Genomic DNA, 57,671 nt, shown 5'->3' with positions numbered 1-57,671 from the left:
TCTGCTTGCTTGTGCCTTTTATACTCAGCAAATGCTTCTTCTGGCGTATCCCAGTAACCTAACACAATTGATTCACCGCCACACGGCATAAATACTCCATAATACTTCTCATGGCTGCTACTGTATCTAACTCCCAGTGGTAAAACAGGATTATTTCTTCTGGTTCTACGGGAAGAATAATGTTTCTTGCTGTTAGACAGCATGGTATTCAGGGTTTGTGGCAAAATACAACATTTGTCCGGTGCATATACCTTGTTTCCCGGACACAGCAAATCTTTGTCCACCGCCATAGATTCACCCTCACATTCATAATAATTTGCCCAGTACCACTCCATAAATAACTCTGGATCTCTTGCCCAGCTATCACAAATTACTGAATCATCATAGCACCTCCTGTTGCTCTTTTTGTTGCATCGGTGATTTATGCCCTGCCAAATACCAAATGCACGATTCCTTGATGAGGTAATGTAGGGGATATACTCCTGGTTCCGGTCAATATCTTCCACTTTTATATAACCTCTATTTAATGATATGTACTCATCCCAGCTTACCCACAATAAATTTTTGTAATAGTTATTACTGAGATCTTCGTCAATATGCCAAATCCAGGTAGTCTCACTGTTTCTTTCTAAGAATTGTTCTGCTACCAGTTCTGCCGGACTCGTTTCTTTTTTATACTTCTCCCCATACTCATCAACCAGATTAATCGTATAGTGGACATTCCCTGTCTTGTGCATGTAGAAATATTTCCTGAGATTATTAACCATCCTGCCGTAGTTGGATATCCAATAATTCTGGGAGTCCTTTACCTGGACAAAGACCTCTTCTTTGCTTAAGGGTGTTATTTCCGCTTTCGCTAAATCCAGAACTCTTGCATCTGTTAGATCCGCAAATTCCCAGAACTCTTTTCTCTGTTTCCGCTTTATCATTTCCTTTTTTGTCATCTATTTTTTCCTCCTATTTAAACCGTTTGCCAAATGCACTTTTTATATTGCGTTCAAAATCTTCTTTCGTTTTTGCCCAGAATCCGCCTTTTCCGATCAATCCTCCGTCTTCAGCGTAACCGTAAATTGTCTGGGTGTCTCGTCCGCTTGGGTCGTATCGATAGCCCGTGTCCAGACTTATACCTCCGGTTACTGTATCTCCTCCTGATTGGATGCCGTCATGTTGTGGGGATTCTGCTAACTGCCCGATTCTGGAATATCCTCCTTGGGGTGAGTGGTAAAATCTGTCAACGTTTACGTGTAGATCTTTGAATGACTCATCTACTGTTTCGGCTACGGCTGCTTCCATTTTTTTCATTAATTGCGCTTTGAGTGCTGATATTGTATTTACTGTTTTCATAATTTTCTCTTTTAATTAAAATAAGCCCATAACTACGGTTAAGCAGTTACAGGCTTGTTATTGTGATATTGTTTAATTTTAGATGATTTGTTGTTAATTGCGGACTGTAAATTTAACTTTCCTCAACGTAGAAGACTCATCATCATAAAACGTGTCTACGATATATGATCTTAACACCAATCTTTTACCTGCCCATTGCATAAGATTCAGATTCTTAAAGGTAAATTTACCTTTGCGGTTTGATTTAACCTCTGCAATCTTTTTGCCACGGAGATCTTCCAGCACAATATATGAATTTTTATTTGCAATACCTGTTATTTGCTTCGTATGTTTAGTGATCCTGTCACGGGAAGTTGGTACAATCAGGTGGATAGTTTCTACCAGATTTTGGAACTCTACAGTAGTCTGATACCACAAGCTATCCCTAGGCCACGCTTTTGGCAGTTTTTTATCAAATTCTTTTGCACTGATATTATTATATTTAAACTCAGTTTCATCTAAATCTGGATATTTATTTAGGTTCGGCAATTTTTTTATTTTGTTCATAGATACACGGAGGGCTTTCAATCCCGTTAATTTTTCAATATCTTCAAGGCTTGATAATTTATTTCCAGAAACCCATAACGTTTCTAGTTTCACCAAATCCCTGATTTCTTTTAAATTCACAAGCTGATTACCGTCTGCATATAAACTAGTTAATTTTTTTAAGTTTTCAATCCCAGACAGGGATGTTAAGTTATTGGCAGATATATACAGCGTTTTTAAGTTTACTAAATTCTTTATTGGTTTTATACTCTTAAGCTGATTACCATGTACTGATAACGAGGTCAATTTATTTAAGTTTTCAATCCCTGTTAGCTTTTTTAAATTATTAAAAGAAACATCCAGTACCTTTAAATTTTTAAGCTTACCAATACCCTTTAAACTCTTAATCTTACTTTTTCCCCCCTCATTATGGGCATTTAAACGCTTTATCTTTGCTGCATCATTTTCTGTAAAGTTTTTACTTTTCCCCAGCTTTTTCAGTATGGTTTGATACAATACTTTATCCGGTATCCCCGTCTTGTCATTCGGAATAATCTTGCTTTTTGCTGCCATGGTATTCATAGGTAAGAATGCCATCATTAACATCATGATAACAGAGGCAAGCAGAACTTTTTTTCTTTTTTTCATATCGCATATCTCCTTTTTAATTTATTTCTGTTTTTTTATTTAGGGGTATGTGTTGCATTTTTAATTTTTTTCACATCACAGTATTCTTCAATTAAATTTGAATCACTTCCCGCAATCTCAATGAAACATTGATATAAATTTTGTCTAGCAAATGTATCATTAAATAGATCGAATGCCCAGGCAATATCCCAGTAAGCGCCCGCAGTAATAGGTTCAACCACATTCCAAAGAATATTATCTACAGCCTCCCTTGTAACTTTAATCCTGTTTGGAACAATCTTAGCATTATCTGCATCATTTGGTTTTTTGGGATCATTTTTATCACCATGGCTTATAAACTTCCCTACTACACCATTATTCTTATACCAGACCCTATGGGCAAAGGAATCTGAAACAAGGTGTATCGCAACCCCAAATAAGAAATATTTTCTGTTTGCTTTTGTGTTTCCGTATTGCGCAAGTATTTGGCTCCAAGGCAAATCTCCAAATTTTGTAGTGGTAATTTTCGATTTGATTTTATTAAATATCCTTGCATCCATTCCTATTGGTACTCTTTTAAATACTGAAGTATCTCCTCCCCTAAGCGCTATCCTTGTTAAAAATAGATAGCAGGATACAAAATTAACAGGTACTACTTCCTTGTCCGGCACCTTATCCCACTTAACACCGCCATGATATTCCGGATAATTACCATATCCAACAACATTAGCCTCATGTTTATCCGGATATATTGCACCTAATTTCATGATAGCAATAGCCTTAGAATCCAAATCTTTATCTTTCTTAGAATCATCAATAACGCCCTGATGGGTGCTGCCCCCCCATCTACCTTCTACATACGCCTCATTATCACAGATTTCTTCAAAAATATCAGGAGTATCCGTATTTTCTGGGATAATATCTCCTCCTTCTATGCTTGAATTATAAAAATTTTCAGAAAAGGTTTCGTACATACGCATTGCATAATCTGTATCAATAAGTCCACATTCATCGAAATTTGTAATGTTTTTAGAGGTTGCATCTATCAATTGTCGTATAAATTCATGCGATTTTGATAAATCTTTTTCCCATAACAGAGAAGCCACTCCTACCACATGAGGCACTGCAATACTTGTACCATGTGTTACAACTGATCCACCAAAAAATGATGCAGTTTGAATCTTTTCTCCTGGCGCCGCAACGTCTAATTCTTTTCCAGTATTACTAAATGAACTAATCTCTGCTTCTGGATTAGTAGCGGCTACTGCCATTACTTCTTTAAATGCTGCTGGATATTCCACTTTGCCTGCGTTATTTCCTGATGCTCCAACCATTAATATACCCGCATCATACGCATCTTCTACAGCTTTTTTCATAGCATTTGAATATGTGGATGTTCCAAAGCTCATGTTAATAATATTCACATCATTATCAATACACCAATAAATTCCTTTTATGATACGACTTAAAGGAGCTTTATTTTCACCATCTAATACTTTTACCGAATATAAATCTACGTTTGGATTAACTCCTTTGATTCCACCCTCTCCATTTGCACAAATAATACTGGCAATACCAGTACCATGACCTGTTAAATCCCGATACATGGGAACCACATAATCCTCTTCTTCAACTAAATTAATACTATCAGCCAGAACTATTCCGTCAACATAATCTACTCCTGAATCTAATAAAGCGACTTTCACTTTCTGTATACTTCTTGCATTTGTATTAACTTCATCTACATTAATCACCTGTAAGTTCCAGTCAGCTTCAACCTCAGTTTCACTTGCATTGTTTCTTGCTTCACGTAATTTAGCCATAAATTCTCTTTTTTTAACTTTTTCTATATCCTCTGTTTCTGTCTCTTCAGGATCTTCTTGCGCTAAATTCTCTGTACTTTCAATTGTTTCTGTGCTCACTGTTGACTTTTCCGTAATCTCTGCCTCTTCCGTTACTTCTGTTTCCGCTGTTGTTGTTTGGCTTTCTTCTTCACTTTCCGTAAGAATCGTTTCTGCTTCTGTACCTTCTGTGATAATCTCTTCTTCCAATGAATTTGCAGAAATTATGATATCCTCTTCCACAATCAAACCATCATTTTGCTGCATCTCTTCTGCTTCTTCTGGTGATAATTCCATTACTGCAATATTGTTATCCGATAACTCTGGATCTTCTTCTGAAATACTAAATGCTGCTCTGCTAGTAACATCGTTAAATTCTTTTGAACTGTCTGCCATAACGATATAGGTTTTTGTTTCTGCATCCGTTTCATTTTCTGCATTTGCGATCATCATATTATTGCTGCCAACCAACTGACACATCATTGCGAATACCAAACAGCTACTTACTACTTTTTTGCCTGAAATCTTCATCTTTCTCTTCATAGATATTCTCCCTTTTCTCTTTGGTAGTTTCATTGAACATACTACTTACTAATATGAATCTGGAATTGCCAAATATTAAATTCTTACTCTTCTCCCTTCTTACTATATTTTCATAAAATATTCATATTATTTTATGTATATTGCACATTGAATTTGAATTATCATATCACACTTTCATCATTTTTTCACCCCCTATTGACTAACTGGTATCTATTCTCGTCTAATTGGTAATATTATCCACCTCTTAGAATGGATAAATCCTTTCAAAAAAATAGAGACATACAAATGTACGCCTCTATCCTCAAATCTTATTCTACTTTTACATTACAATATGCGCTTTTTCCACTGCTTGTCTTAAGCGTGATTCTACATCTCCCCTTCTTCAAAGCAGTTACTACACCCTTGCTTGAAACCTTAACAATTCCTTTTTTGTTGATTGTCCATTTCTTCGTGTCGGTTGTATTCTTTGGATATACTGTTGCTTTCAGTGCGTATTTCCTGCCAACTGTCAGTGTTAGATTCTTACGGCTCAGTTTGACCTTTGTAGCCTTTCTTTCCTTAACATTTACGATGCAGGTAGCTTTCTTCCCGTTTTTCGTCTGGGCGGTGATTACTGTCCTGCCAGATTTCTTAGCGGTAATTTTACCCTTGCTGGAAACCGTAGCATATTTGTTAGCTGAAGAGCTCCATTTAATGCCTGAATTATACGTTTTCGGCTTCACTGTAGCTTTCAGCGTGTATGTCTTGCCTTTATACAGTGTCAAGGACGGTTTATTAAGCTTAATAGATGTAGCACTAACTGACGGCTTATCCGGGGTTACAGGCTTGGTGGGTTGTGCTGGTTTTGGTATATTCACGGTTACTTTGCATGTGGCTGTCTTGTTGCCGTCTTGGGTCGTTACTGTGATATTGGCTGTTCCGTTTGAAACTGCTGTAACCTTACCATTTTGATCAACTGTTGCTACGGATGGATTGCTGCTCTTCCAGGTTACTGCTTTGTTGGTTGCGTTGGCGGGTGAAATGGTTGCTTTAATTGTTTGCTGTTCACCTTTTTTTCTAAGATTGATGTTTGAATTTGCCAAGCTTATTCCAGTTATATCGTAATATGCTTTTGTTTCTAAAATAAATCCTCTGCCGTAATTACCAAAATCATTTAGATTAACATCATTCCAAACTTTTTGCTCTCTTAATATTTCTACATAATCTTCACTTCCTTGATAATTATTTGGCTCACCATTTCCCCATTTAGTGTATACGAATTTTTCTCCTGTAATCCATCGAAAATGCCCCTTACTTACCTTATCCGTACCACCTATAAAGTAATTTGCACGATTTCCACTATCTAACAATGATTCAACAATCTTTTCTTCCTCTAAAGTTGAAATTGTTACTAAATGACCGCCTAGCTCCTCACATTTACGTTCTGCCTGCTCCCAGTCAAGTATATCTTCATAAATTGAATAACGATTGCCATTATAAACTACAGACTTTTTAGCCATAAAAGTATTTTTAATCATGATGTCCTCTGGACAATATACTGCAGTATTCCCACAACTGTCATAAACATAAATATGAGTACGATAATATCCACGTTCAAAATGATGATCTGAATCGTTTACTCTATAACTATATGTATTACCATCTTTAACTCCACTAGCCGATGGATTCACCCACCAATTTTCCATAATATCATCTTGATCATTATTGGTTGTCCATGTTGGGAATTGTACTCTGTTTACTCCCCAGTTATCATCAGCTTCACAGATAATAGTATAACCAGTATTGTCTATTTGCTCAATCCTTACATTGCTTATTCTAGGGTCTGTACGATCAATGTACGTTGGTTCTGCTTTTTCTGATAGTTCATTTTTATTAGTATCATATGCATAAACATGTGTGAAATAATAACCCTCGTAATTATTCCAGTCTCTCACATTTACTCTTACAGAAGCTGTATTACCATTAATAGTGCCCCGTAGCCATGTTGCGTCTTTCCCGCCTCCGCTTTGTCCAGCGTTCCAAGTTGGAAACTCAACTCTATCGATTCCCACATTATCGGTAACGGTACAAGTGACTGTGTATCCGTCTTTATTTACATCTGTGATCTGGACGTTGGAAATCACTGGTTTTATATTATCTTCATCATTTCCAGTATTTGTATTACCTGGTTTATGTCTAACAAACGAAAGCTTATTTCGTAGCTGAGCACGAGTAATTACACCATTCCAATTTACCTGGCATTTACCTGTCCAATTACAATCTGCATAATATATAGTATCCCCTGACACCTTAGTAATAAAAATGGTGTGAGTTTCATTATTTATACGGACTACATCACCTGCATATAAATTATTTACATTCGAATGTTTTTCCCATGAATTAGCATAACCACCCAATGTTAAGTCTGCCATTTTCAAAGCGAATCCATGACATTGCCATGCTTTTTCCTTACCATCATAAATGAACGCTCCACATGAGCATGAACAATCAGGTGTACAGGTTGTATTTCTACAAGGACATATTTTAGTACCTGTTCTATCAAGTCCATTATATTTATTCCAGTATTCTCCATGTTTATAGACATTTTTTAATTCAGTTATTCTCTGTGCAAAACTATTGCTTCTAGATTCAACTTGGGATGCCTCCGCCTTAATCGATATACTTCCAATTGATATTACAAACAAAAACAGAATCATAAGTCTAAATAGTTTTTTTGCTCGCTTTCTTGCCCTAATATTGTTCTCTCCCTTCATATCCCTTTCCCTCCATAAAATTAATATTTCTTATATTATAACTCCCAGGTATTACCATTACAACTGTTATGTATAAAATATATAAATTTAAGCATTAATTCGCATGTAATTCATACCATTTTAATAATGTATTCATTTTAATACAATGTATTTATTGCTTTTTATGATAGATTCTTATAATCTATTGTAGAATATTACACAAATCTATGATAGTATTGAAACAAATTAAACTAAAGGAGAGTTGTGGAATGAAAAATTCAAAAGCTTATGCAATTAACATTATGGGATGGATAACAATTATTGTGGGCGTTATAGGGAGTTTCGTTATAGGCGACGTGTATCAAGTAGTATCTTATTCATTTACAGGAATAGAAAGATCCACCTATAACTGGTCATTGGCAATTATGTGTTGTATCTCTTCCGTATTTATTGGACTCGTTATCATTGGTTTGGCAGAAATTATTGAGTTACTACAACAAAACTATGATAAAAATACCCTAATTGAAGAGAAAATCAATGGTTTCGAATCAAGCCTTAATGAAATATCTAATAATACTAAGCAACCTTCTGCAGAGAATTACAATGAAACTCTTCCACCATTATAATAAAGAACAGTAGGAGGTCAGCTATGGAAAGATTTGAACGTATTTGTTTTATCGATGGTATGTTATGGTCTCACGATTGCCCAGTTTTACTCGAAAAAGGAGCACTTTTAATCGACACAAAGAAAAATATTAATGTTTTACAGTTGAAATTTAGGAATCTTCAGGAAATCCCTATTAGTGCTGTTTACTTGATTATTAAGCAAAAAGATGTGATGGGTAATGTTTTAGGAGATATTGAGCGCTTCTACTTAGATTTATCTGTGAAATCTAATGAGTATTTTGGAAACTCTGTACCTATTGAATTAACTTTTAAACAGGCAAGGTCATTTGATTACATCGTTTCCACTATTGTTTTTGCAGATGGTACAAAATGGCAATCATCTGAATGCTTAATGCCTATTGCCACACCTAATAAACTTACTGATCTTAATGATTTAAAAGATCAATTCAAAATTGAAGTACATAAATTAAATTATTCTGTTATTTGTGAAAATTTGCCATATCAAGGAGACGGTTATTGGATCTGTACGTGCGGACATTTCAATCTAAATAAAAGTAATCGCTGTCTCCATTGTAATCTTGACAAAATAAAACTATTTGAAATAAGTAATTCTGATTTTTTATCAAAAGAAAAGATCATTTTGGAGCAAGATAAATATCCCTCTAAAACTATATCCGAGACAACCAATGATGCAGAAACATCAAATGAAGAAAGTTTACAAAAAGACACTCCCAATAATAACAAATATAAGATAATATTTATAGGTATTTCTATTGTTATTTTCTTCATTGTTGTAACTATGTGGAATACTATGAAAAACAGCGAAAAAGATTCGTCGCCTAAAACAAACATCGGTCAAAGTGATTCTTCCAGTGAGATGAATAATAACGCTATGAATACTAACTCTGATAAAGAGGTAATAAATATTTTTGAATCTATAAATTTTGACATGAAACCTCAAGATATAAGTAATTTACTAGGAGACAACTATGAACTCAGTAGTCGCAGTACAGCCGATCAATCTTTTCATCGTTACATGGAATTCCAGTCTGAGTATACTATAGATAACATTCCTGGTAAAATTGTATTTATCTTCGATGAAACTACATTAAAAGAAATGTATTGGGTTCATTATTATGATAATGATAATAGGGATACATTTAATGACACTGTTGATTATATTTCTACGTTTCTTGGTGAACCTACGTTCCCTAATACTAAGGATCAAACAGATTTTAATTATTGGAATAGTCATAAATATAGATTAACATATAGTAATGCAACAGATGGTCTATTTTTTCACAAAATTAAATAAGTAATATAGACAATTATCCTAATAAGCACTAAAATAGTCATAAAAACAGAGTTTCATCTGAAACGGCTTCTATGACTATTTTAATACTCATATTTGTTTTATCATTATTGTGTTGCATATCTATTATTATTAGTACCTTTTGATTGCCTAGTTGATTGCCTAAAAAAAAGATGTGCAAAAAATCCCCTTTCTATCAGTGTTTTTCAGTGTGTCGTGGGGTTCGATTCCCCTACGGACTGTTAATTGAATTGTGGAAAAGCCTTGTATTTACTGGGGTTTTCCACTTTTTTTACGTCTTTATTTTTTGATTGCCCTTGATTGCCTAACATTTATCTTGTGTCTTTACCAAACTATGAATTTGGTCATATTCTTGATGTTCTACACGGTTATGAGAAACTACCATTTTATTAGTAGCTTCTTCTACTTCTATATGATATATTTAAATCAATTAAAGTTAAAGTTGTGGAGAAGATGAATAATGAAAAAAATAAATTCGTTTGCCATATCATTGATGTTATGTATTGCAATCACTGGTTGTGGTAAAAGAGCCGATTTTGATATCAGCGTTGTAGTACCTGCTGGAAATTCAGAATTTGTTTATTCTGATGAAGAAATTTCTCCCCTTAATAATCAAATTACCATTTCATCTGGTGAGGGATTAGTTGATACGGAAATCGTTTTAAAAACGATAGAGGGTAAAGATAAAAACGCTTATGGACCAATATATCTTTCACCTGGAAAACCAATAGATATACATGTAAAAAAAGGTTCTTGGTTTAAGGTTGGGGTTTCCGTGCAAAATACAACAGATGAAGATATAACGGTTCATGTTAAATTTAAAGATATTGAAGTTCGAATAGAATAGAATATTAACTTAACAGTAAAGCTATTAAAACCAAAATTAGTTTGTGGAGGTCATAACATGTTTATTAATTTTAATGAAATTGCAGAGCGAAAAATAACTGGAATGAATGGTGGTAATGGTGAAATGTCAGCTAAGATGTTTATGAGCGACAATGGAAAAATTAATCCATGCCGTATTCATGCTAGAGGTTCTATTGGTGTGCATAGTCATCAAACAAGTGATGATATTAACTATATATTGTCAGGTACCGGAAAAGCTATCTGTGATGGCAAAGAGGAAATTCTTATGGCGGGAGTATGCCATATTTGCCAAAAAGGTTCTGAGCATAGCATTACCAATACTGGTGACGAAGATTTAGTTATGTTGACAATTGTTGTAGAACGATAACATCTCTGATTTAATATAACTACTACTTTCTCCGATATAAATTGGGAATATCTTCAATTGCCAAATTGCATATCTTTCTTTAGACAAATACAATAGTATTACTAATTGAATATTTAAGGAAATAAGCCCATAACTGCGGTTAAGCGGTTTCAGGCTTATTATCTAATTGATGATATTCATTTACATGGATTACTTTGTTATTTACGGACAATAAACTTCACTGCTAAATGTACCTTGATTTTACTGTTTGTATTCTTTGTTTATTAGAATCTCTAAGCACTATCTTCAACTTTTTATTTGCTTTTCCAATTATTTGTTTAGTACTCTTATTGATTCTATTAAATGTCTTTGGTTTAATTAGACTATTGTTTTCACAAGATTTTGTAGTTTAATGTGAATTTTAAACCAATTGTTATTTCTAAGCCAGATCTGGCAGCTTTTTCGTCAATTCTTTTCTGCTAATTCGATTATATTTAAAATTAGCATCTGCTAATTTCGCATGTAGTTTTAGGTCTGGATTTGATATAAAACTTAATCTGGTATACCAGTATTGTCATTACTAATTTTTTGTTTGCAGCCATAGTATTATTTACTGGCAGCATTACTATCACATTTTTATCCCCTATTGACCAACTAGTATCTATTCTTGTCTATATGGTAATAAATTCAATCTCATAAGTTCTCCCGATTTTCAAAAATTGCAAGAAAGCAAGAAAATCCCTGCTTCTTTTCTATTCTTTCAATATCTATTGACATATACATCTTCACTGTATATAATCAAACTATATAGTTTGACTGTATAGAAAGGATGCAATACAGATGAACAGAGATAAAAATTTACCTTTAACTGAAACTATATACTATGTTCTTCTAGCTTTAATAGAGCCAGCACATGGTTATGCAATAATGCAAAAAGTTGAAGAATTAAGTAGTGGGCAGGTACGATTAGCTGCTGGAACGATGTATGGTGCTATTGAAAATTTGCAAAAAAAGAAACTTATAATGTCACTGCCAAGTGACGATCCCCGCAGAAAGGTGTATACAATTACAGAATTAGGCAAGGACGTTTTATATGCTGATTATCAAAGAATGCAATTTATGCTTAAGACTACTGAACATATATTTCGGAAGGAGATTTTAGATGAAGATATTTAAATTCTTTTTAAGCTTTGAAAAGGAAGAAAAATGGCTTAACAAAATGGCAAAGCAAGGATATTTATTCGAGAAAAAAGCTTTGTGTTATCATTTTAAAAAAGTTGATTTCCCAAAAGCTACATTTAGAATAGATTATAGAAAATTCAGCAACTATCAAGATTTTCTTGATTATGAGACAATGTTTGAGGATAGTGGCTGGAAACATATAGTGGGTACAAAATCATCAGGTGTTCAATATTTTAAAAAAGCAGACAGCAACAGTGATGAAGATATTTTTTCTGATGTTCGTTCGCGTGCAGGCAGATACAAAAGAATAGCAAATATGTGGCTGACTTGTGAATTAGCTTTTATTGCATATTTTATTGTGCTGAAATCACAAGGTATGATAAGCATTCAAACCCTGCTCACTCCTAAAGACTGGTATCTTACCCCTGGATTGTGGGAATTAGATGGGTTAGGTTTTCTGTGGTGCTTTCTGTTTGAAACGCCGTTCGCGCTATTTAGAGGATGTTCGTGGCTATTTTGTATTTTCTTTATCATTTTATATAGTTTTTTTGCAATCAAATCAACACTATTGTATGATAAAAGTCTTAACAAGATATAAAAAGCGGTTTATAGGTATGTGCGGCAGGGCTTTACAATTGTCACTAAATATAAATCTGTGTATTAGCACTCAAGAAGACATTGACCGGTATTCATACTGGGATTTACTAATTACTGCCGCACTTACTTTATCCTGCTCTTTAAACATTTTTCAACATTCATTTACATTTTCTTATCAAAATATAATAAAGCAGCCAGCTCCAATGCATTACGCATAGCAATGAATAATATAACCCAAGTAAGAAATCTATTCCATGTTAGGGATATTTGGATATCTGCATATAACACCAGAATATCTAATACTGTAACTACTAATATCAAAATATAATTAGAAACATTTGCAGCACTATTTGCTCTATTTTGAATAACTTGCCAACGTTCATCTTTTTTGTACTCAATCTCTTTCTTTGCCTTCCATATATATAGAAAAAGTGTAGCTGCCACCCCTATAATCAGGAAAAATAAAATAATTAATTGTTCATTCATTGATTTTGTCCTCCTTGTGTTCAAACACTTCGTTAATTGAAACATCAAATACTTCTGCTATCTTGAAAGCTAATTCTAATGAAGGCACATACTTATATTTTTCTATTGATATAACAGCTTGCCTGGATATTCCTACTTTATACGCTAAATCAGCCTGTGTCCAATTACGTTCTGCCCTCAAAACCTTAATGCGATTATATATCAAATTTCAACCTCCTTTACTTCACAAAATGTAACGGCTTGCTTACATTCTAAATGTAACACACTCATTACATTTTGTCAATAAGCAAGTACATCTATGTGTTACATCATTTAATTCTATATGGAATACTCCATTATTTATAGTTAGCAAAAGAAGTGTTTAAAGTCAACATGTTTGCTTACTATTATAATTGACTCTTTGAAGAAACAATATTGCGGCATCGGATTAAAATAAATAAAGATGATTTTGGTATCAATGAATTACAGAAGTGGTGGAATGAAAAAGATCTTATAAAAATAATTATGGAGAAAATTTTTAAATGGAAATAAGTTTAACAGATATTGTTGGAAATGATTTGTCAGGATGTGAATGATTTTTTTATATTTCATGCAAAGCAAGTATCTGCTAATGGTCAAATGAAAATGTTATCATTTGACTCATTTTTATAACGCAGTACCTGGACCTATCTCCTATTCTTTTTTCCCGAAATCATCGAGGTAGCTCAATGCCATTGTAGCCTTGGCGTTTTTAACTGATAAATATACTGAATAGCACATAACACCTATCACATAAATAGAGATGCATACAACCAACACCAGAAATAATGTTTTCAATTCTAAGATTTTTTCTTCTGTTAAAATTATTTTATCAGAATTCATCAAAAATTGAACAATAGTCATTAATATTGAGACAGTTGATATGCAAAGTGCTAACATTGAAAAATTCATAGAACTATTCTCGTTTGCAGTAATTTTGTATTTCAACTTTGCCCGAATCCAGACTACTTCTCCTTCACTCATGTCTTTTATTCTCCTTTTTATCTCACCTACTCTTGCATTACAGCAGAATTTAATAAAATTATTTATCTTTCTTTTTTCGTAGCTGCTTTTTTTGTACATATCTATTACCTCCCGGATCTTTCCATATTATATCATATAAGGTATATTATTTTAAGAAAAAGATTTGTGGTATTATAAAATTTATGACATAGCTGAAGAGTCTCCTCACTTTGTAAGGTGATTTGGTGTTTATTACATCACGCCAATTTCACGTCAGATTCATATGTAAATCGAATCGCAATCACTTCCATCCACATCCCGTTCCCAGATGGCATCCAGATGCCATAATATAACCCTGCATTAATATTTTTAATATTTATATTGAATATATTAATTTAATGGTTGACATTTTTAATTTTTGATACTATATTGATATTAACAGAAAGGAAGTGTTGGTATGCAAAAGATCATTAGTCGTTGTCCGGTATGTAACAATGAGTTGACAGTTGCAAGACTTAAATGTGATTCCTGCGATACGGTAATTGAAAATAATTTCAGACTTAGCAAATTCGATTATCTGTCAGATGAGGACCTGTATTTTACAGAGACATTTATTAGGTGTCGGGGGAATATCAAAGAAGTGGAGAAGGAACTTGGCATATCCTATCCCACAGTCCGCTCCAAACTGGACTCAATAATTAAAAAGCTTGGATATGAAGCAGGAACAGACGATCAGTCGGTTAAAAGAGAGGAAATTCTAAAGGCTCTGGAAAATGGAGAAATTACCGCAGATCAGGCGATTGCACAATTAAAATAAGATGCAAAAAAGGAGATTTATTATGGATGAAAGATTGAGAATTTTAAAAATGGTAGAAGAAGGAACAATTACTGCTGAGCAAGCCGCAGAACTGATGTCAGCCATGAATATAGATTTACCGGTACAGCAGTCCGCTATTGTCAAGAGCAGCTATGATAAAAAGATGTTCCGCGTTATTGTCGACAGTATTTCCGGCGATAAGGTAAATATCCAGTTTCCGGTAGGGGCCATTAAGAAGATTTTGAAAGTAACCGGTAAACTTCCCATACCGGAAAAAGACCTGAAGGGTGTCGATCTTACCAGCATGATGGATGCCATTTCAGAATGTCTGGATGGGGAAATTGAAGGCGATTTTGTAAATGTAGAGGCAGCGGATGGAACAACAGTCAGAATATTTGTTGACTAATAGAGATTTATGATATGAAAGTAAAAATCAGAACAAAAGATTTTCGTTTTTACATGCCTGTGCCGGTCGCCATGATTGGATTTGTTATAAAAATACTTCCCGACAGGATATTTGAAGAATTAAAAGTAAATACACCGGAACCTTATTGCTGTCTGATAACGAAAGAATACATCAGCATGATATTGGGAGAATGTCTGGATATTTTAAAAGAAAATAAAGGTCTAGAGATCGTGCATGTGGAAGCAGCGGATGGCACATTCGTATCCTTAAGGCTATAGATGTTATTATGAGCAGTACCTCGTTGGATGAAATATCATCTGTAGGTTACTGCTCTATTCTATTCTTACACCAGCCTATTCAGTGTATGGTTCATAATTTTTTTTGACACATATAGCTATTTGTTTTATAATTATTTATAATAATAGTCCTTTAAACTTGAATTTGCATAAAATACTTGTTCTTTTGTTTTTCGAAACACTGGGCATATGCAAAATCAAACTTTATAGACTATTAAAGTCTGTTTACAAACACGTTCTTTGTAACATCAATATATCAGCGTTATAAAACGCTCTTTATTCTGCCATTAATTACCAGGCACAATTTGTTAGTTATGTAATATAATCAGTATAACCAATACTGGAGGGATACCATGAATAAACGCCAACGAAAAAAGAAACTTCAAAAATCTTGTGACCATAGATTTTCTGCCCGGATCAGAGAAATATTGATTTTAATCACAGATGAATACGAGAAATTTCTTACTAATGAGGAATGTCCGGATCTAACTGATGAACTCAGTGAGAACTTATATAGTAAAATATTATTAAGAATTGATGAGCGTAATAAAATTGAATAAGACAAGTGACAATATAATCACTTGTCCGGCTTTTCAATAGAATATTATCTTATTCCTGTTTCTTTGTATTCTTTTCCCGCATCTTTTTATCCAACATCTTATGTTTAGCTTTTTATTCTTTAGATATTATATCCTTAGGTTTTTTATCTTTCTGAAAGAATGGTTCGGCAATTTCCAGCCACTCATCCGGCAGATAAATTGATAAATATCCATGATTATATCCTTTTGCCTCATATATCTTACAGGATGGTACATAAGATTTAAACATCTTTGCAGAATTCTTGACACACTTCATTTCCTTTTCCCCATACCAATACATTACCTCAGCTTTCGTCTTCCTTACACTGTCTTTCAGCGTATATTGCATCATATAAGTACGGTACATGGTATAGAGTGTCTCTTTCCTAAGGTGCGGCATATCCTGCATATAATATTGGACAAGCTCTTCCGGATACATCATTTTTTTTGGCAGCAGTTTTGGCATCATCGCTACTTGCAGACGGCAGGCTCTTTTACTAAATAAAAGTCCGCCACAAAAGCGGATCGATCCCATACAGAAACGTGCCATAACGGGCTTTGGGTAACAAATGCTGCCATCAATAATAGCTTTTTGGGTCAAGTCCGGTTTTCGGGATAAAAGTTCCATCACGATCTGACCGCCAAGAGATACACCGCATAGTGCAAATAAATGACCTTTGCATTCAGTGTTAATATAAGCCATCAACTTGTCTGCTGTATCCTCAGTTGAAATGTATTTTGAGGCATATTCCTCGCCATGCCCGTCCATTGTAGGCAGAATCACATAGTAACGGTCGGATAAAACGCGTGCCTGACGCAAATAGTTCCACCATGAATTCCCACCACCGTGGATCATCATGATATACGGATTGTTTTTATTTCCAAACTCATGAAATTTCATATTTTATTTCTCCTCGTTTTATTTAAACATCCGGGCTATCCTTTTTAAGATTTTTCTTATCTTCCTCTTTTAGTGGCGGTGCAGAAATAATGGAAAGTTTTCGGAGCGGCCGGCCTGAATCTGGGTTTCTTTCTATGTACGGCTTCAACAAATTCCCAATATCCTGCACAAGATTCCTGTATTCATCATCTGTTATAAAAAGCAGCCCCGTTGTAAACCATACCTGATCTCTCTTACAATCCGGGTCATTGCTGCTTAAATACTCATTCATTTCCTGCATCAACCCCATATGAAATGCTGTAGAGAGGGCAACAGATGTCTCTTTTTCCATTGGGGTATCATTTTCACACATGGAATAAACCTTCTCAAGTGTCCCCCTCACTCTATTTTCCTGCACAACTTCAATGATTTTATTATCTTCCAAAATCTTTACGTGATGATATACCGTTGCCCGGGGTATATCCTTCAGGTATTCAACTATATCAGATGTTCGGACACTACCATGCAAGCGAATATACTGCATTATGCGAAGCCTTGCAGGATTGAGAATTAATTTTGCTGTATCCATTTTTCGATCCCCTTTCGTCTATATATTTATTATATTCTAATTTATTAGATTGGTCAATAAAAAAATTGCAACACCCCATTTTCAACTGGTGTTCCGGTTTCAAGATAATCAGAGCGGCAAAGATATAATTCCTAGCTTTTACTTTTAGAAAAATTTGTTGTACCCGTCTTCCGGCATTTTCCCTTCTAGCCCAAGCACCCGGGGCCATAAATTTGTATCCGCTGCAATAAATCCCATAATCATTCCCATATGTGTATGTAAGTGCCGGATTTGTGCCATTATCAATGTGAATCTGTTATATTCACAGACTTCAGGACGTTGTAGAAGCTCCTCATCCTTTAAATCCAACAAATACTGGTTTATCTTTTCCTCTATTTGAGAAAAATATGATTTTATTTCATTATAGATTAACTCTTTTTTTGAAACCACATTCAGGTTATTTAAATCTTTAACGTGAATAGTTGGTTCCTGAAAGTGACTGTCTCTGGGATTGATGAACCATAGATCCAAAGAATGCATCATATGATATACATGTTTCCACAGAGGCATTTCACAATATTCTTTTTTCCATAATTCTTCCGGTATGCAGTCTACTACATTTTTTACTTCCCACAATGCACGTTTCATCTGTTCTGAAATTATATTTACATATTCATTAACTTTCATTCTGTTTCCTCTCTGCTCTTTTGCTTGTACTATCCTTTTAATTGACTATATTTTACTCTCAATATAGACAAATGTACATATCAAAACTTCCTGTTTAACATTCCACGGAACTGAACAACTTCTTATCAAATCTGAATAATTTCAGTAATTTGACAAGTTTTAAAAAAATATAAGAAATTACTTGCATTTATATTCTATATATGCTATTATATTATTCGTTCGCTGGTTTGCGAAAATATTATTACGGGGTGTGGCTCAGCTTGGCTAGAGCGCCTGGTTTGGGACCAGGAGGTCGCAGGTTCGAATCCTGTCACCCCGACTTTTATGCGGGTGTAGTTCAATGGTAGAACACCAGCCTTCCAAGCTGGATACGTGGGTTCGATTCCCATCACCCGCTTATTTTTTGCCTAAAAATCTTATTCTAGCCAACAATTTTTTCTTTTTCTCTTTCCCTTATCCCCTGATTTTATCATATTTCCTGCTCCTATTTCATATATATAAACAAAAACAGGATCACAACATGAAGATTAAATTTGATAAATTAATCATAAGTATTTTAATTCCACTGGCAGTCGGTCAGATTTCTGCCCTGATGACCCGCAGCTCCGCAGACACCTATGCTATGCTGAGCAAATCTCCTCTCAGCCCACCTGGCGTGGTATTTCCGATTGTATGGACTATTCTTTATATTTTGATGGGAATATCCTGCTATCTTATTATTACTTCCGGAAACGAAAATACGAAAAATGCATTGACTTGGTATGCTTTGCAGCTTGTACTTAACTTTTTTTGGAGTCTGATCTTTTTTAACCTGCATTTTTACTTATTTGCTTTTATTTGGCTGCTCATTTTAATCGTCACTATTATTATCATGATCATTAAATTTTACAAGATCAACCCCCTGGCTGCTTATTTGCAAATCCCTTATCTACTTTGGTGTATATTTGCAGCATACTTGAATTTCTCTATCTATTTATTGAATAAATAACAAATTAAATAAAGCCAAAAAGAACCTTTATCTCATATAAAAAGAGATAAAAGCATTCTTTTTGGCTCATCTTTTGTCCGAAAATCATGTTACTGGATACTATTTTTTTCGGTCCTCTGAATCCACTCTTTCACCAGACTATTAAATATCTCTGATTGTTCAATCTGTAAATTGTGCCCTGCCATATCCAGTACTGCAAATGTTCCTCTTGGGTAATCTTCTATAATGCTCCATAAATCCTGATAACCTACGCAGTTATCCTGACGCCCGGCAAGTAAAAGCACAGGTTTCTCAAATCTTAATTCACGGCTTTTCCTATCCACGTCAAAAGAAAATGCATAGTCATTTTGAAGTTTTTCTATAAAACTCGAATCAGCCATTTTCAATCCGGGCAAAATCTCCTCCTGGTAACGCAGAAATATGTCTTGATTTGCAACGACTGCATATCCACAATAGGATTCCCTTTCATCCGCAGAAAGTCCTCTTAGAAATTCTTCATCGTACTGTAAAACTTCTTTACCTGGCACATTTCGCAGATTATGACCGGGGACAATTACGGGACATATCATTAGAAATCCATCTATATCCTGAGATAACCTGGTCAATATCCCCCTCGCCAGATATCCTCCGTAGGATTCCCCTGCTATAAGAAATGAACCCTTTGTCACTCTTTTTATAAAGGTAATTAAGAGTTCCATAATTTTATCGGAACTCCCTACTGAAAGCGGCGCCTTCGTCTCTCCCATCCCGGGCAAATCTATATAGATACGCTGATATCCTTCACACATGTTAAACACCGGTTCCATACATCCCAGCATTAGTCTGTAATCACATGCACAACCATGCAGCATAATAACAGGTTTTCCCTCACCGATTACTTCATAGTGAATTTGCATACCATCAATGTACTCCAGCATCATTATTCTCCTTTCTGGGTTTTCCCATAAAAGTAGTGCCTTCATCCTGAAAACCATATTTCTTATAAAATTCATGGGCATCCTGTGTCGCCAGGATTCCTCTCAGAGATGAGATTTCCACATTCCCTTCGATTGCTGTAAGTAAGGCTTTCCCTATGCCAGCGCCACGGTAACGTTGGTCTACTACTACATCACAAAGATAGTACGTAGTGGCATAATCTGTTATCACACGGGCAAAAGCAATCTGTTCTCCGGTGTCATTGCGAAATGCACCATAGCACAAAGAGTTTTCAATCGACTTATTTATCGTAGCCAAATCTCTCGTATTCGCCCAGTAAGTCTGACTCAGCAGATTTTTAATTCTGTCCGCCTGCATCCATTCATTTCCATGCCTGATGGTAAACTCATCCATCACCACTTCTATCTGGTTTTCTATAACATCTTTTTTATTGCATTTTGCTGCTTCAAAAATCTCATATGCATCTTCATTTACAGCAACCGATACACCCGCGCTGTCTTTTGCCCAGACACCTCCGTACCAGGTATCGTTTACAATCAAAATATCCCCGTAGTTAAAATCATCAAATTCTGAGCAATGGATAATTTTGATCTTATCTTCTTTTTTCGCTTTGTGATTCATACTCGTCACCTCATCTATATTATTTAATATTTTACAATAAAAATATTTAAACGTTCAAAAAAGAAGTGATTCATTATGAAAAGAATCCCCTCTTCTTCAAATACTGTCAGGCTGCCGGTTCTTCTGTATAACACGGTTCTGCTCTACGCCTCCCCGTCCATGCAATATGGCGGGAATGCATTTTCAAACACGATTTAGAACCCGAGATCATCCAGAATTTCTTTTGCAGTAGCAATACACTTATCACATCCATCAATAGAAACTGTTTTATCTGCCAGATTTACCTCATAGGTAAGCCCTGCCTTGTCAAAAGCTTTACTGATTCTTTCTACACATTTTTCGCAATGCATTTCCTCTACTTTTAATACTGTCATAATCGTACACTCCTTTTTCTTATAATTTTTCTTATATAAATTCATAGATGAATTTCTATTTCATCAATTTTTGAATCGTTTTACACAATTCATCTACGACTTCATCATTTCCACCCCGTATATCTTCTACTACACAGGATTTAATATGATTTGCCAGAAGACTTTTATTGAAACTGTTTAATGCTGACTGAATGGCTGAAACCTGTGTCAAAATATCCACACAATAACGTTCTTCTTCTACCATGTTCTTTATCCCCCGTATCTGTCCTTCAATGCGGTTCAGCCGGTGAACCAGATCCTTGTATTCCTTGTCTTCCCTGTGTTTATGTTTTTCACAATTACATATTTCTTCGCTCATCTGTCCACCTCTTTTTCATTAATCTGTTTTTATAACTTAAGCCGTTTCAGGCGCAGCGCGTTGCTTACTACGAATACTGAGCTGAAGGACATTGCAAGCCCTGCAAAAATGGGATTCAGCAGCGGGCCTCCAAATGCATACAGCACACCGGCTGCAACCGGAATTCCTATGGTGTTAAAGATAAATGCCCAGAACAGATTTTCTTTAATATTCCGGATCGTAGCTTTACTTAGCTTAATTGCCCGGTATACATCCTGGAGATCAGATCTCATTAATACCACATCACTGGATTCCATGGCGATATCACTTCCGCTTCCAATTGCGGTACCTACGTCAGCCTGCACTAGTGCAGGTGCATCATTGATACCGTCTCCAACCATCATAACTTTTTTTCCCTGCTTCTGAAGATCAGCTACTACTGCTGCTTTATCACCCGGAAGCACTTCTGCAATTACGTGATCTACGTGTGCCTGTCTTCCAATATACTGGGCAGTCCGTTTATTATCTCCGGTAAGCATCGTTACCGTAATCCCCAGCTTCTTCATGTCATCAATGGCTTTGGTACTGGTTGGTTTCATCGTATCGGCAACACTTACAATGCCCTTCAATTCTCCGCCGATTACCACAAACATAGGCGTCTGGCCTTTATCTGCGATAGAATCCGATGACTGCTTCATACTTCCAAGGTCAATACCAAGATCCGATATCATCCGTTCATTTCCGATATATACTTCATTGCCTGCAAATTCTGCTTTAATTCCTTTTCCGGTAATGCTTTCAAACGCTTCCGGCTCTGTTAATCGAATTCCTTTATTTTTCGCATCCTCTACAATTGCTCTGCCAAGAGGATGTTCGGAATCACGCTCACAGGATGCCGTTATCCGAAGTAATTCCTCTGCTTCCATCTCCGGACTGACGATTTCAACCACTCTGGGTTTTCCTTCTGTAACGGTTCCGGTTTTATCCAGAACAACGGCATCTATTTTATGGGTGATTTCCAACGCTTCACCACTTTTTATCAGTATTCCATATTTTGCTCCAAGTCCCGTACCAACCATAATGGCTGTGGGTGTTGCCAGTCCCAGTGCACATGGGCATGCAATTACTAATACGGATACAAAAATTGTTAAAACAAATGCCAGGTCATGCCCCGCCAATGCCCAGATAATTGCCGCCGCAACTGCTATGACAATAACTGCCGGTACAAAATACCCCGCCACGGTATCCGCCAGCTTCGATATAGGTGCTTTCTTTCCCTGTGCATCCTCCATCAGCTTGATGATCTTCGCCAATGTAGTATCACTGCCTGTATGGGTTACTTCAACCTGCATGGAACCGTTATAATTGATACTGCCGCCTATCACTTCACTTCCGGCGGTCTTTTCTACCGGTATACTTTCTCCTGTCAGCATGGATTCGTCCACACTGCTGTTTCCACTAACGACTAATCCATCCAGAGGAACTCTGCTGCCCGGACGTATTAATAAGATATCACCTTTTTTTACTTCCGTTGTGGGAACTTCCGCTTCCGTGCCGTCTCGCAGTACGACTGCAACATCTGGAGCCAGTTCCATTAATTTTTGAATCGCCTCTGATGTTTTACCTTTACTGCGGCTCTCCAGGTATTTACCAAGCATAACAAGAGTTACTACAACTGCTGCTGACTCGTAGTACAACCGTTCAACATACATGTGGGATTCAGGTATTAGCGCTGTCATAACCAGACTGTAAATATACGCACTTCCCGTACCAATTGCCACCAGTGAATCCATATTTGGATGTCCTCTGAACAATGTTTTAAAACCAATAATATAAAATTTTCTTCCACAGATTAATATGAAAGTAGTAAGGATCAGCTGCGCCAGCGCAAAGTTAAGAGGTTGTTTATGCATATCCAAAAAACCCGGCAGCGGAAGGGGAAATGGAATCATATGTCCCATAGAAATATAAAGCAGGGGAACCGCAAGTACAATACTGATGATCAGTCTGCGTTTGATCTTGTGGGATGCTTCCTCCCGCTCCTCTTTTTCTTCCTTCACTTTTTTCTCATCTTTTAAAACTTCCTGCTCTGCCGCAAACCCCGCCCGTTCTACCCGGTTCATGATATCTTCGGGTGTGACCTTTTCTTCTTCATACTCTATGGTCATCTTGTTGGTGGCAAGATTGACATCACTTCTCGTTACGCCATCCATTTTTCTGGTTACACGTTCAACAGCACTGCTGCAGGATGCACATGTCATCCCTTTTATGATATAGACTTCTGTCTTCAAATCTATTCCTCCTTTCATATACCCCTGTGGGGTATGTATTCATCATAGTCTATATCATAGGATTTGTCAATTACCTTTTTTTATTTATTTTAATTATTTTATTTCTGCAGCTCATCACGCATTTGTTTTAGTATCTCATATGGTATTTTAAGATTTCCCCTGCCGCAGCCGAGATCTATTCCAGGCTTACGTGTACCATGAAAATCAGAACCTCCGCTGATATGAAGTCCGTGCAGGCGTGCCATCCGGCGGACTGTACTTTCTTCAAATCCAACATGGGTGGAATAAAGTGCTTCAATGCCGATTAAACCGGCTTTCTTTAAATCCTCCAAAAGTCTATCCATCTCTTCATCTTTTAAATGGTACAGCAGCGGATGAGCAAGAATCGGAATTCCTCCGGTCTGGCGGATCAGATGAACTGCCTGAACAGGCGTCACTTTTTCCCTGGGAACAAAGTAAGGACAGTTGTCACCGATATAATACCTGAATGCATCCCGCATATCTTTTACGTATCCATGTTCCAAAAGGTAACTTGCAAAATGAGCTCTTGTCCAAACTGCATCCTGATATCGTTCCTCCATCTTCTCCCAGGTAATATCAATTCCCCCGTCCCGCAGTTTCTCTATCATCTTCCGGTTGCGCAAATCCCTGGAATCCTGAAATTTTCCAATCTGGCTTAAAAAAGCAGGACTTTTGTAATCAAATTCCAGCCCCACAATATGAATGTCTTTTCCCAGATATTCTGTAGAAAACTCAATTCCCGGTATTACTTCTATTTCTTTCCCCTTTGCGGCTGCAAATGCCTCCTCAAGCCCTGCCGTGGTATCATGGTCTGTCAGTGCAAATGCCGACAGATTCTTCTTAATCGCATAATCTACTAATTCAGCAGGTGTAAAAGTACCATCAGAGCAATTTGAATGTACATGTAAATCTATATATTTCATTATTTATACCTATTGCATATTGCGGGCAGACCCACAATATTCCTTTCCGTTTCTCTATGATATATCTTCTGGAAGTATCCTTTTGCTCTTTTTAGTATACCCTCAATTTGGAAAGAATTCAACCCGCCCAGGTTATCCCAAGTGTACCCAAGTGTACCCGGAATGTACTTAAAGCCGGTCTGTATCCCGCTGCTACATTCCCCCTTGTCTTCCCTGTCACTTTTAGGTATAATATTTGAAGAGTATATTTTTATACTAACTAATAATAAGATGCTTTTATGCATCCAAATGGAGGAATTATGACATTTCGTGAATTATATATGAACGGTTCAATTGAATTTGATGAAATTTTTGATTATACCAGCAAATGGAATTTTAGTGATGATACACGCACTTTGCGTGAATATCTGGGACTGACGGCCACAGAGGAAGATATCTGGATCAGTGACAGTGATGAAGCTCTGGAAGATTTTATGGAGAAAGAGAAGAAAATCAAAATCTTATTCCTAGACCTGGACGGCACCTTGTTAAATGATGATAAGGAAATTACATCAGGCAATCATGAAGCAATCCAAAAAGCTTTAAAGCAGGGACATAAGATCGTGATTACTACCGGAAGACCTCTTGCCAGTGCAATTGTTTTATCAAAAGAACTGGGATTGACACAGAACGGTTGTTATGCAATTGCTTTTAACGGGGCAGAAATCTATGATTTATACCATAAGAAAACCGTCTTTAAAGAAACGCTTCCGCTGCCTTTTGTCCGCTATCTTTTAGATGCTGCACATGCACAGGGGCTGCATTGCCAGACCTATTCAGACACTCATATTCTTTCAGAATATGATACACCCGCACTGCACAGATACGAGTCACTGACAAATCTTACCTCCAGAATTGTGCCTGATGTTATGATGGAATTAACCACTGAGCCGGGGAAAGTAATCGTAATCGATTATGAAAACCATGATAAACTGGTACACTTCCAGGAATCCATTTCAGAATGGGCAGACGGCAAGGTAGAACATATCTTTTCCTGTCCCCAGTACCTGGAATTAGTGGCCCCGGGCATGTCAAAAGGACATGCTATTGAAGTATTATGTGGTATTCTGGGCATTCCAAAATGCAATACCATTGCTGCCGGAGACGCTCCTAATGACATCTCTATGCTTGAAACGGCTGCAATCGGCGTCGTTATGAAAAATGCGGCTGATGATATTAAAAAATACGGTGACTACATAACCCAAAGAGATAATAACCATGACGGTATTGCAGAAGTGATAGAAAAATTCCTCTTGTATTAACCATCGGTGTCTAAAACGTTTGAATTAGCAATAAAGATGCAGCAGAGTGGGAAATAGACAATTAGCTTAAATTTGGGTTTAGCTAAGGAAAGACGCTTTGTAGATGGAGGTAGTGTACGGAAAGATGGGTGTGGGAAACTGGCATGGGCTCCGTCAGCTGGCCGCAGAACTGGTATTTTCTAACCTTTCCGGAGCGCTTTTTGGCGGCACGCGGGCATTCACCGAGAAATCCTGATGCATTTCTCGGTTCAGTACCCGCTTAGTATCCGATGGGAGCCAGTCGAATACTATCCGCCAAAAAACACTCCGGAAAGGTAAGTAAATACTCAGCTCTGCTCTACGCTTCCTCCGCCCATGCCAGTTTCCCACACCCATCTTTCCGAGATCCAGTTTACTGCCACAAAGCTGGTTTTCTCAGCAGGGTGGAGACCCTTGGACTGTGACAGGCTGTTCTTTATTGGATGCTGCGCAGTATGTTTCGGCTGTTTGTGTAAGAGAAGATGAAAGTTTGTTCGTTTTTCTGGTTACAGAATGAAAAACAAATTCCGTTCTCAAGATCAGTTGCTTTACGCCAATAGCGTACAGCATGCCACAACCCCGGGGTCCCACCACGCTGAGAAAACCAGCTTTGTATCAGTAAACTGCATCCCGGAAAGAGAAGGGGGCGGACCAGGACATTGGTTTGGAAGGCGTATAGCAGAGCTGAGCATTTACTTACCTTCCCGGTGTGCTTTTTGGCGGATAGTATTCGACTGGCTCCCATCGGATACTAAGCGGGCAGTGAGCTGCGAAATGCAGCAGGATTTCGCAGCGAATGCCCGCGTGCCGCCAAAAAGTGCTCCGGGAAGGTTAGAAAATGCCAGTTCTGCGGTAAGCCTTCCAAACCAATGTCCTGGTCCGTCCCCTTCTCTTTCCGTACACTACCTACATCTACAAAGCGTCTTAATCAGCTAAACCCAAATTTAATATTTTCATCCCTTTTCCTGCCCTTTTGGCATTTTCAATGATAAAACAGCTTTCTCATCAATTATCTATCGGTTCTGCCGGAATAAATACCCTGTCTTTTACAACGTCTTCCGGTTTTACAGCCCTTTCTATTGCTTCTTCACAGAAATACTCCTGAGAATTCATTTTCACTTTACCTCTTCTGTCTACTTTCTCATAGCTTCCGTCCGGCTGTAAAATATGTGCCTTCACATTATCTTCCAACTGAATCTGCAAGATGTGTATCACTTCCATCTTCAAGCGTTCACTTTCAACCGGAAAGAGAATTTCTACACGTTTATCCAGGTTACGCGGCATCCAGTCTGCGCTTCCCATATAAACCTCTTCGCTTCCATTGTGGTAAAAGTAGAAAATACGGCTGTGTTCCAGAAAGTTTCCAACAATAGAACGTACGGTGATATTCTCACTCACACCAGGAATTCCCACCTTCAGACAACAGATACCACGTATAATCAGATCTACCTTCACACCTGCAGCCGATGCTTCATAAAGAGCAGCAATGATATCTTTATCGCATAAAGAATTCATCTTGGCTATGATATGAGCCTGTTTGCCTTCCAGGGCATTCCTAGTCTCACGCCTGATCAGTTTTAAGAAGCGGTTTCTCAGCCAGATCGGTGCCACTGCCAGCTTGTTCCAGCTCTTTGGCTCGGAATAACCGGATAGCATGTTGAATACTGCCGTAGCATCTTCTCCAATCGGCTCTGAACAGGTCAAAAGGCCGCAGTCTGTATAAAGTTTCGCCGTTGCGTCATTGTAGTTCCCTGTTCCCAGATGGACATAACGGCGTATTCCGTCTTCTTCTCTGCGGACAACAAGGGTGATTTTACTGTGTGTCTTAAGTCCCACTAACCCATAGATAACATGACATCCGGCTTTTTCCAGCATCTTTGCCCATACAATGTTATTCTCTTCATCAAAACGGGCTTTTAATTCTACCAATACGGAAACTTGCTTGCCGTTTTCCGCAGCCTGGGCAAGTGCGGCAATAATCGGTGAATTTCCGCTGACCCGATACAGTGTCTGTTTGATCGCCAGAACGTCGGGATCTTTCGCCGCCTGTTTTACAAAGTCTACTACGGGATTAAATGTCATAAATGGATGATGAAGCAGTATATCCCCATTTCGGATCTGGGTAAAAATATCCTCTTCTCCCATCATATCCGGTACCGGCTGAGGATGGTAAGATTCGTATTTCAAATGATCAAAACCGTCCAATCCATACATCTTCATCAGGAATGTCAGATCCAGAGGACCGTTGATTGAAAAAATCTCTTCTTCTTTTATACTAAATTCTTTCTTTAATACTTTCAAAAGATGTTTATCCATCTTATCTTCGATTTCCAGACGGATTACCTCGCCCCACTGACGCTTTTTCAGCTGGCGCTGTATTTCTTTTAGAAGATCTGCTGCCTCGTCTTCGTCAATGGTTAAGTCTGCATTCCTCATGATTCTATATGGGTGGGCACAGATTACATTATAGTTTAAGAACAGCTTCTGGATATTACGCTCAATTACCTCTTCTAAAAGTATTACCCTTTTTTCTCCCTTTTTTCCTTCCGGAAGGCGGATGATTCTGGGCAGTACTGAGGGGACCTGTACCGTAGCAAACTCGGTTTCACCCTTTTTGGAAATCAATGCTCCTATATTTAAAGATTTATTGCGTATCAGGGGAAACGGCCTGGAAGAATCCATTGCCATTGGGGTGAGTACCGGATATACATTTTCTTCAAAATATTGGTCAACAAATAGTTCCTGTTCTTTGTTTAAATCTTCGTGGCAGACTACCACTTCCAGTCCCTGCTGCTTTAAAGCCGGCAAGAGAGAACGGTTATAGGTGGAGTACTGCACATTTACCAGCTCATGTACTTCTTTTAAGATCATATCAATCTGTTCTGTGGCGGTTAAACCTGCTATATCTTTTTTCATATAACCTGCATGTACCATATCTTTTAAAGATGCCACACGGATCATAAAGAATTCATCCAGATTTGAAGCTGTAATACTCAGAAATTTTAACCGTTCGAATAACGGAAGGGATTTATCCCTGGCTTCGCTCAGGACTCTGTCATTAAATCCTACCCAGCTGGATTCCCGGTTGGTATAAAATTCAGGTTTTGTAAAATCAATTTGTTCCATCTGTCTCCCTCCCTGTTACATTATTTTCTTCTGTTTAATCACTGGCCGGACGCTGAATACTTCTTCAAAGAAATCTGCTTTTTCCCTAAACAGCCCCTTTTCCAATGTAATATCTTCCTGGGTTTCTGCTGTTATCACCAGTTCATTTTCTCTAAATGCCAGCCTTACATCTTTGAATTTCTGCTTGTGGCTGCGGTCAAGAGCATTAGCCACACGTAAAATCGCTGTTAATTTTGCAATTCTTAAGTACTCATCTTTGCTGATCTCCGTAATCCGTCCTTCGGTCACGTCATAATAAGAGAAATCCATGGTATTGTATTTTACCACATTTGCGATGATTTCCCGCTCAACATGGGCCAATCCAATAATCTCTGTTGCCATAATAATACTGTAGGAGCACTCCGCCACATTAGAGAGGCTGATATATTTACCACACCCATGGAGTATGACTGCAATCCGAAGCAGAAGCCGGTCTCTGGCATTCATTCCATGCACTTTTTTCAACTTGTCAAAAATAGGAATTGCCAGGTCTTCCAGTGCTTTGATATGACCTTTATTGCATTGGTACCGCTTGGAAATATTTCTGGCAGCAGCAATGATATCATTATCAAAGTTATGAAGTGACTTGATTATTTTATTTTTCTGAGCGTATTCATATGCCATGCCATCACACAGGGAAACACCGGGCACCCAGATCGCCTCTGCTTCCATTTCTTCTAATAAACGCTTATAAATAATAACCGACGGAATGATAAGAGATGCACTTTCATAAGGAATCTCATATGCCTCAGCTATATCTTCCGGAGATTTACGGATCACTGTGTCATACAGTTTCAGAAATTCTTCTTTTGTCAAAAAGGATTTTTTGGTCAGATCCAGGATATAATCTCCGATCAGGATCACATTCTGAATCTCTCTTTCTTTTAAATATAACTTTTTAAATCCTAAAACCTCATTGTTAATCAGTTCTTCGATCAGAACCTCCATATGGGGCGCCTGATTCTCCATTACGGACAGACGTTCACGGATACGCATATTGCCAAGACGGATATTCTGCGTTGTTACCAGACTGTCCTTATCAAACAGTGAAATCTGCATACTGCCGCCGCCAACGTCCAAAATAGCAGTACCTTTTTGAATGATATTGGCAAATTCCGCTTCTCTGGATGCAATTGACTTATAATCCAGAAAACGCTCTTCTGAGTTCCCCAGCACCTCAATTTTAATACCTGTGCGCTTTTCGATATAATCAAGCATAATTAATTTATTTTTGGTTTCTCTGACTGCGCTGGTTGCACAGGCACGAAAAGCATTTACACGGTAAGTTTTCATAATTAAAAGGAAATCCTGAAGTACACTGCAAAGCTCTTCCACTAAGTCCACGCTGATCTTCCCTGTCCGGTAGGCATCCTTTCCCAGTTCCATTCTGTGACGGATGCAGTCAATTTCACGCATCCCCTGTCTGGCGGAAAGTTCAAAAATCTTCATTTCTATTTCATAAGATCCCACATCAATTGCTGCATATGTTGCGATTGTCACTTTATCACCCCCATATAGTTTGTGTTTACTCCTGTATTTTACCTAATAAATAATCGATAAACTGCTGTGCCGTACGGCCTGACAGTCCGCCGTGCTGCAGTTCCCATTTATTTGCTTCCAGCAGCAGCTCCTCTTCCTCCATTTTTATGTTATACCGTTCTGCCAGAGTTCTGACGATCTTCTGGAATTCTTTTTTATCCGGAGCACAGAAGAAAATCTTAACTCCAAACCGGTATACTAAGGACAGCTTCTCCTGTACCGTATCAGATGAATGAAGGTCATCTCTGCGGCCCTCTTTATCACTGAATTGTTCACGAACCAGATGCCTGCGGTTTGAGGTAGCATAGATCAGTATATTATCCGGCTTTTTCTCAAGTCCCCCCTCTATCACAGCTTTCAGATATTTATATTCGATTTCAAATTCTTCAAAAGATAAATCATCCATATATATGATGAACTTATAATTTCGATTCTTAATTTGAGCAATTACTTCATTTAAATCCTGGAACTGGTGCTTATAAATTTCAATAATGCGAAGTCCCTGATCATAGTACTGATTTAAAATACCTTTGATGCTGGAAGATTTACCGGTACCTGCATCTCCAAATAGCAGACAGTTATTGGCTTTTCTGCCCTGAACAAAAGCCTCTGTATTATCGATCAGTTTCTTTTTGGCTATCTCATATCCCACCAGGTCATCGAGATGTACATGTGCGATATTTGTAATTGGTACAATATGTACACCGTCTTCTTCATGCGCCACACGGAATGCTTTGTGGAGGCCCAGCTTTCCCACACCGAAGTCTTTGTAAAACGTCGTCATATCCTCCATAAATTCATCGATGCTTCCGGCGTTCCCAAGTTTCACACTCAGGTCGCAGATACGGTCACGAATTCTCTTGTTAAACATTTTGCTGTTTTCATTAATGTTCTGATAATTACTTACAAAACTAAAACAATTCACCTGAAGAAACTTTTCTACCGGTTCGAAATCATAATCAAATAGTTCTTTTAAGATTTCAAAATCATGACGCACTAATGCATTGATGCTGCCATCTACCGGCCCCACAATTTCACAGGCAGTGCTAAAGGTGTTTTCATTATTCACCAGCAGAAAGGTAAGGTAGTTATGCCATAGATTTTTCGAAAAGCCATAGCTGCCCGCCAGCTCTACCAGACCGTGTATGCAGTCATAAAATAAAGCCCGGATATCTTCTACATTATAATATTCATTATACAAATGTCCCATAATCCAGGTCATATCCTCCAGCACCTGTCCCTGTTCAAAGTTTCTGTATACAATTAATTCATTTATTCCTGCCATTTTGACTGCCTTTCTCTGATGCCTTTTCGACTATCTATTAATTCAGCATACACTCCCCGTTTTACTGACGGAATCGCACATACTGATATATGCAATTTTCAAACGTTCTCTAATAATTACCTAATATCTTCATATTGATTGCTTCTTCCCGAATACCACGCAGTGCATTTTTTACTGCACTGTCACTGAGATTTCCTTCGAAATCGATAAAGAACCGGTACTCCCAGTTTTTGCCCGGTATGGGTCTTGATTCAATTTTGCTCATGTTCAGATTATTGTATATAAAATGAGAAAGCATGTTATATAACGAACCGCTCTTATGAGGCACTTCAAAACAGATACTGACCTTGTCTGCATCTTTTCTGAAAATTCTCTGGTTAGTGGCAATAATAAATCTGGTGGAATTGACTTCGTTATAACATACCTGAACACCCATATCCTGAAGGTCAAAAAATTCTCCTGCAAAGGCACTGGCTATGGCCACCTGGGTTTTATCCCGGTCATTTGATACTTTCTTTGCAGCTACTGCCGTATTATCTAAAGGCACCTGTTTCCAGCCTCTGTGCTGGTCTAAGAACTGCTTGCACTGCATCAGCCCCTGCGGATGGGAATATACGGTTTTCACCTCATCCAGATTAGTACCGGGAACAGCCAGAAGCTTATGTTCACAGCGGATCACCTGCTCTGCCACAATATAATTTTCAAAATCAACCAATAAATCATACATATCGTTCACGATTCCGGCTGTAGAATTCTCGATGGGAAGCACCGCATAATCTGCTGAGCCCTCTGCGATGGCTTCCATGGCATCCTTCCAGGTTTCCACATGGAAAGCATTTACTTTATCTCCGAAATACTCTTTCATTGCCGCATGGCTGTATGCACCTTCCACCCCCTGGAAAACAACTCTTATATTCTCTTTTTGGATTTCATCCACTTCAATAAACGGCAGTCTTCCTACTGCACCTTTTTGTGCCAGCAGCTGATACTGCAGTTTTCTGCTCATAGCCATAATCTGCTGAAACAATTCTTCCACACCATGTTTATTAAAATCATTGTGAGTCATATTGGTAACTGCTTCAATTTTGGATGCTTCTCTTGCTTTATCAAATACTTTCTTTCCGGTATCAATTTTATATTCTGCAACCTGGCCGCTGATGCTCATTCTTTTTTCGAATAAAGCAACCATTTCCTTGTCAATACGGTCAATCTCATCTCTTAATTCTGTTAAATCAGTCATTTAATTCTCCCTTTAACTGTTCCATTGTTTTCTTTAGCAGCGGATGTCTCTTATATGGTGCAATCTGAACCATAGGTTCCAGTACAAAGTCTCTCAAATGCATTTCAATATGAGGAATGTGCAGATCTTCCGTATCTAAGATGATATCATCATACAAAAGTATATCCAGATCCAGCGTTCTGGGACCCCAGCGTATTACCCGCTCCCTGCCGGCTTCCAACTCTATTTCATGAAGTTTTTCTAACAGCTCCTGAGGCGTAAACAGTGTTTTAAGCTTCAGGGCTCCATTTAAAAATTCATCCTGTTCTACCCCGCCGTAAGGTGCTGTGGTAATCAGTTCCGATACCTTTTCTACCTGGCAGCCATAAAGTTCATCCAGGGATTTTACCGCACCCTGCAGATAGGAACTTTTATCTCCCATATTCGAACCAATGGCAATATAAGCCGTGTGCCAGCTTCTTTTAATTTCCACTGCTACGGTATCTAAAGGAAGACCTACCGGCGCCCAGGGTTTCTTGATCTCGAGCTTAACCTTTTTTAGATTCGCAACTTCGATCAACAATTCCATTGCCAGTTTTTCCGCAACCGTTTCAATGAGTTTGAATGTATGATTCTGCATGAATTCCGTAATAAAATGACTTACGTCACCATAATGTATGGATTTGGTTAAATCATCATTCATTCCCGCTTCTCTGGTATCCGTATACAGCGTTGCCGATACAATAAACTTCTGTCCTAATGTATTTTCCTCTGGAAACACACCGTGGTGACAGTATATTTCCAGGTCTTTAATCTTTATTTTATCCATGCGTTCCGTTCCTCCAGCTTATGTTTTTATATGTCCGCTCTCCGGAATATGTTTTAAATTTCTATCATATTCAAGCACGTCCAATGATCGCCTCAGTCATCTTAATAATTCTTGCATTTGCCCGGATATCATGAACTCTCACAAAAGCAGCTTTTTTCATGACGCCCATTACCGTTGTGGCAAGTGTCCCCTCTAATCGCTCGGAAGCCGGAAGATCCAGGGTAAGTCCGATCACTGATTTTCTGGAGGTTCCAAGGAGGATCGGGCAGCCAAGTTCATGCATGCGCTCCAGCCTGTCTATCGCTTCCAGATTATTTTCATAAGTCTTTCCAAATCCAACTCCGGGATCTAAGATGATTTTGTTGTCTGCTATTCCGGCTTTTTTCGCGATGGAAATTGTTTCTCTCAGGTCTTGCAGCATATCGTTGATAAAATCCTGATAATCCGCTTCTCTGCGGTTATGCATCAGGCAGCAGGGTGCCTGATATTCTGCAATTACACCTGCCAGGTCATCATCATATTTCAGGCCCCAGATATCATTTACCAGATCTGCTCCTGCTTCCAACGCCGCTCTGGCTACGCGGCTTTTATAAGTATCGATGGATACCGGAACGTCAAACCGGCTCTTTATCGCCTGAATCATCGGAACAACACGTGCAATTTCTTCTTCATCAGTCAGCAGGGTATATCCCGGTCTCGTGGACTCGCCTCCGATATCAATGATATCTGCACCCTCTTCTATCATATCCTGTGCGTGCTTAAGGGCAGCATCCTTATTATTCCATTTTCCTCCATCAGAAAAGGAATCCGGCGTTACATTTAAAATGCCCATAATATAAGTATGTTTATCTACATCAAAATCCCGATTGCCTATTCTCATCATGTCTCTAACCACCTTTATATTCTGTTTTTATAACTATAAAAGAATCTTTAAATTTTTCTTTTCATCACTCCAGCTGCACTGTTTTTCAGCTTCACATCCATAGCAGCTTCTGGACATCTTATCTGCCCTGTAGATAATGCCTGCAAGACTCTTTTCATTTTTTATTTCGCTGTTTCTATGCTGGGCAATGGCATTTATAATATCTTCACTCTCTGCCTTTGCAAAGCCACACGCCTGTAAAATAGCCGGAGCAATTCTGGCGCTTGCCTCCTGGTGCGGTGTACCATCTATATACTGTTCATGTCTCCCTATATCGTGTAAAAGAGCGGCCGCATAGATCCGCTCCTCCTTGATATTCAGTCCTTCTCTTAGATTTATAATATATGCAAGCCTTGCCACATCCATAAAATGTGCCATATCGTGCTTGCAGAAGATCCGGTCTGCTTCACATACACGGATTTTCCCCAGACATTCCCGGTAAGTTCTGTTCAATAATATTTCATTAACCCGATCCATTTGCTTCAACCTACCTTAACATTTGATAAAATGTGTTCTGCAGTTTTTCGTTATCTTTAAAAATTCCTCTGGTAACTACGGTAACTGTTTTCGAACCCGGTTTTTTAATTCCACGCATAGTCATACACATATGCTCTGCTTCTACCATAACCATTACTCCCTGGGGAGCCAGATTGTCCATAAATGCATCCGCTATCTGTGCTGTCAGCTGTTCCTGCAGCTGCAGGCGCTTTGCAAATACTTCTACCGTTCTTGCGATTTTGCTAAGCCCTACTACAGAACCATTTGGCACATATGCAATATGTGCTTTTCCGAAAAACGGAAGCATATGATGCTCACAGGTAGAATAAAATGTTATGTCTTTTTCCAATACCATTTCATTATTTTTCACATGAAAGCGTTTGCTTAAATGCTCAGCCGCATCTTCTTCCATTCCGCCTACGATCTCTGTATACATCCTTGCAATACGATCCGGTGTCTCAATCAGTCCTTCTCTTGTGGTATCTTCACCGATTCCTTCTAAAATAAGTCTAACGCCTTCTTTGATTTTACTCTGATCTATCATGATAGTTAATCCTCACTTTCTCCCATTTCTCTGGTAATCTCTCCTAAAAAAGAAAGGGAACCAAAGGCAATAATTACATCGTCTTTCCCCGCCATTGAAAGGCTCTTATCCAGTGCATCCCGGATGCTTTTTGCTGCTTCCACATGATTATGGTACTTTGCTGCTGCAATTGCCAGCTCCTGTGCCGGCAGCGCTCTGTCGTTATGTGGTGTTTCGATTGTAATAATTGCTTCCGCAAATGGAGCGGTTGTTTTTAATATTTGATCATATTCTTTATCTTTAAAAACACCCATTATATAATATATTTTTTTGTTCTGAAAATACAGTTCGATGGATTCTTTTAAAACCTGAGCCGCATCCCGGTTATGCGCTCCATCAATAATAAATACCGGGTCTTTACGAATCAGGGTAAAACGTCCCGGCCATTTCGTGTGGAAAAAAGCGCTGCGCAGGACCTCTTCCGTTATCTGGTAGCCCAAACGTACCAGCCCCTTTACCGCTTCCACTGCAAGTACTGCATTAGCAATCTGATAACTTCCTGCAAGGGAAATCCTGAGATTGTCGTATCCACCATAGGTGAAAGATTGCTCTTCATATCCATAATGGATATCTTTTGCCCTTTTCGGCGAAGCAATCATCACACTGCAGTTCTTCTCCTTAGCAGTGTCGAGAACTACCTGCATGGCTTCTTTCTTCTGCTGCATGGTAACAACCAGGGTTTCCGGCTTTATAATACCGGCTTTCTTAGCTGCAATCTCTTCGATGGTATTGCCAAGTACCCCCATATGATCCATGCTGATTGATGCAATGACCTCCATAACCGTGGTGGTAATCACATTGGTTGCATCATCCAAACCTCCAAGTCCTGTTTCCAGAACTACGATATCACACTTTTTTTCTTTGAAATATAAAAAGGACAACGCCGTTTCAATCTCAAATGAAGTAGGATGCGGCAGTCCTTCTTCTTCCATTGCATCTGCCGCCGCTTTTATTGCTGCTACATGGGCTGCCAGGGAATCCTTCTCAATAAAGATCTCATTTACCTGGATTCTTTCACGATACCGGAACAATGCCGGGGAGATATAACGTCCTACCCGGTAGCCGGCTTCCTTCAGGACAGTTGACAGATATGCCAGTACACTGCCTTTGCCATTGGTTCCTGAAATATGGATAAACTTCAATTTATCCTGCGGATTATCAAGCCTTGCGAGCATTTCCTTCATGTTGTCAAGACCAAGTACACTTCCGTATTTAGCCGCATTGTCTAAATATACTCTTGCTTCTTCGTAGTTCATGATTCTCCAATCTATTTTTTAAATAATGATCTGCTCATTATGATAAAATTCTACTTACTTTAATTGTTTATTATATTATACTTCTTAGCAAAATTCAATGAAATTGTGCGGATTTTAGGGATTAAAATCTATACATAAAGAAGGAGCCCAGACAAAGAAGCTTTTTTGTCGCTTCTTTGTCTGGGCTCTCCAGTACCTCACGGCGTATTTACGCCGGGAGGCACTGGTATACACCGAATCAGGATCGCTCTATAAATTCCAATAATTCCCGGACTGTCTCAAAACAATAATCCGGCTTATAAATTGTACTTTCCAGATCTTCCCGCTTCGCTTCACCGGTCAGCAGAAGGCAGGTCTGTGCTTTTCCCTCTATGCCGCAGGCGATATCTGTATACAGCCGGTCCCCTACCACCAGGGTTTCTTCTCTTGTAAATCCAGACCGTTCCAGGCACAGTTCGACTACTTCACAGCTTGGTTTTCCAAGATACTTTGGTTTGCGGTAAACGGCTGCCTCCAGCATATTACAGATCGAACCGCAGTCCGGTATAAATCCAAAAGGTGCCGGGCAGCAAAGATCGGGATTGGTGGCAAGATAAGCAACTTCCTTTCGATAGAGCAGCTCACAGGCTTTTTCCAATTTTTGATAGTTTAACTCACTGTCATATGCAGCCAGCACACATGCCACGTCATCTTCCACAGCTTCGGTTACCAAAATGCCTTGTTTTTGTAATTCTGCAATATAAGATTTTGTTCCAAGTACAAATATTTTCTGTTTTTGAAAATAACTTTTTAGATAACGGATTGCCATGTATCCCGACGTGACAAACTGCTCTCCCTCAGTGCTAAGATCCCATTTGGCAAATTTTTCAACATAATCCCGATTGCTTTTCGTGGAATTATTAGTAATATAATATGCTCTTCCACCGATCTTCTCTATATATTCCAAAAGTTCCCTGGACCCGTCAAACAAGGTATCACCGACGGATAAGGTACCATCGATATCGAATAAAAATAATTTCTTATTACTTAATTCTGACATGAAAATTCCCTCACAGCTAATTCTGACATTTCTTCTAATTCTCCTGTATCAAACAAAAATTGCAGTAGTCCAAAACGGTTACGCAGTTCTTTTGCATATAATACACTGTTTTTTAGTGTTTTATGATCTACTCCGATCTGCGCCGGCTGGAAAGGAGCATCCATTTCTTTTAACATCCCTGCAATTTCATCTGCTTTTGGCAGGGCTGCTATCATTTTTCTGATCTCTTCTTTATGCTTTTCAAGCTCATTTACACGGCTGTGAACAGCATCGTCCGCATTTTTATGTACCTGATTTTCTAACAGAATCACCTGAGGTGCTGCCTGCCTGTATGCTTCCCGAATCAGCTGATCCCATGCATCCCGATGAAAGGAAGCACTTTTTTCCTTCAGATTGTCCAGTTTTTCACCCAGCTTTTCGTACATTCTTAATCCCAGAACCGTACCGATTCCTACTTTTGTCCCATGCAGTGCCCCATGGCTGCCTCCGAATAATGACATCATTTCCCAATAATGGGATAAATGGTGCTCGCTTCCGGATGCCGGGCGGGAATTCCCCACATAACTCATAGCGATACCGGATAAAACCAATCCCTCCATAATGGAACCTATTGCCTCTTCGTCCCGCTCTTTGACTCTTGAAATAGCTGATACTACAGCTTCGATGGAACTGCGGATCAAAGATTCTACATACTCGCAGTAATATTCTCCGGTAACCAGATGGGCCAGTTTCCAGTCTGTTAAACACACGTACTTGCCCAGAATATCTCCTGCACCTGCAGCGATCATAGAAATCGGAGCTTCTTTTAAGATCTCCAGATCTCCGATAATTACTTTTGGTTTCCCAACTTCATATGTGGTCTTCAGATTTTTTACAATCAGCGGAGCTACATTGGAAGCAAATCCATCCATAGAAGGCGCTGTTGCCAAAATAAAATAATCAATATTTAATTTGTAACTGATAAACTTGCAAAGGTCATTGATGGTTCCGGAGCCTACTGCCAGGATCAAATCGCAATTCTGCGGCAAATCAACCAACAGGCTCCCTAATATCCTTTCATCCGGAATCAATTCATCTTCCGGAAACACTACCTTCGTATATTGATATCCATTTTCATTTAATAGAGCGGAGACTGTCTTACCTGCAACCTGCTCCGTATGAATGTCAGATACGACGCAGATATTTTGGTAGTTATAGCGGGATAAAATGCCCGGAAGCTTCCTTAACGCACCCGCTTCTATCAGTATTTCATCAATATCGCAGCGATGTTCTTTGCTGCAGCTGCATGGTATTTCACTGTTTAAATATTCCTGCCAGTCTTTTATCTTCATAATGGACTCCTTCTTTCCTGAGAAATTTTCTTATGCTGCTACTCTACCCGACTTTTTCTGTTTTGTCAAAGGCGGTATCAAATTATAAATGAAGTCTATTATTAATATTTTAAATTATAAACAGCATAAGATGAAGTCCCACGTATAATCAAACGCGGTTCATATTCCACTCTGTGAACCACATGTTCTGTCATTATCTCTTTTTCTCTCTTCTGGCGTTCCATTTTCTGCATCAGAAGGTTACAGGCATCTTCTCCCTTTTTCCCTGCATAATGATCTACCGTCGTCAGATCAATTCCACGCATCTGGGATGCCAGTATATTGTCACAGCCTACAACCGAAATATCCTTGGGTATTCTGTATTTCTCCTGCAAAAGAGCATCTCTGATTCCAAGCGCTATCATATCATTTAACCCTACGATTGCCGTAATATCCGGCACCTCCCTGATCAGCTCCAACGTCAGCAGGTAACCCACTTGAAATTCCATATCCATGTTTTGCAGACAGGGGGCTTTTCGTGCCTCATCAGGCTCTTTTATAAATACCTGATGATCTATTCCCGCATTTTCGAATTCTTCTGTAAATCCCTCCTTGCGCCTTAGTCTGGCGGGCTGTTTTTCATTTACAGCAGTCGAAATATACCCTGCTTTCCGATGCCCAAGCTCCAGCAGATATCTGGCTATCATACTGCCAGGCTTCCGGCTGTCCAGTTCTATGGAGTCAACTAATAATTTATTATTTTTTTCACCGATAAACACTACCGGTATTTTCATGGCCATCCGGTTGACCATGTCCGGAAAAGCCGGCATACAGGTATAGATAATACCAGAAGGGCAAAGCTTTTCAAGCCGTTTCAAATATTTCTCTTCTGTCTGCAGGTTCCGGTTCGTCTGGCAGACGAATATATCAAAACGGTTTTTTAAAGCTGCCTGTTCGATTCCGTCAATCAGCATACCATAATAGGGATTGTTTAGATTGGGACATACTACAAAGATTGTCCCCTTCATTCTGGACTGCTGCCTGGCAGATTTCTTTTCCATTGAATATCCTAAATTCCTTGCTGCCTCTTCAACTCTTTCAATTGTCTCTCTGGAAAAAGAAACATTGTATTTCTTATTGAGGATCATAGAAACAGCAGCCTGGGATACTCCCGCTGCTTTTGCTACATCCGTAGCCGTAACTTCTTTTTTATTCATCTTTATACCCCCTGCATATCGCAGGTTCCTCCTGCAATACTGCATTAATAAGTTGTATACCGCAGGCAGCCTGCAATACTGCCAAAATAATACGGATTCTAATGATAAACATGTGGCATCCTTCCCGGAACATAAAGCACTGCAGCAGGGCGTGACTGAATTTTTTATTTATTATGAACGAAATGTATAATACATGATAATCCGGCGCATACTCTCCATATGAAGAATAATTTTATTAAATGCGGCATCTGCGGCTGGTGTCTGGAAATCCTCTGGACCGGCTTTCTTTCATTCCGGCGCAGAGAACTGAAATTAACCGGAAAATCCTCGATCTGGATGTTTCCTATCTATGGAATGGCAGCTTTTATCGGTCCAATTTACCAGCGCATAAATAAAAAAAGCGCTATTTTCCGCGGATTTATCTACACCATGGCCATATTCGGTACCGAATTTCTAACCGGTGCTTTCCTGAAAAAACGTGGTATGTGCCCCTGGGATTACAGCAATGCAAAATTAAATGTAAAAGGAGTAATCAGACTGGACTACGCTCCCTTGTGGTTTGCCACAGGGCTGCTCTATGAAAAAATTTTAAAACGATAAAGGCTGTTGCATACAAACGATGTAACAGCCTTTTTCCTGTCTTCGAGCATATTCTAGAGTGTGTTTTAAAATTGCTTTCTGGCAGCTGTGCGTCACAGTTTGCGGGGGATTTGTCCCGGATGAAGGGCACGTAGCGGGCTACGTAACCTGAATCCGGGGCAAATATGCCGCAAAGTGGGGCGTGCAGATGGCGGGAATGAATTTTCAAACACACTCTAGCCCATATGCTGTCCGCCACAGTCACAGTCCACATTCCCCTGTGCCCCGTCAAAACTGCCGGCAACATCCATGGTATTCAATGTTCTTCGTTTGATTCGTTGTTCCTCAGAAGCTTCCAGAATAAAATTCTTTATCTGTTTTGCATTCTTAATATGTACCAGCGCCAATGTAGGATTCGTTACGTCTCCCCCATAACAATGCACCGTACCAAGTCCAAACAACCGCTCCAGAAGGCTGGTATCCAGCCGTACATCCACAATCTTATACATGTATGCATCATTCTCCTCATGATTTAGCAAACCTGAATTCACTGTAATGTACTCATTCGTAATCGTATATTTTGTGAACGTCCATGGCAGTCCAAAAAACAGCACTCTTTTTTTCTCTACAAACTTCATATATTACCTCCTCCACCGCCAATTACCTTCAAAACCCGGAAACAGGCAGTATTCCATAGTAAATTTCTTCTGAATAAATACCAAAACTTTTGTTTTTATTATATCTCATACGCCCCATAATTGCAAAAGATTTTTCCCCTGTCTAAGCCGCATTTCCCTCCCATTCCTTTTACATTTCAAATCTATTTTGATACCAAGTAATTACTCCGGCTGTAATATAGAAAAAAGCACTTGAAATTCAATACCATCTATTATATGATATTAAAAGCAAATATTCATTGCGCGAAAGGAGAAAACTATGAAACACTTAATGAGTCCTTTAGATTTTAGCGTGGAGGAATTAAATACTATTTTGAATTTAGCTAATGATATTGAAGCCAATCCATCGAAATATGCCCATGCATGTGAAGGAAAAAAATTGGCAACTTTATTTTATGAACCAAGTACCCGAACCAGATTAAGCTTTGAAGCAGCTATGATGAATCTGGGAGGTAATGTACTTGGTTTTTCTTCGGCCGCATCCAGCTCAGCTTCCAAGGGCGAAAGTGTTGCCGATACAATCCGTATGGTCTCCTGCTACGCAGATATCTGCGCTATGAGACATCCCAAAGAAGGTGCTCCTATGGTAGCCTCTATGAAATCTTCTATCCCAGTTATTAACGCAGGTGACGGCGGACACCAGCATCCGACCCAGACACTGACCGATCTCTTGACCATCCGTTCTTTAAAAGGACGCCTTGGCAACCTGACGATTGGATTATGCGGGGACTTAAAGTTTGGAAGAACAGTTCACTCACTTATTCATGCTCTGGTACGCTATACCGGTATCCGGTTTGTACTGATTTCTCCGGATGAACTGCGTGTTCCTGATTATATCCGTGAAGATGTTCTGGAACAAAACCATATGGAATACAAAGAAGTAGTCCGCCTGGAAGAAGCCCTTCCTGAATTAGACCTGCTCTATATGACCAGGGTTCAAGGGGAACGCTTCTTTAATGAAGAAGACTATGTCCGCATGAAAGATTTCTATATTCTGGACAAACAGAAAATGGAACTTGCCAAAGACGATATGCTGGTGCTCCACCCCCTGCCAAGAGTAAATGAAATCTCGGTAGAGGTAGATGATGACCCGAGAGCTGCCTATTTCAAACAGGTACAATATGGTGTATATGTCAGAATGGCATTAATTCTTACCTTATTGGAGATAGAAGGTTGAAAGCCTGCAATATGCAATGGGTAGAAGGTTGAAAGAAAATTATGATATAGAAAGGATGCCACGGTGTGATTCTTTCAACCTGTTTTATTGTGGCAGTATTGCAGGCAAGCCTGCAATATGCAATGGGTAGAAGGTTGAAAGAAAATTATGATATAGAAAGGATGCCACGGTGTGATTCTTTCAACCTGTTTTATTGTGGCAGTATTGCAGGCAAGCCTGCAATATGCAATGGGTATAAATATGTTAAATGTAGGACAATTAAGTGAAGGCTTTGTACTGGATCACATTGAGGCCGGAAAAAGCATGTCTATCTATCACTATCTGAGACTGGACAAACTGGACTGCTGTGTAGCAATAATCAAAAATGCCCGCAGTAATAAAATGGGAAAAAAAGATATTATTAAAGTAGAATGTCCCATTGATTTGCTGGATCTGGACATCCTTGGATTTATAGATCACAACATTACTATTAATATTATCAAAGATGGAACGATTGTAAACAAAAAAGCACTTTCCCTTCCGGAAAAAATTACAAACGTGATTAAATGTAAAAACCCCCGCTGTATCACTTCTATCGAACAAGGTCTGGATCAGGTCTTTGTATTAACTGATCCGGAAAAAGAAGTTTACCGCTGTAAGTATTGTGAAGAAAAATATGCCGGACGTTAATTTGAAAACGTGTATTCGAAAAACGAACTCCGGACATAAAACAGCCGCAGGCAATTAATATGCCTGCGGCTGTTTTATGTCCAAATCATTTCAATCTAAAATATTATTAAATATAAGCAGAACGATAAGCCGGGTTATGTCGTGAATGGTCATCTATCTAGGCCTTTTGTCGCCAAAAGGCTCCAGCGACCTACCTAAAGCTGACGGGCCGCCATATGCTTTCGTTCGGTCTTGCTTCGGATGGGGTTTACATATGCCCCTTCTGTTACCAGAAAGGCGGTAGTCTCTTACACTGCCCTTCCACCCTTACCAGTAAAACTGGCGGTTCATTTCTGTTGCACTATCCTTAGAGTTGCCTCCACCGGACGTTATCCGGCATCCCTGCCCTGTGAAGCCCGGACTTTCCTCGTCTGGCACCTTTCGGTCTGCCAGCCGCGACCATTTATTCTACTTACTTTGGGTATTCTACCATCTCTTTTTATTTTTGTCAATGCAGGTATTTCATTTATACATTAACATGCAGACATTTCATTTATACATTAAAACAGCTTCCACCCACAAATTCCCTTAAGATAGAATTATGCGGAATACTCTCACTTGGCATCCCCACAAAATAATCCAAAAACTTTAACAGACGTTTTGCTTCCAAAAATTCCGGCTCATCCGGATCGATACTGAATAATAACGGCTCCGCATAGAGTTTCAGTGCTGCCAGTTCATAGATTAATGCTGAATTGAACATCACATCTGCCTCTTCCTGAAATGGGAAAATATATTTTTCTTCCCCTCTTCTTACAGATGGCCACATACTGATTGTTCCTTTTGCACTGGTTCCTCTGGTTCTTGCGTCCCGGATCATACGCCTTAAAAGCCTTCCATCGGTCGTTGGAATTCGGTTATGTTCATCAATATTAAGCTGGGTAAGTGCGCTGATATAAATTTTAAACTTACTATCCCTTGGCAGGCTGTGGGACAATTGATCATTCAAACAGTGAATTCCTTCCAGAACCAGAATGTCATTTTCACCCAGCTGTTTATAGTTTCCTTTATATTCACGCTTGCCGGTTTTGAAATTATAATGAGGCAGCTCTACTCGTTCTCCTGCAAGCAGCGCGTTCATATCCTGGTTAAACTGTTTCACATCAATTGCTTCCAGGCATTCAAAATTGTGTTTGCCCTCTGCATCCACCGGCGTCTTATCCCGGTCAACAAAATAGTCATCCACGGCAATGGGATGTGGCTTTAAACCATGTGCCGACAGCTGAATCGATAGCCTGTGTGAAAATGTAGTCTTCCCGGAAGAAGACGGACCGGCGATCATCACCAGACGTTTACTTGGATTATTCAAAATCTGTTCCGCCATTTCGCCCATTTTTTTCTCCTGCAGGGCTTCCTGAATCAGAATGAGTTCATTAATCTCTCCATTGACAATCCGTTCATTCAAATCTCCCACGGTAGAAATATCCAGCATTTTCCCCCACTTCAGTGATTCCTTCTGAACATGGAAGATTTTCGTTTCCGGAAGGAATTCCGGTACAACTCTCGGATGACTGCGGGTTGGAAACTGTAAAACAAAGCCTTCGTCATAGAGATGCATATCAAAATATTTTAGATACCCGGTACTGTATACCATATAACCGTAGAAATAATCTTCGAACTCATCCAGATCATAGAGATTAACTGTAGATACCGTACGGTATTTAAATAATTTTTCTTTATCTATCATTCCATAGTGCCGGAACAGGCGTTTGGCATCCGCAATGCTGACATTTCTTTTTGTGATGGGAATATCCTCTTCTACCCGCTTTAACATATAAGCTTTTACATGCTGGAGAAATTCTTTATCCACCTTTAATTTCCCATCCACGGTAAAGTAATAACCTTCGCTTACCGAATAATGGGCGCAGACCTTCTTAATATTCGCATGGCCGCCCATATGATAGATTGCCTTTAGAAGTAAAAGAATCATACTTCTGCGGTATGCGTCAAATCCAATCTTATCCTCTGCCGTCAGAAATGTAAGCTGGCAATCCTCCTCTAATTCCCTGTGAAGTTCCCTTAGTCTTCCATTTACCATGACGAGCAGGATATCCTGTTCATAATGATGTTGATAATCTTTTGCTATTTTGTAGAAACTGGTACCGTAAGGATACTTCTTCTTTTCTCCTCTTGACTCTACTAATGCCATTTGTTCAGCCATATTATCCCCTGCCCCTTTCTGTAATAAAACTTGTATAAATACCCTGTATATGTATTATATGAATTTTTTTGAATTAAATTACTTTATCGAATGAATCCACCAATGCAGAATCACTGAGCGGCAATTCCGGTCCCGGCCCTTTTTTAAATATGATCTTTAACAGAATGGGTGTAATAATCGTTGTAATTACAACGACGACTACAATGGGTCCCAGAAAACTTTTACCAAGCAATCCCAGTTTGGAACCTTTATTTGCTACAATAAGTGCAACCTCACCTCTGGATATCATCCCGACACCGATCCTGGCACATTGATAATTTTTATAATGACATACCTTTGCACCGATTCCGCATCCAATGATCTTGGTCAGTATTGCCACTATAACCAATATCACGGAAAATGCTATAATTTCTCCCGTCATAGCCGGAAGTTCCACCTTTATTCCAATACTGGCAAAAAATATGGGGGAAAGCATCAGATACGATAAGGTGTTGAATCTGGCTTCCACATATTGAGCCCGTTTTGTCCGGGACATGATAAGACCTGCAATAAATGCACCGGTGATATCAGCAACGCCAAAGAAATGTTCTGCAGCGTAAGACATCAGCAGGCAGAATACGAATGCTGCAATTGCATGTCTTTGCAGCCCTCTTTCTGAAGGGTCACTCCACTTTTTATAAAACAGGTAAAACAGATATCCTGCTATCAGAGCCACGATGAAAAATGCAACGATTTTTAATAAAACATAAATCACATTTACAGATGTATCCGCCATACTGGTTACGATTGTCAATGCAATAATGCCAAGGATGTCATCGATAATTGCTGCCCCCAGAATTGCATTTCCGGAACGGGTTTTTAATTTTCCCATTTCTTTCAATGTTTCAACCGTTATACTCACTGAGGTAGCTGTCAGGATAATGCCAATAAATATGTTCTGCAATAACAGGGATGCATTTGCGTCTGATTCAATAACACCCGGCCGGTTAAAGAAATAACCCACTGCAAGCCCTCCCGCCAGCGGTACGATTACCCCCAACACTGCTATGACAAAGCTGGCTTTTCCGCTGCGCTTTAGCTCTTCTATATCTGTTTCCATTCCTGCACAGAACATCAGCACAATTACACCAAGTTCTGCCGTAGCCTGAATAAAATCAGTTTCTTTCAGAATTCCCAGCATCGCGGGACCCATTATCAACCCTGCAAGCAGCGCACCTACTACCTGAGGCATATGATACCTCCTGGTAATCAGTCCCAACACCTTTGTGCTCAATAAAATGAGCGCCAAATCCAACAAAAAACCATAACCATCCATAACACTTTTCTCCTTCTTTCTGTCTCAAAATCCAGTTTTATCTCTGTATTCCTATCTTATCACAAGGCGGTATATCCTTTCAATCAAAAAAGGACATAAAAAGGGTTTTTTACAAACTCCTGCTCCACTTCCAGCTGTGGGAAAATTTGTTTTAGATATTCAGCCATCTGTTTAATAAAAATATGTTCCAGTCCATAATGCCCCGCATCTATAATGGAAAGTCCCTGGGAAACTGCATCCAGGCCTTCATGATGTCCGATATCTCCTGTAATCAGCACCTGGGCACCGGATGACAGTGCCGGAGTGATCATACTTTTACCGGATCCCGGAGATATTGCCGCCAGACTGACAATTTTGTCTAAATCACCGAATATTTTTACCGTATCCAGACTAAATGCCTGTTTGACCAGCTCGCCGGCTTCTCTTAAGGTCATTTCTTTTTTTAATCTTCCAACCCTGCCAAATCCCTCTTCCCGGACAGCATTGCCTTCATATCCCCGGTAAGTCACTTCCATTACGGCGGGATCCTGCAATTCTAAGTATTCGGCACTTAAACCTGCCATCATCAGAACATCATAATTTGTATGCATTGAGAAGCAGGATATATCATTTTGTATCAGCCTGATAATTTTTCGTCCCATAAAATCATCTGTATTAATTTTTTTCATTCCGGACATAAGCATGGGATGATGGGTAATCAGCATATCTGCTTTTTTAACAACTGCCGCCTCAATTACTTCATCCGTAGCATCCAATGCTACAAACACTTTTTTAATCTCTTTTTCTCTTCTTCCCACCTGCAGTCCGGGGTTGTCCCAGTGTGCTGCATAAGAAGTCGGATAAATTTCCTCTAATTTTTCTATGATTTCTGTTCCTGTCATGCCATATCCTCCTTTGCTCTGCGAATATACTCCAGTTCCTGTTCCACTTCTGCGAAACGCTGTTTTGCGTGATCCCCATCGTTACCCCGAAGAGTTACCAATACTTTTTCATAAGTCTTCTCTTCTTTATCCAGAAAGGATTTTAAACATTCGTTTTTCTGCTCCAGGAGGAGCCTGCCATATTTAAAATCAATCTCTCTATTGTAATCCATTTTTCCATGTACCGCTTTCATCATGGGATAATATTTTCCTTCATCCAATACCATATTTTCTTCAATGACTGCGAATTGGTTTTCCTGTAAAAAGCGGCGCACAAAAGCGAGCTCAGACTGTGGCTGCAGAATGAGCTCCTTTACGCTTTCCAAAACCTCTGATCCTTCGGTCAGTATTTTAATTACCAGGCCTCCGCCCATACCGGCGATTACAACAGAATCCACTTCCCCATTCCGTAGTGCCGCTGCTCCGTCGGAGAGCCTGGTCTCTATGTATTCCTTTAGTCCATGAAGTTCAATATTTTCTTTTGCCCTGTTTAAGGGCCCCTTATTTACATCCATGGCAATTGCATAGGGCACTCTCTGATTCTCAACCAGGTAAATTGGTATGTATGCATGGTCCGTTCCAATATCCGCCAAGCGGCTATTGGAAGTTACCATTTCAGAGACTGCTAACAATCTTTTTGATAACTGCATATGATAACTTCCTTTCTTAATCCAAATAGTCCTTTAGCTTGCGGCTGCGGCTTGGGTGACGCAGTTTACGCAGTGCTTTCGCCTCAATCTGACGAATGCGTTCTCTTGTGACATTAAATTCTTTTCCAACCTCTTCCAGGGTTCTTGCTCTTCCGTCCACCAGACCGAAACGCAGGGATAATACCTTTTGTTCACGGTCAGTCAGTGTATCCAGAACTTCTACCAGCTGCTCCCGGAGCAAAGTATATGCAGCTGCTTCTGCCGGAACCGCAACATGGTCATCCTGGATAAAGTCACCCAGATGGCTGTCATCTTCTTCTCCAACCGGAGTTTCCAAAGAGACCGGTTCCTGGGAAACTTTCAGAATCTCTCTCACTCGCTCCGGTGACATATGCATCACTTCACCTATTTCCTCCGGCTTAGGTTCTCTGCCCAGATCCTGGACAAGCTGCCTGGATGTGCGGATCACTTTATTAATTGTCTCCACCATGTGAACCGGAATACGGATAGTTCTTGCCTGATCGGCAATCGCACGGGTAATCGCCTGACGAATCCACCAGGTGGCATAGGTACTGAATTTATATCCTTTGCTGTAATCAAATTTATCAACTGCTTTGATCAGTCCAAGATTACCTTCCTGAATCAAATCAAGCAGAGCCATACCTCTTCCTGCATAGCGTTTGGCAATGCTCACAACAAGACGCAGATTAGCCTCCGCCAGCTGATGCTTCGCCGCTTCGTCACCTTCTTCTTTTCGAATGGCAAGCTGGATTTCATCTTCTGTAGTAAGCAATGGTACCTTACCGATTTCTTTGAGGTACATACGGACGGGATCATCTGTTCCCACTCCTTCCGGAACGGACAGGTCTATTTCTTCCGGATTGATCTCATCTTCATCATCTAAGATCAACGGTTCTTCTTCGTCATCCGAGATACGCAATACGTCTACTCCATTATTATCCAAATAGTCCAGAATTTTTTCGCACTGCTCTTCGGTGAGGTCAGTGCCTTTGAAAAACTCCTGCACCTCTATATATTCTAACACATTTTTCTTTTTTCTGGCGTATGCTAATAAAGCTTTTAATTTTTCCGTAAAATCCAGTACTTGTTCTTCCATCCTGCATCCTTCCTTTCATAGCTTCCACCGAGATCTCAGGCTTACTAATCAATGCTGTACTGATTACTATTCTGTCCTCAATCCAGGGAAATATGCACTTTTTCAATATCCTGAAGCCTTCGCTTTGCCTGGATAATCTGCTGAAGACCAACAATATCTGTAGGATCCAGATGTGTGGTCTTATACTCGATGCTATTATTCATCACTCTTGCGATTGTCTCTTTTAGTGCTTTATTCATTTCTTCTTTTGTCTCAACGCGGATACTGGTATTAAAAAGTGCAGCGGTTTCTCTTTGCTGCTCAGGATCTGTAAAATGATTAATGATTTTTGCCGGATTTAAAGCACCGTTCTCATACTGTTCAAACAGCATTCCTGCCACTGTATGATACAACTCTGTGGTAAAATCATCCGGTCCTACGTATGGTTTTATCTGTGCAAACAAACCGGGATTTTCGATCAGCCAGGTCAGCAGCAGTTTTTGGGATTTCAGCATCCCATCTTCCTTTTCCGCATTCCGGTTTTTCGGCCTCTGCTTTACTTCCGGTGCTGAAATGCTCTTCATAGCCATACGGTTAACCAATTTTCTGAGATTTTCAAATCCCACATGATACCTGGAGGCAATGGCTTCTATATAATTTTCCCGTTCCAGTTCCTGCTCGAATTCCAGAAGTCTCTTAGCAACCTGATTATAAAAATCGGTTTTGCTTTCCGGGTCATCCATATTATAACCCTTTTGCATCACATCTATTTCAAAAAAGAAACTGTTTACTGCATGATCAATTCGATCCTGAAAAGCCTCTGCTCCAAGAGCTTTGATAAATTCATCCGGATCCTTATATGGCTTCATATCCAGCACTTTTGCTGAAAGTCCCGCTGCCTTTAATATCGGAATAGCCCGAAGTGCCGCTTTCAGACCGGCCTCATCACTGTCATAAGTTAGTACTACCTCTTCTGTGTACCGCTTTAAAAGGCTCGCATGCTGAGTCGTCAGCGCCGTACCTAAAGAAGCTACCGCATTTTTGAATCCTGCCTGGTGCATGGAGATTACATCCATGTAGCCCTCGCAGACCAGGAGATTTTTCTTTCTGGATGTTCTGGCAATGTTTAAACCGTATAGATTACGGCTCTTATCAAATACCTTCGTTTCCGGTGAATTTAAGTATTTAGGCTTTCCATCCCCCATTACACGGCCGCCGAAACCAATCACCCTTCCATTTACATCCATTATTGGGAAAATAACGCGGTTCCAGAATTTATCATACATTCCATGTTTCTCATCCACGTTCATCAATCCCGACTGGCTTAACAGCTCGTCCGAGATCCCTTTCTTTTTCAAATACAGATATAAATCATCACTGTATTTATTTGCAAATCCAAGGCCAAATCCTTTGATGGTCTCATCGCTTAATTCTCTGCCCTTCAGATAATCCATCGCCTGCCTGCCGCACTCCTGGCGAAGCTGGAAATAAAAGTAATTAGCAGCCATTTTATTTAAATCCAGAATACGGCTTTTTAAATCCTGCTGCTTTTTCATTTCTTCATTATATTCCTGCTCCGGCAGATCCACACCTACGCGGTCAGCCAGAAATTTTACAGCTTCCGGAAAGGTGTAATTTTCGTATTCCATAACAAAGGTAAATACATTTCCACCTGCTCCGCAGCCAAAGCAGTAATACATCTGTTTTGCCGGGCTTACTGAAAAGGAGGGAGACTTTTCATTATGGAACGGACACAGTCCGAAATAGGAACTCCCTTTCCTCTGCAGTTTTACATATCCTGAAATTACATCAACGATATCATTTTTTAACCTTATTTCTTCTATCATGTCATCTGAATAAAACATTTTAACTCTCCTTACACCTGCCAGGACTTCGGAATAAAAAGCTCCGAAAACTTATTTATGGAATACTGGTCTGTCATACCAGCTATGTAATCGCACACAACCCGCTCTTCTCTTTCATTTCTTTTTTCAATCAGCTCGAGATATTCGCCTGGCAGCATTTCCAGGTGCCTGGAATAATAATAGTATAATTCCTGCAGCATATTCCTGGCTCTTGCCTCTTCTCCCTTAGCTTTTGGATTGCGGTAAACGTGCTTGAACATAAAGGACCTAAGCCCCTGCATTGCCTCTTCTATATGAGGTGACATAATGATATCCGCTTTATCCTCACTGTTTCTTACAATATCATGAATCAGGGTATTTAACCTTTCCCGGATGGTAAATCCCAAAATCTCCCGATACTCCAGTGGAATATCTTCTTCCCGAAGGATACCGGCACGCTCTGCATCATCAATATCATGATTAATATAAGCAATCTTATCCGAAAGCCGCACAACTTTTCCTTCCAGTGTGTTTGGATCACCGGCGGTTCTGTGATTTAAAATCCCATCCCGCACTTCCCAGGTAAGGTTTAATCCTTTTCCTTTTTTCTCAAGTAACTCCACTACCCGCACACTCTGTTCAAAATGAGCAAATCCCAGCGGGCAGACTTCATTCAACGCACTTTCTCCGGAATGTCCGAAAGGAGTGTGTCCCAGGTCATGTCCCAGGGCAATTGCCTCTGCCAGGTTGTCATTGAGCCCTAATGCCTGTGCAATCGTCCTTGCCGTCTGGGAAACCTCCAGCGTGTGAGTCAGGCGGGTCCGATAGTGGTCTCCCAAGGGAGTCAAAAACACCTGTGTCTTATGCTTCAGCCTGCGAAAAGACTTGCAGTGCAAAATCCTGTCCCGGTCTCTCTGGTATACCGGACGGATATCACACTGTGGTTCATCTCTGTCCCGGCCCCTGGAGTTCTTACTCAAAGATGCATAGGGACTAAAAATCTGTTCTTCTCTAAGTTCTGCTTTTTCTCTGATCGTCAGCACCTGTCTCCTCCTTTTCCAGATCGTGTTTGAAATTGCTTTCCGGCAGCTGTGTGTCTCACTTTTTGGGTGATTCGTTCCAAATGAATTTTCAAACACGCTCTAACATTCTCATACTAAATATATTCCGCAAAAAATGGTTTTTTCCTTTATTTTTCTTTGAAAATTTTACTTATCTGATTTTTTTGGGTTTTTCATCCCGTGAATATTCATTTCTTCGCCATCACTGGTCACTTCCAGGGCTCCATAATCCGTGGTGGAATAATAAGTCACCCCGGCCATCCGAAGACGATTCAGAAGTTCTTCATGGGGATGTCCATAACGGTTTTCTTTTCCATAGGACAAGATACCTATCTGGGGACGAACTTTATCCAGAAAGGCGTCTGGTGTGCTGTTTTTTGAACCGTGGTGTGCAACTTTTAAAATATCAGCCCTTTTCAATTCCTTTGATCCCATTAACTCTTCTTCTCCCTTTCCTTCCACATCTCCTGCAAGAAATATACGAAAATTTTTATAGGTCATTTGCAATACCATAGAATTTTCATTTCTGTCTTCCGAATTTGCATTCCCAGAAGGATGAAGACAGGAAAAAGAAAACCTGCCATTTAAAATTCTATCACCTTTTTGAAAATATAGAACCTTTATTTTATTTTTTTTCGCTAAATTTTCAATTTCCAGATATTCTTCATCCTTTTTTGCCAATTTTGGCAAGATCAGATGCCGGATTGACACTCCGGACGCATTATCTCCTGCTAAGTTTAAAGCATATGCCTGCAGTAGTTCCATAATTCCATTTATATGGTCGGCATCCATATGGCTGATAAAAAGATAATCCAGTTCCTGAATCCCCCGGCTCTTAAGAAAGGGCTCAATCCTTTTACTCCCTACCAGTTTTACATCACTGCTGCCCCCGTCAATGAGACAATTTATTCCTCCGGGCGCCTGGATACAGATGCCATCCCCCTGCCCCACATCCAGAAAAGTAATTCTCATCCCTGTTATGGGCTGTCTGGAAATCAGAAAGAACATAAATGCTGTTCCCCATACCCACTTTACAACCTCTCCATACTGTTTTTTTTGTTTAATCAGACATAAGGCCAGTAAAATAAGATAATATAAAATAATCTGCCATAATTGGGGTTTTCCAATGATCACTTTTGCAAATGGCAGCTGCAGTACCGCAACACAGAGGTATTTATAGAGTCCTAATATATAATAACAGGGGGAGATCAGGAAGATACCCGCCGGAATAGAAATAAGACCAGCTATACCGCCTGCAATGCCAAATCCCAATACGAGACTCATCAGCGGGATCACGATCAGGTTTAAAGCTACTCCATACAGGGGGATTTCAAAATAAAAGTATAACACAATGGGAACCGTTGTAAGCTGAATCGCCATGCTGACCAGAAATGATTCCAGCAGTTTATTTTTACAGGAGAATATATCCCGCATCACAGGTGCCAGTACAGCTGCACCAAGTACTGCCAGAAAAGATAATAAGAAGCCTGCATCTGTCAGGTACCGCGGATTCTCTATTAAAATCATTACCGCAGCCAGAGCAAGTGCTGACACAATATCATAAGTCCTGCCCAGAATCCCCGCCAGCAGGTACATCAGGAACATAATAACCGCACGGGTGGTGGAAACGCCAAATCCCGTCATCAAGCCGTATGCACACATCGTAATTCCTGCTGCTCCCCCGGATATGTACCAGGAAATCCCCAGTTTGCGCAGTAGTTTGTGTAAAGCGATTCCCAGCATGGAGATATGCAGACCGGAAATTGCCAAAATATGAGCGATCCCGTTATCTTGATATAAGCTTTTCACTTCCGGGTCCAGTTCCTTTTTCTCTCCCAGCAGCATTGCGGTCAGTACAGAGGCATTTTCTTCCCCTGCTACTTGAAGAAACGTCCGTTTAAAGCGTTGTCTCAGATCCCACAGAAACTGCCGGATATGCCAATACTTACTGCCGGTATTATTCACTTTTCCCTTATTCAGAACCATCTGGATTCCTTTAATTTCATAGTACTTTTTTAAATCAAACTGTCCCGGGTTTCCCGGCTCTTCCATTTCCCGGCAGATCCCGGTTACTTTTAGTAAACTGCCAGCCTTATACATTGTTACATCGTCGGTAAATATAAGAATTTGTTTTTGTTTTGGAATTTTATAAGATTTTGATTGATAAATAATAGAATTGTTTTTCAGATATAATTGATTTGATGTGGCGCTTTGTTCCTGTTTCACAAGCCGGCCTGTGACGGTTATTTTTTTGTCATAAAGCCGGGAGGTCCAGGATGAATTTTCATTCATCCCGTACTTCCCGCTGACCAGCAGCCAGCCGATCACCAGAAAACAAATGACACAAAGCGGTCTTCTTGTCACTTGTCACTCTCCTTTGTGGTATCCGTTTCCTGCTTCAGATTTGGATCAATCCCCATGGTTGGTTCATGAACACTGGAATCATTTTCTGTTCCGGTCATATCCGTATCTGCCTGGCTGTCAGGTACGGTACTCTCTTGTTTCGTACCCTCTACCTGCATGATAATATCTTTGCTGCGTTCAAACGGCACTTTGAAACTAATCTTATCCCGGTATTGCACTTCGGCATTTCCACCTATCTGCATCTGGACTCTGGTAATTTTACAGGAATCAATGATTGAATTAACCATGGCATAAATCGTGACCTCCGGTAAAATTTCCCTGTCTAAAAGAATCTTATTAAAGCTTTCATCAAAATTAATGGTACAGCTTTCCTTATCAGCCAATACATTCGACACTTTCGTATTAGCGGGTAAAACGGGCTGAAGCTTTGTATTAACCGGGCCTGCAATCAGCTGTTCCAAAACTACCTTTTCCAGGGTTGTGTTTGTTGAGTAATGCACATTACGCATCTCTTTTACCAGCCTGGTACCGTCTTCATTTGCAAAATATAATGTCAGTGACGCATATTGATAGGAATTGATTCCCTTTCCTTTTGTATCGATAAAGGTGTCTGCATTCATTGGACCAATAGGATTGCCCGTATCGTCCATCAGTTCCTGGTCACCGATCTTGAAGACTACATCATCCACGCCTTCGATTTGAACCAGGGTTTTCACTATTGCAGCCCTCATAAGCACTTCTGTTACATTGTTCATTTTCTGATAAGCATCATCAAATGTTAAGATCAGCTGTTTACCCTCCAGCAGATACCCCGCAATATGAACATCTTTTGGGATAGCACTTCTATGCTCCATTGGAGACGGATCAGCCTTTAGCTTATCCAGCATCTCCCGGATCATGTCTTCCGGGTTGGCAGAGGAAGCCTTATAATTTTCTTCTACCAGTTTTGTTCCTTCGCTGTTTGTACAGTAAATCTTCAGATTTGCCTGCTCTGTCATCTTTTTTGTACATCCGGACAAAGCCAGCAGCACTGCTGCAATCAGCAATAGTTTAAAGAAATTTTTCATGTTGTATCTCCCCATTATCCTACATAATTCAAAGGAATCCTAACGGTAAAAGTCGTCCCTTCTCCCTCTTTACTGTATACTTTAATCGCACCCCGGTGCATTAGTATTGCATTTCTTGTAATAGCAAGACCAAGACCCGTGCCTCCGATTTCCCTTGAATGTGATTTATCCACCCGGTAGAACCGTTCAAAAATATGTTCCTGGGATTCTTCGGGTATGCCCATTCCGGAATCCTCTACTTTCACATAAAAATACTTATGGTCTACGTTGATGGACACATGAACCCATCCGCCTTCCTTGTTATATTTAATCGCGTTTTCTACAAGATTAGATACTGCAAGAGTCAGCTTTGTTTCATCCACTTCTGCCGATACCGGACGGAAAGTTTCCAGAACCAGCTCGATATTGCGTTTTGCTGCAATGGGCCGCAGTCTTTTTAAAATGAGCTCTAATAATTCATTGATATTTGTAGGCTGTATATTCAGATCCGAAGCCTTTTTATCCAGCTTAACCAAAGAAAGCAGATCGTTGATAATTTTATTTTCCCGATCAATTTCTTCTGCAATATCTGTCATAAATTCCTTGTACAGTTCATTGGGAACTTCTTCCTGCATTAGAAGAGAATCAGCCAGTACCTTCATGGAGGTAATGGGTGTCTTTAACTCATGGGAGACATTGGATACGAATTCCTGCCTGGAATCATCCAGCGCCTTCATACGGCCCAGCATTTTATTGTACGCCTCCGACAGCTGCTGTGTCTCGGTATAGTCTAAAAGCTTGATATCGTCTTCCAGAAATCCCCCGGTAAGCTCTTCCAGAGATTGCGTCACTTTACCAAATGGACGCACCAGAATCTTGGATGTGTAAAATGCAATTCCAATAACGCAAAGAGCCAAAACAATCTGCAGTACGAATACCTGTCTGCCTAATAAATCCCTTGCATCTTTAATATCCTGAGTGGGCGTGCTTACAATCATAACGCCGATTAATTCTTTGGTAACTGCATCTTTTACAGGGACGGTCATTTCGATAAATTCTCCGTCTTTATCATAATGGAGGGTATCTTCCCCTTTAAAACTCTTGATCAGTTCCTCTGATACGATAAATTTTTTCTCGT

General features: G+C 39.4%; 57 protein-coding genes, 2 tRNA genes and 1 other RNA gene (2 of these 60 cut by a window edge). 18 read left to right on the top strand and 42 right to left on the bottom strand.

Annotated features, from left to right (window positions below; all coding sequences use genetic code 11):
* The 5 genes from QR40_RS15445 to QR40_RS29920 form a co-directional block, all read right to left on the bottom strand.
* Positions 1-944: the 5' portion of a hypothetical protein gene (locus QR40_RS15445; RefSeq protein ID WP_027294294.1), read on the bottom strand. Its footprint begins 127 nt before the window's first position; only the first 944 of its 1,071 coding nucleotides appear in the window; its start codon is at positions 942-944; its stop codon lies beyond the left edge, outside the window.
* Between the two features lie 13 nt (positions 945-957).
* Entirely contained in the window at positions 958-1,344 is a 387-nt protein-coding gene (locus QR40_RS15440; RefSeq protein WP_027294295.1) for a hypothetical protein, read from the bottom strand.
* A gap of 93 nt (positions 1,345-1,437) precedes the next feature.
* Positions 1,438-2,517, bottom strand: a complete 1,080-nt coding sequence (locus tag QR40_RS15435; protein ID WP_027294296.1) for a leucine-rich repeat domain-containing protein — start codon at positions 2,515-2,517, stop codon at positions 1,438-1,440.
* A 35-nt stretch (positions 2,518-2,552) separates the two neighbouring features.
* On the bottom strand, positions 2,553-4,880 hold the full coding sequence (locus QR40_RS29925; RefSeq protein ID WP_052377808.1) for a S8 family peptidase: 2,328 nt from the start codon (positions 4,878-4,880) through the stop codon (positions 2,553-2,555).
* Positions 4,881-5,188: 308 nt separating this feature from the next.
* Positions 5,189-7,633 (bottom strand): Ig-like domain-containing protein, encoded by a 2,445-nt coding sequence (locus QR40_RS29920; RefSeq protein ID WP_052377809.1) that lies wholly within the window; start codon positions 7,631-7,633, stop codon positions 5,189-5,191.
* 248 nt (positions 7,634-7,881) lie between these two features.
* Here QR40_RS29920 and QR40_RS15415 point away from each other — a divergent pair, with 248 nt between their 5' ends.
* The 6 genes from QR40_RS15415 (at position 7,882) to QR40_RS15390 (ending at position 12,565) form a co-directional block, all read left to right on the top strand.
* Positions 7,882-8,238, top strand: coding sequence for a hypothetical protein (locus QR40_RS15415; protein ID WP_027294297.1), 357 nt, complete (start codon positions 7,882-7,884; stop codon positions 8,236-8,238).
* A 23-nt stretch (positions 8,239-8,261) separates the two neighbouring features.
* A complete protein-coding gene (locus QR40_RS15410; RefSeq protein WP_044295922.1) occupies positions 8,262-9,554 on the top strand; it encodes a hypothetical protein in 1,293 nt (430 codons plus the stop codon).
* 478 nt (positions 9,555-10,032) lie between these two features.
* The gene (locus tag QR40_RS15405) at positions 10,033-10,419 is read left to right on the top strand and encodes a hypothetical protein (RefSeq protein ID WP_044295920.1); all 387 of its coding nucleotides are present in this window, start codon (positions 10,033-10,035) and stop codon (positions 10,417-10,419) included.
* A 57-nt stretch (positions 10,420-10,476) separates the two neighbouring features.
* Positions 10,477-10,806, top strand: a complete 330-nt coding sequence (locus QR40_RS15400; RefSeq protein ID WP_044295919.1) for a cupin domain-containing protein — start codon at positions 10,477-10,479, stop codon at positions 10,804-10,806.
* 819 nt (positions 10,807-11,625) lie between these two features.
* Positions 11,626-11,961, top strand: coding sequence for a PadR family transcriptional regulator (locus QR40_RS15395; protein ID WP_027294301.1), 336 nt, complete (start codon positions 11,626-11,628; stop codon positions 11,959-11,961).
* On the top strand, positions 11,948-12,565 hold the full coding sequence (locus tag QR40_RS15390; protein ID WP_027294302.1) for a DUF2812 domain-containing protein: 618 nt from the start codon (positions 11,948-11,950) through the stop codon (positions 12,563-12,565). Before QR40_RS15395 ends, QR40_RS15390 begins: the two co-directional genes overlap by 14 nt.
* Before the next feature lie 161 nt (positions 12,566-12,726).
* Here QR40_RS15390 and QR40_RS15385 read toward each other — a convergent pair whose 3' ends face one another.
* From QR40_RS15385 to QR40_RS15375, 3 genes are all read right to left on the bottom strand, one after another.
* Positions 12,727-13,050: a hypothetical protein gene (locus QR40_RS15385; protein WP_027294303.1), complete on the bottom strand. Its 324-nt coding sequence runs from the start codon at positions 13,048-13,050 to the stop codon at positions 12,727-12,729.
* Complete coding sequence (locus QR40_RS15380; protein ID WP_044295918.1) at positions 13,043-13,255, bottom strand: helix-turn-helix transcriptional regulator; 213 nt, start codon at positions 13,253-13,255, stop codon at positions 13,043-13,045. The genes QR40_RS15385 and QR40_RS15380 overlap by 8 nt, the downstream gene beginning before the upstream one ends.
* A 467-nt stretch (positions 13,256-13,722) precedes the next feature.
* Complete coding sequence (locus QR40_RS15375) at positions 13,723-14,151, bottom strand: hypothetical protein (RefSeq protein WP_027294305.1); 429 nt, start codon at positions 14,149-14,151, stop codon at positions 13,723-13,725.
* A gap of 337 nt (positions 14,152-14,488) precedes the next feature.
* On the opposite strand from QR40_RS15375, the gene QR40_RS15370 reads away from it, so the two are divergent.
* The 4 genes from QR40_RS15370 to QR40_RS15355 all read left to right on the top strand — a co-directional run bounded on the left by QR40_RS15370 (position 14,489) and on the right by QR40_RS15355 (position 16,110).
* Positions 14,489-14,848, top strand: a complete 360-nt coding sequence (locus QR40_RS15370) for a DUF2089 domain-containing protein (protein WP_027294306.1) — start codon at positions 14,489-14,491, stop codon at positions 14,846-14,848.
* A 22-nt stretch (positions 14,849-14,870) separates the two neighbouring features.
* Positions 14,871-15,254 (top strand): SHOCT-like domain-containing protein, encoded by a 384-nt coding sequence (locus tag QR40_RS15365; RefSeq protein WP_044295917.1) that lies wholly within the window; start codon positions 14,871-14,873, stop codon positions 15,252-15,254.
* A gap of 14 nt (positions 15,255-15,268) precedes the next feature.
* Positions 15,269-15,532 carry a hypothetical protein gene (locus tag QR40_RS15360; RefSeq protein ID WP_027294308.1) on the top strand — a complete coding sequence of 88 codons (264 nt, stop codon included), beginning with the start codon at positions 15,269-15,271 and terminating at the stop codon, positions 15,530-15,532.
* Between the two features lie 371 nt (positions 15,533-15,903).
* Positions 15,904-16,110: a hypothetical protein gene (locus tag QR40_RS15355; RefSeq protein WP_044295916.1), complete on the top strand. Its 207-nt coding sequence runs from the start codon at positions 15,904-15,906 to the stop codon at positions 16,108-16,110.
* A gap of 112 nt (positions 16,111-16,222) precedes the next feature.
* On the opposite strand, the gene QR40_RS15350 is transcribed toward QR40_RS15355, so the two are convergent.
* The 3 genes from QR40_RS15350 to QR40_RS15340 form a co-directional block, all read right to left on the bottom strand.
* Positions 16,223-17,029: an alpha/beta fold hydrolase gene (locus QR40_RS15350; RefSeq protein ID WP_027294310.1), complete on the bottom strand. Its 807-nt coding sequence runs from the start codon at positions 17,027-17,029 to the stop codon at positions 16,223-16,225.
* 22 nt (positions 17,030-17,051) lie between these two features.
* Positions 17,052-17,597 (bottom strand): helix-turn-helix domain-containing protein, encoded by a 546-nt coding sequence (locus QR40_RS15345; RefSeq protein WP_044295915.1) that lies wholly within the window; start codon positions 17,595-17,597, stop codon positions 17,052-17,054.
* A gap of 144 nt (positions 17,598-17,741) precedes the next feature.
* Entirely contained in the window at positions 17,742-18,263 is a 522-nt protein-coding gene (locus QR40_RS15340; protein WP_044295914.1) for a hypothetical protein, read from the bottom strand.
* Between the two features lie 244 nt (positions 18,264-18,507).
* Between QR40_RS15340 and QR40_RS15335 the strand changes: the two genes are divergently transcribed.
* From QR40_RS15335 to QR40_RS15325, 3 genes are all read left to right on the top strand, one after another.
* Positions 18,508-18,582, top strand: a tRNA-Pro gene (locus QR40_RS15335).
* 7 nt (positions 18,583-18,589) lie between these two features.
* Positions 18,590-18,660 (top strand) — tRNA-Gly (locus QR40_RS15330).
* A gap of 123 nt (positions 18,661-18,783) precedes the next feature.
* Positions 18,784-19,251 carry a TspO/MBR family protein gene (locus QR40_RS15325; protein ID WP_044296064.1) on the top strand — a complete coding sequence of 156 codons (468 nt, stop codon included), beginning with the start codon at positions 18,784-18,786 and terminating at the stop codon, positions 19,249-19,251.
* Between the two features lie 89 nt (positions 19,252-19,340).
* Here the strand turns inward: QR40_RS15325 and QR40_RS15320 are convergent, their stop codons facing one another.
* The 6 genes from QR40_RS15320 to QR40_RS15295 form a co-directional block, all read right to left on the bottom strand.
* Positions 19,341-20,171, bottom strand: a complete 831-nt coding sequence (locus QR40_RS15320) for an alpha/beta fold hydrolase (RefSeq protein WP_242858542.1) — start codon at positions 20,169-20,171, stop codon at positions 19,341-19,343.
* A complete protein-coding gene (locus QR40_RS15315) occupies positions 20,152-20,808 on the bottom strand; it encodes a GNAT family N-acetyltransferase (protein ID WP_242858541.1) in 657 nt (218 codons plus the stop codon). Before QR40_RS15315 ends, QR40_RS15320 begins: the two co-directional genes overlap by 20 nt.
* A 194-nt stretch (positions 20,809-21,002) precedes the next feature.
* Positions 21,003-21,182 (bottom strand): heavy-metal-associated domain-containing protein, encoded by a 180-nt coding sequence (locus QR40_RS15310; RefSeq protein ID WP_027294316.1) that lies wholly within the window; start codon positions 21,180-21,182, stop codon positions 21,003-21,005.
* A 55-nt stretch (positions 21,183-21,237) separates the two neighbouring features.
* Complete coding sequence (locus QR40_RS15305) at positions 21,238-21,540, bottom strand: metal-sensing transcriptional repressor (protein ID WP_027294317.1); 303 nt, start codon at positions 21,538-21,540, stop codon at positions 21,238-21,240.
* Positions 21,541-21,569: 29 nt separating this feature from the next.
* Complete coding sequence (locus QR40_RS15300) at positions 21,570-23,810, bottom strand: heavy metal translocating P-type ATPase (RefSeq protein WP_052430882.1); 2,241 nt, start codon at positions 23,808-23,810, stop codon at positions 21,570-21,572.
* A 98-nt stretch (positions 23,811-23,908) separates the two neighbouring features.
* A complete protein-coding gene (locus QR40_RS15295) occupies positions 23,909-24,754 on the bottom strand; it encodes a PHP domain-containing protein (RefSeq protein ID WP_027294318.1) in 846 nt (281 codons plus the stop codon).
* Between the two features lie 299 nt (positions 24,755-25,053).
* Between QR40_RS15295 and QR40_RS15290 the strand changes: the two genes are divergently transcribed.
* Both QR40_RS15290 and QR40_RS32620 read left to right on the top strand, forming a co-directional pair.
* Positions 25,054-26,055, top strand: a complete 1,002-nt coding sequence (locus QR40_RS15290; RefSeq protein ID WP_052430881.1) for a Cof-type HAD-IIB family hydrolase — start codon at positions 25,054-25,056, stop codon at positions 26,053-26,055.
* 112 nt (positions 26,056-26,167) lie between these two features.
* On the top strand, positions 26,168-26,290 hold the full coding sequence (locus tag QR40_RS32620) for a hypothetical protein (protein ID WP_276325441.1): 123 nt from the start codon (positions 26,168-26,170) through the stop codon (positions 26,288-26,290).
* A 788-nt stretch (positions 26,291-27,078) separates the two neighbouring features.
* Here QR40_RS32620 and QR40_RS15285 read toward each other — a convergent pair.
* From QR40_RS15285 to QR40_RS15230, 12 genes are all read right to left on the bottom strand, one after another.
* Positions 27,079-29,199, bottom strand: a complete 2,121-nt coding sequence (locus tag QR40_RS15285; RefSeq protein WP_027294320.1) for an RNA degradosome polyphosphate kinase — start codon at positions 29,197-29,199, stop codon at positions 27,079-27,081.
* A gap of 15 nt (positions 29,200-29,214) precedes the next feature.
* Entirely contained in the window at positions 29,215-30,738 is a 1,524-nt protein-coding gene (locus QR40_RS15280) for a Ppx/GppA phosphatase family protein (RefSeq protein WP_027294321.1), read from the bottom strand.
* A gap of 25 nt (positions 30,739-30,763) precedes the next feature.
* Positions 30,764-32,062 carry an ATP-binding protein gene (locus QR40_RS15275; RefSeq protein WP_027294322.1) on the bottom strand — a complete coding sequence of 433 codons (1,299 nt, stop codon included), beginning with the start codon at positions 32,060-32,062 and terminating at the stop codon, positions 30,764-30,766.
* 109 nt (positions 32,063-32,171) lie between these two features.
* Entirely contained in the window at positions 32,172-33,302 is a 1,131-nt protein-coding gene (locus QR40_RS15270; protein ID WP_027294323.1) for a bifunctional chorismate mutase/prephenate dehydratase, read from the bottom strand.
* Entirely contained in the window at positions 33,295-34,110 is an 816-nt protein-coding gene (gene folK, locus QR40_RS15265) for a 2-amino-4-hydroxy-6-hydroxymethyldihydropteridine diphosphokinase (protein WP_027294324.1), read from the bottom strand. The genes QR40_RS15270 and folK overlap by 8 nt, the downstream gene beginning before the upstream one ends.
* Positions 34,111-34,180: 70 nt before the next feature.
* On the bottom strand, positions 34,181-34,990 hold the full coding sequence (gene folP / locus QR40_RS15260; protein WP_044296061.1) for a dihydropteroate synthase: 810 nt from the start codon (positions 34,988-34,990) through the stop codon (positions 34,181-34,183).
* Positions 34,991-35,026: 36 nt separating this feature from the next.
* A complete protein-coding gene (locus QR40_RS15255) occupies positions 35,027-35,509 on the bottom strand; it encodes an HD domain-containing protein (RefSeq protein WP_027294326.1) in 483 nt (160 codons plus the stop codon).
* Between the two features lie 10 nt (positions 35,510-35,519).
* On the bottom strand, positions 35,520-36,074 hold the full coding sequence (gene folE, locus QR40_RS15250; protein WP_027294327.1) for a GTP cyclohydrolase I FolE: 555 nt from the start codon (positions 36,072-36,074) through the stop codon (positions 35,520-35,522).
* Positions 36,075-36,079: 5 nt separating this feature from the next.
* A complete protein-coding gene (locus tag QR40_RS15245) occupies positions 36,080-37,369 on the bottom strand; it encodes a bifunctional folylpolyglutamate synthase/dihydrofolate synthase (protein ID WP_027294328.1) in 1,290 nt (429 codons plus the stop codon).
* Positions 37,370-37,607: 238 nt separating this feature from the next.
* Positions 37,608-38,408, bottom strand: a complete 801-nt coding sequence (locus QR40_RS15240) for an HAD-IIA family hydrolase (protein ID WP_044295913.1) — start codon at positions 38,406-38,408, stop codon at positions 37,608-37,610.
* Positions 38,396-39,739, bottom strand: coding sequence for a sn-glycerol-1-phosphate dehydrogenase (locus QR40_RS15235; RefSeq protein WP_044295912.1), 1,344 nt, complete (start codon positions 39,737-39,739; stop codon positions 38,396-38,398). The genes QR40_RS15240 and QR40_RS15235 overlap by 13 nt, the downstream gene beginning before the upstream one ends.
* A 101-nt stretch (positions 39,740-39,840) precedes the next feature.
* The gene (locus QR40_RS15230) at positions 39,841-40,935 is read right to left on the bottom strand and encodes a LacI family DNA-binding transcriptional regulator (protein ID WP_044295911.1); all 1,095 of its coding nucleotides are present in this window, start codon (positions 40,933-40,935) and stop codon (positions 39,841-39,843) included.
* 219 nt (positions 40,936-41,154) lie between these two features.
* On the opposite strand from QR40_RS15230, the gene QR40_RS15225 reads away from it, so the two are divergent.
* Positions 41,155-41,535, top strand: a complete 381-nt coding sequence (locus QR40_RS15225; RefSeq protein ID WP_027294332.1) for a putative ABC transporter permease — start codon at positions 41,155-41,157, stop codon at positions 41,533-41,535.
* Here the strand turns inward: QR40_RS15225 and QR40_RS33250 are convergent.
* Positions 41,468-41,788, bottom strand: coding sequence for a DUF6783 domain-containing protein (locus tag QR40_RS33250; RefSeq protein ID WP_416389849.1), 321 nt, complete (start codon positions 41,786-41,788; stop codon positions 41,468-41,470). The genes QR40_RS15225 and QR40_RS33250 overlap by 68 nt on opposite strands.
* Positions 41,751-42,152, bottom strand: a complete 402-nt coding sequence (locus tag QR40_RS15220) for a PH domain-containing protein (protein ID WP_027294333.1) — start codon at positions 42,150-42,152, stop codon at positions 41,751-41,753. Before QR40_RS15220 ends, QR40_RS33250 begins: the two co-directional genes overlap by 38 nt.
* A 298-nt stretch (positions 42,153-42,450) precedes the next feature.
* On the opposite strand from QR40_RS15220, the gene pyrB reads away from it, so the two are divergent.
* A complete protein-coding gene (gene pyrB, locus QR40_RS15215; protein ID WP_027294334.1) occupies positions 42,451-43,368 on the top strand; it encodes an aspartate carbamoyltransferase in 918 nt (305 codons plus the stop codon).
* 240 nt (positions 43,369-43,608) lie between these two features.
* Positions 43,609-44,037, top strand: coding sequence for an aspartate carbamoyltransferase regulatory subunit (locus QR40_RS15210; protein ID WP_044290011.1), 429 nt, complete (start codon positions 43,609-43,611; stop codon positions 44,035-44,037).
* Positions 44,038-44,146: 109 nt separating this feature from the next.
* Here the strand turns inward: QR40_RS15210 and rnpB are convergent.
* From rnpB to QR40_RS15160, 11 genes are all read right to left on the bottom strand, one after another.
* An RNA gene (gene rnpB, locus QR40_RS29960) (RNase P RNA component class A) lies at positions 44,147-44,491 on the bottom strand.
* Between the two features lie 78 nt (positions 44,492-44,569).
* On the bottom strand, positions 44,570-46,237 hold the full coding sequence (locus QR40_RS15205; RefSeq protein ID WP_200889758.1) for a nucleoside kinase: 1,668 nt from the start codon (positions 46,235-46,237) through the stop codon (positions 44,570-44,572).
* Between the two features lie 73 nt (positions 46,238-46,310).
* Positions 46,311-47,552, bottom strand: coding sequence for a cation:proton antiporter (locus tag QR40_RS15200; RefSeq protein WP_027294337.1), 1,242 nt, complete (start codon positions 47,550-47,552; stop codon positions 46,311-46,313).
* 83 nt (positions 47,553-47,635) lie between these two features.
* Positions 47,636-48,433, bottom strand: a complete 798-nt coding sequence (locus QR40_RS15195; protein ID WP_044295910.1) for a Nif3-like dinuclear metal center hexameric protein — start codon at positions 48,431-48,433, stop codon at positions 47,636-47,638.
* The gene (locus tag QR40_RS15190) at positions 48,430-49,122 is read right to left on the bottom strand and encodes a tRNA (adenine(22)-N(1))-methyltransferase (RefSeq protein WP_044295909.1); all 693 of its coding nucleotides are present in this window, start codon (positions 49,120-49,122) and stop codon (positions 48,430-48,432) included. Before QR40_RS15190 ends, QR40_RS15195 begins: the two co-directional genes overlap by 4 nt.
* Positions 49,123-49,138: 16 nt before the next feature.
* Positions 49,139-50,239, bottom strand: a complete 1,101-nt coding sequence (gene rpoD, locus QR40_RS15185; RefSeq protein WP_027294340.1) for an RNA polymerase sigma factor RpoD — start codon at positions 50,237-50,239, stop codon at positions 49,139-49,141.
* A 77-nt stretch (positions 50,240-50,316) separates the two neighbouring features.
* Positions 50,317-52,083, bottom strand: a complete 1,767-nt coding sequence (gene dnaG / locus QR40_RS15180; RefSeq protein ID WP_027294341.1) for a DNA primase — start codon at positions 52,081-52,083, stop codon at positions 50,317-50,319.
* An 11-nt stretch (positions 52,084-52,094) separates the two neighbouring features.
* Positions 52,095-53,102 carry a deoxyguanosinetriphosphate triphosphohydrolase gene (locus QR40_RS15175; protein ID WP_027294342.1) on the bottom strand — a complete coding sequence of 336 codons (1,008 nt, stop codon included), beginning with the start codon at positions 53,100-53,102 and terminating at the stop codon, positions 52,095-52,097.
* A 168-nt stretch (positions 53,103-53,270) separates the two neighbouring features.
* Positions 53,271-55,487, bottom strand: a complete 2,217-nt coding sequence (locus QR40_RS15170) for a DNA internalization-related competence protein ComEC/Rec2 (RefSeq protein WP_052430880.1) — start codon at positions 55,485-55,487, stop codon at positions 53,271-53,273.
* On the bottom strand, positions 55,484-56,554 hold the full coding sequence (locus QR40_RS15165) for a GerMN domain-containing protein (protein WP_052430879.1): 1,071 nt from the start codon (positions 56,552-56,554) through the stop codon (positions 55,484-55,486). The genes QR40_RS15170 and QR40_RS15165 overlap by 4 nt, the downstream gene beginning before the upstream one ends.
* A 14-nt stretch (positions 56,555-56,568) precedes the next feature.
* On the bottom strand, positions 56,569-57,671 hold the 3' portion of the coding sequence (locus QR40_RS15160) for a sensor histidine kinase (protein WP_330373775.1). Its footprint extends 283 nt past the window's final position; 1,103 of the gene's 1,386 nt are visible here — the last part of the coding sequence; its start codon lies off the right edge, out of view — the gene reads right to left on this strand; it ends in the stop codon at positions 56,569-56,571.

It is taken from the genome of Robinsoniella peoriensis (genome assembly GCF_000797495.1).
Lineage (GTDB): Bacteria > Bacillota > Clostridia > Lachnospirales > Lachnospiraceae > Robinsoniella > Robinsoniella peoriensis.
Note: the sequence above shows the minus strand (reverse complement) of the source record. Positions and strands in the feature narration are given on the sequence as shown.

Bases quoted from the DNA above. Each gene is read 5' to 3' on its own strand.
- QR40_RS15385 (WP_027294303.1), bottom strand. From the start codon at position 13,050: ATGAATGAACAATTAATTATTTTATTTTTCCTGATTATAGGGGTGGCA.
- QR40_RS29920 (WP_052377809.1), bottom strand. From the start codon at position 7,633: ATGAAGGGAGAGAACAATATTAGGGCAAGAAAGCGAGCAAAAAAACTA.
- QR40_RS15400 (WP_044295919.1), top strand. From the start codon at position 10,477: ATGTTTATTAATTTTAATGAAATTGCAGAGCGAAAAATAACTGGAATG.
- QR40_RS15325 (WP_044296064.1), top strand. From the start codon at position 18,784: ATGAAGATTAAATTTGATAAATTAATCATAAGTATTTTAATTCCACTG.
- QR40_RS15320 (WP_242858542.1), bottom strand. From the start codon at position 20,171: ATGATGCTGGAGTACATTGATGGTATGCAAATTCACTATGAAGTAATC.
- QR40_RS15410 (WP_044295922.1), top strand. From the start codon at position 8,262: ATGGAAAGATTTGAACGTATTTGTTTTATCGATGGTATGTTATGGTCT.
- QR40_RS15390 (WP_027294302.1), top strand. From the start codon at position 11,948: ATGAAGATATTTAAATTCTTTTTAAGCTTTGAAAAGGAAGAAAAATGG.
- QR40_RS15355 (WP_044295916.1), top strand. From the start codon at position 15,904: ATGAATAAACGCCAACGAAAAAAGAAACTTCAAAAATCTTGTGACCAT.
- QR40_RS15275 (WP_027294322.1), bottom strand. From the start codon at position 32,062: ATGGCAGGAATAAATGAATTAATTGTATACAGAAACTTTGAACAGGGA.
- QR40_RS15195 (WP_044295910.1), bottom strand. From the start codon at position 48,433: ATGACAGGAACAGAAATCATAGAAAAATTAGAGGAAATTTATCCGACT.
- folP (WP_044296061.1), bottom strand. From the start codon at position 34,990: ATGAGAATAGGCAATCGGGATTTTGATGTAGATAAACATACTTATATT.
- folE (WP_027294327.1), bottom strand. From the start codon at position 36,074: ATGATAGATCAGAGTAAAATCAAAGAAGGCGTTAGACTTATTTTAGAA.
- QR40_RS15310 (WP_027294316.1), bottom strand. From the start codon at position 21,182: ATGACAGTATTAAAAGTAGAGGAAATGCATTGCGAAAAATGTGTAGAA.
- QR40_RS15395 (WP_027294301.1), top strand. From the start codon at position 11,626: ATGAACAGAGATAAAAATTTACCTTTAACTGAAACTATATACTATGTT.
- QR40_RS15350 (WP_027294310.1), bottom strand. From the start codon at position 17,029: ATGAAATTTCATGAGTTTGGAAATAAAAACAATCCGTATATCATGATG.
- QR40_RS15305 (WP_027294317.1), bottom strand. From the start codon at position 21,540: ATGAGCGAAGAAATATGTAATTGTGAAAAACATAAACACAGGGAAGAC.
- QR40_RS15165 (WP_052430879.1), bottom strand. From the start codon at position 56,554: ATGAAAAATTTCTTTAAACTATTGCTGATTGCAGCAGTGCTGCTGGCT.
- QR40_RS15405 (WP_044295920.1), top strand. From the start codon at position 10,033: ATGAAAAAAATAAATTCGTTTGCCATATCATTGATGTTATGTATTGCA.
- QR40_RS15210 (WP_044290011.1), top strand. From the start codon at position 43,609: ATGTTAAATGTAGGACAATTAAGTGAAGGCTTTGTACTGGATCACATT.
- QR40_RS15225 (WP_027294332.1), top strand. From the start codon at position 41,155: ATGAAGAATAATTTTATTAAATGCGGCATCTGCGGCTGGTGTCTGGAA.
- QR40_RS15205 (WP_200889758.1), bottom strand. From the start codon at position 46,237: ATGGCTGAACAAATGGCATTAGTAGAGTCAAGAGGAGAAAAGAAGAAG.
- QR40_RS15365 (WP_044295917.1), top strand. From the start codon at position 14,871: ATGGATGAAAGATTGAGAATTTTAAAAATGGTAGAAGAAGGAACAATT.
- QR40_RS15415 (WP_027294297.1), top strand. From the start codon at position 7,882: ATGAAAAATTCAAAAGCTTATGCAATTAACATTATGGGATGGATAACA.
- QR40_RS15345 (WP_044295915.1), bottom strand. From the start codon at position 17,597: ATGGATACAGCAAAATTAATTCTCAATCCTGCAAGGCTTCGCATAATG.
- QR40_RS15235 (WP_044295912.1), bottom strand. From the start codon at position 39,739: ATGAAGATAAAAGACTGGCAGGAATATTTAAACAGTGAAATACCATGC.
- QR40_RS15375 (WP_027294305.1), bottom strand. From the start codon at position 14,151: ATGTACAAAAAAAGCAGCTACGAAAAAAGAAAGATAAATAATTTTATT.
- QR40_RS15295 (WP_027294318.1), bottom strand. From the start codon at position 24,754: ATGAAATATATAGATTTACATGTACATTCAAATTGCTCTGATGGTACT.
- QR40_RS15270 (WP_027294323.1), bottom strand. From the start codon at position 33,302: ATGACTGATTTAACAGAATTAAGAGATGAGATTGACCGTATTGACAAG.
- dnaG (WP_027294341.1), bottom strand. From the start codon at position 52,083: ATGTTTTATTCAGATGACATGATAGAAGAAATAAGGTTAAAAAATGAT.
- pyrB (WP_027294334.1), top strand. From the start codon at position 42,451: ATGAAACACTTAATGAGTCCTTTAGATTTTAGCGTGGAGGAATTAAAT.
- QR40_RS15190 (WP_044295909.1), bottom strand. From the start codon at position 49,122: ATGCAGTTATCAAAAAGATTGTTAGCAGTCTCTGAAATGGTAACTTCC.
- QR40_RS15200 (WP_027294337.1), bottom strand. From the start codon at position 47,552: ATGGATGGTTATGGTTTTTTGTTGGATTTGGCGCTCATTTTATTGAGC.
- QR40_RS15370 (WP_027294306.1), top strand. From the start codon at position 14,489: ATGCAAAAGATCATTAGTCGTTGTCCGGTATGTAACAATGAGTTGACA.
- QR40_RS15340 (WP_044295914.1), bottom strand. From the start codon at position 18,263: ATGAAAGTTAATGAATATGTAAATATAATTTCAGAACAGATGAAACGT.
- QR40_RS15435 (WP_027294296.1), bottom strand. From the start codon at position 2,517: ATGAAAAAAAGAAAAAAAGTTCTGCTTGCCTCTGTTATCATGATGTTA.
- rpoD (WP_027294340.1), bottom strand. From the start codon at position 50,239: ATGGAAGAACAAGTACTGGATTTTACGGAAAAATTAAAAGCTTTATTA.
- QR40_RS33250 (WP_416389849.1), bottom strand. From the start codon at position 41,788: ATGTGGACTGTGACTGTGGCGGACAGCATATGGGCTAGAGTGTGTTTG.
- QR40_RS15315 (WP_242858541.1), bottom strand. From the start codon at position 20,808: ATGAATCACAAAGCGAAAAAAGAAGATAAGATCAAAATTATCCATTGC.
- QR40_RS15285 (WP_027294320.1), bottom strand. From the start codon at position 29,199: ATGGAACAAATTGATTTTACAAAACCTGAATTTTATACCAACCGGGAA.
- QR40_RS15220 (WP_027294333.1), bottom strand. From the start codon at position 42,152: ATGAAGTTTGTAGAGAAAAAAAGAGTGCTGTTTTTTGGACTGCCATGG.
- QR40_RS15290 (WP_052430881.1), top strand. From the start codon at position 25,054: ATGACATTTCGTGAATTATATATGAACGGTTCAATTGAATTTGATGAA.
- QR40_RS15240 (WP_044295913.1), bottom strand. From the start codon at position 38,408: ATGTCAGAATTAAGTAATAAGAAATTATTTTTATTCGATATCGATGGT.
- folK (WP_027294324.1), bottom strand. From the start codon at position 34,110: ATGGATAAAATAAAGATTAAAGACCTGGAAATATACTGTCACCACGGT.
- QR40_RS15255 (WP_027294326.1), bottom strand. From the start codon at position 35,509: ATGGATCGGGTTAATGAAATATTATTGAACAGAACTTACCGGGAATGT.
- QR40_RS15360 (WP_027294308.1), top strand. From the start codon at position 15,269: ATGAAAGTAAAAATCAGAACAAAAGATTTTCGTTTTTACATGCCTGTG.
- QR40_RS15245 (WP_027294328.1), bottom strand. From the start codon at position 37,369: ATGAACTACGAAGAAGCAAGAGTATATTTAGACAATGCGGCTAAATAC.
- QR40_RS15440 (WP_027294295.1), bottom strand. From the start codon at position 1,344: ATGAAAACAGTAAATACAATATCAGCACTCAAAGCGCAATTAATGAAA.
- QR40_RS29925 (WP_052377808.1), bottom strand. From the start codon at position 4,880: ATGAAGAGAAAGATGAAGATTTCAGGCAAAAAAGTAGTAAGTAGCTGT.
- QR40_RS15230 (WP_044295911.1), bottom strand. From the start codon at position 40,935: ATGAATAAAAAAGAAGTTACGGCTACGGATGTAGCAAAAGCAGCGGGA.